Origin of the sequence: Picosynechococcus sp. PCC 7117, from assembly GCF_001693275.1 — a bacterium.
Classification (GTDB): Bacteria; Cyanobacteriota; Cyanobacteriia; order Cyanobacteriales; family MRBY01; genus MRBY01.
Window position 1 is genome coordinate 1774138 of the sequence record NZ_CP016477.1, and the last position, 57671, is coordinate 1831808.

At 47.8% G+C, this 57671-nt stretch carries 51 protein-coding genes, 1 tRNA gene and 1 pseudogene (2 of these 53 only partly in view); 29 read left to right on the forward strand and 24 right to left on the reverse strand.

The annotated features are described in order from the left end of the window. A protein-coding gene (gene fmt, locus AWQ22_RS08550) for a methionyl-tRNA formyltransferase (protein WP_065710804.1) crosses the window boundary here: on the forward strand, positions 1 to 312 show its 3' portion. Its footprint begins 675 nt before the window's first position; 312 of the gene's 987 nt are visible here — the last part of the coding sequence; its start codon lies beyond the left edge, outside the window; its stop codon occupies positions 310 to 312. Positions 313 to 381: 69 nt separating this feature from the next. Here fmt and AWQ22_RS08555 read toward each other — a convergent pair whose 3' ends face one another. The 3 genes and pseudogenes from AWQ22_RS08555 to proS all read right to left on the reverse strand — a co-directional run. Further along, the gene (locus tag AWQ22_RS08555) at positions 382 to 1581 is read right to left on the reverse strand and encodes an HhoA/HhoB/HtrA family serine endopeptidase (RefSeq protein WP_065710805.1); all 1200 of its coding nucleotides are present in this window, start codon (positions 1579 to 1581) and stop codon (positions 382 to 384) included. Positions 1582 to 1793: 212 nt separating this feature from the next. Next, the gene (locus AWQ22_RS08560; protein ID WP_065710806.1) at positions 1794 to 2234 is read right to left on the reverse strand and encodes a DUF29 domain-containing protein; all 441 of its coding nucleotides are present in this window, start codon (positions 2232 to 2234) and stop codon (positions 1794 to 1796) included. Positions 2235 to 2371: 137 nt separating this feature from the next. Then, a pseudogene (gene proS, locus AWQ22_RS08565) lies at positions 2372 to 4337 on the reverse strand (proline--tRNA ligase); the annotation flags it as partial. A 441-nt stretch (positions 4338 to 4778) separates the two neighbouring features. On the opposite strand from proS, the gene AWQ22_RS08570 reads away from it, so the two are divergent. The 4 genes from AWQ22_RS08570 (at position 4779) to AWQ22_RS08585 (ending at position 10934) form a co-directional block, all read left to right on the forward strand. Continuing rightward, entirely contained in the window at positions 4779 to 7493 is a 2715-nt protein-coding gene (locus tag AWQ22_RS08570; RefSeq protein ID WP_065710808.1) for a cation-transporting P-type ATPase, read from the forward strand. A 202-nt stretch (positions 7494 to 7695) separates the two neighbouring features. Continuing rightward, a complete protein-coding gene (pyk, locus tag AWQ22_RS08575; RefSeq protein ID WP_012307271.1) occupies positions 7696 to 9492 on the forward strand; it encodes a pyruvate kinase in 1797 nt (598 codons plus the stop codon). Positions 9493 to 9643: 151 nt separating this feature from the next. Further along, positions 9644 to 10099, forward strand: coding sequence for a LapA family protein (locus tag AWQ22_RS08580; RefSeq protein WP_065710809.1), 456 nt, complete (start codon positions 9644 to 9646; stop codon positions 10097 to 10099). 22 nt (positions 10100 to 10121) lie between these two features. Further along, positions 10122 to 10934, forward strand: a complete 813-nt coding sequence (locus tag AWQ22_RS08585) for a segregation/condensation protein A (protein ID WP_065710810.1) — start codon at positions 10122 to 10124, stop codon at positions 10932 to 10934. A gap of 4 nt (positions 10935 to 10938) precedes the next feature. On the opposite strand, the gene AWQ22_RS08590 is transcribed toward AWQ22_RS08585, so the two are convergent. Together AWQ22_RS08590 and AWQ22_RS08595 are read right to left on the reverse strand one after the other, a co-directional pair. Beyond that, positions 10939 to 11271, reverse strand: coding sequence for a hypothetical protein (locus tag AWQ22_RS08590; RefSeq protein ID WP_030006958.1), 333 nt, complete (start codon positions 11269 to 11271; stop codon positions 10939 to 10941). A 32-nt stretch (positions 11272 to 11303) separates the two neighbouring features. Then, a tRNA-Leu gene (locus AWQ22_RS08595) sits at positions 11304 to 11384 on the reverse strand. 132 nt (positions 11385 to 11516) lie between these two features. On the opposite strand from AWQ22_RS08595, the gene AWQ22_RS08600 reads away from it, so the two are divergent. The 3 genes from AWQ22_RS08600 to AWQ22_RS08610 all read left to right on the forward strand — a co-directional run bounded on the left by AWQ22_RS08600 (position 11517) and on the right by AWQ22_RS08610 (position 14719). Then, positions 11517 to 12296 (forward strand): COP23 domain-containing protein, encoded by a 780-nt coding sequence (locus AWQ22_RS08600; protein WP_065710811.1) that lies wholly within the window; start codon positions 11517 to 11519, stop codon positions 12294 to 12296. Positions 12297 to 12583: 287 nt separating this feature from the next. After that, positions 12584 to 13027 carry a hypothetical protein gene (locus AWQ22_RS08605; protein ID WP_012307276.1) on the forward strand — a complete coding sequence of 148 codons (444 nt, stop codon included), beginning with the start codon at positions 12584 to 12586 and terminating at the stop codon, positions 13025 to 13027. A 69-nt stretch (positions 13028 to 13096) separates the two neighbouring features. Next, positions 13097 to 14719, forward strand: a complete 1623-nt coding sequence (locus tag AWQ22_RS08610; RefSeq protein WP_065710812.1) for a serine/threonine-protein kinase — start codon at positions 13097 to 13099, stop codon at positions 14717 to 14719. Between the two features lie 41 nt (positions 14720 to 14760). On the opposite strand, the gene AWQ22_RS08615 is transcribed toward AWQ22_RS08610, so the two are convergent. The 4 genes from AWQ22_RS08615 to AWQ22_RS08630 form a co-directional block, all read right to left on the reverse strand. Next, positions 14761 to 15327 carry a Uma2 family endonuclease gene (locus AWQ22_RS08615; protein WP_065710813.1) on the reverse strand — a complete coding sequence of 189 codons (567 nt, stop codon included), beginning with the start codon at positions 15325 to 15327 and terminating at the stop codon, positions 14761 to 14763. Positions 15328 to 15376: 49 nt separating this feature from the next. Beyond that, complete coding sequence (purL, locus tag AWQ22_RS08620) at positions 15377 to 17668, reverse strand: phosphoribosylformylglycinamidine synthase subunit PurL (protein ID WP_065710814.1); 2292 nt, start codon at positions 17666 to 17668, stop codon at positions 15377 to 15379. A 61-nt stretch (positions 17669 to 17729) separates the two neighbouring features. Further along, the gene (locus AWQ22_RS08625; RefSeq protein ID WP_012307280.1) at positions 17730 to 17951 is read right to left on the reverse strand and encodes a type II toxin-antitoxin system HicA family toxin; all 222 of its coding nucleotides are present in this window, start codon (positions 17949 to 17951) and stop codon (positions 17730 to 17732) included. Then, a complete protein-coding gene (locus AWQ22_RS08630; protein ID WP_065710815.1) occupies positions 17951 to 18181 on the reverse strand; it encodes a type II toxin-antitoxin system HicB family antitoxin in 231 nt (76 codons plus the stop codon). Before AWQ22_RS08630 ends, AWQ22_RS08625 begins: the two co-directional genes overlap by 1 nt. A gap of 99 nt (positions 18182 to 18280) precedes the next feature. Here AWQ22_RS08630 and AWQ22_RS08635 point away from each other — a divergent pair, with 99 nt between their 5' ends. From AWQ22_RS08635 to alaS, 6 genes are all read left to right on the forward strand, one after another. After that, complete coding sequence (locus tag AWQ22_RS08635; protein WP_065710816.1) at positions 18281 to 18709, forward strand: DUF29 domain-containing protein; 429 nt, start codon at positions 18281 to 18283, stop codon at positions 18707 to 18709. Between the two features lie 245 nt (positions 18710 to 18954). Then, positions 18955 to 20085, forward strand: a complete 1131-nt coding sequence (locus tag AWQ22_RS08640) for a site-2 protease family protein (RefSeq protein WP_065710817.1) — start codon at positions 18955 to 18957, stop codon at positions 20083 to 20085. A 141-nt stretch (positions 20086 to 20226) separates the two neighbouring features. Then, the gene (locus tag AWQ22_RS08645) at positions 20227 to 20775 is read left to right on the forward strand and encodes a Uma2 family endonuclease (protein WP_065710818.1); all 549 of its coding nucleotides are present in this window, start codon (positions 20227 to 20229) and stop codon (positions 20773 to 20775) included. Between the two features lie 120 nt (positions 20776 to 20895). Further along, the gene (locus AWQ22_RS08650) at positions 20896 to 21204 is read left to right on the forward strand and encodes a nucleotidyltransferase family protein (protein ID WP_065710819.1); all 309 of its coding nucleotides are present in this window, start codon (positions 20896 to 20898) and stop codon (positions 21202 to 21204) included. A 135-nt stretch (positions 21205 to 21339) separates the two neighbouring features. Beyond that, positions 21340 to 22008 carry a hypothetical protein gene (locus AWQ22_RS08655; protein WP_157094602.1) on the forward strand — a complete coding sequence of 223 codons (669 nt, stop codon included), beginning with the start codon at positions 21340 to 21342 and terminating at the stop codon, positions 22006 to 22008. Positions 22009 to 22231: 223 nt separating this feature from the next. After that, a complete protein-coding gene (alaS, locus tag AWQ22_RS08660) occupies positions 22232 to 24865 on the forward strand; it encodes an alanine--tRNA ligase (protein ID WP_065710821.1) in 2634 nt (877 codons plus the stop codon). A 54-nt stretch (positions 24866 to 24919) separates the two neighbouring features. On the opposite strand, the gene AWQ22_RS08665 is transcribed toward alaS, so the two are convergent. From AWQ22_RS08665 to ntcA, 3 genes are read right to left on the reverse strand one after another with little or no spacing between them, the layout of a single operon-like run. Continuing rightward, the gene (locus tag AWQ22_RS08665; RefSeq protein ID WP_065710822.1) at positions 24920 to 25321 is read right to left on the reverse strand and encodes a pre-16S rRNA-processing nuclease YqgF; all 402 of its coding nucleotides are present in this window, start codon (positions 25319 to 25321) and stop codon (positions 24920 to 24922) included. Positions 25322 to 25335: 14 nt separating this feature from the next. Continuing rightward, positions 25336 to 26706, reverse strand: coding sequence for a DUF3084 domain-containing protein (locus AWQ22_RS08670; protein WP_065710823.1), 1371 nt, complete (start codon positions 26704 to 26706; stop codon positions 25336 to 25338). A 52-nt stretch (positions 26707 to 26758) separates the two neighbouring features. Next, on the reverse strand, positions 26759 to 27490 hold the full coding sequence (gene ntcA / locus AWQ22_RS08675) for a global nitrogen regulator NtcA (protein WP_232308876.1): 732 nt from the start codon (positions 27488 to 27490) through the stop codon (positions 26759 to 26761). A gap of 280 nt (positions 27491 to 27770) precedes the next feature. On the opposite strand from ntcA, the gene fabI reads away from it, so the two are divergent. The 3 genes from fabI to AWQ22_RS08690 all read left to right on the forward strand — a co-directional run bounded on the left by fabI (position 27771) and on the right by AWQ22_RS08690 (position 30152). Then, a complete protein-coding gene (gene fabI, locus AWQ22_RS08680) occupies positions 27771 to 28547 on the forward strand; it encodes an enoyl-ACP reductase FabI (protein ID WP_012307288.1) in 777 nt (258 codons plus the stop codon). Positions 28548 to 28623: 76 nt separating this feature from the next. Then, positions 28624 to 29496 carry a 16S rRNA (cytosine(1402)-N(4))-methyltransferase RsmH gene (gene rsmH / locus AWQ22_RS08685; protein WP_065710824.1) on the forward strand — a complete coding sequence of 291 codons (873 nt, stop codon included), beginning with the start codon at positions 28624 to 28626 and terminating at the stop codon, positions 29494 to 29496. 74 nt (positions 29497 to 29570) lie between these two features. Beyond that, positions 29571 to 30152, forward strand: coding sequence for a Uma2 family endonuclease (locus AWQ22_RS08690; RefSeq protein WP_030006946.1), 582 nt, complete (start codon positions 29571 to 29573; stop codon positions 30150 to 30152). Here AWQ22_RS08690 and AWQ22_RS08695 read toward each other — a convergent pair whose 3' ends face one another. Next, complete coding sequence (locus tag AWQ22_RS08695; protein WP_065710825.1) at positions 30153 to 30746, reverse strand: Uma2 family endonuclease; 594 nt, start codon at positions 30744 to 30746, stop codon at positions 30153 to 30155. A 131-nt stretch (positions 30747 to 30877) separates the two neighbouring features. On the opposite strand from AWQ22_RS08695, the gene AWQ22_RS08700 reads away from it, so the two are divergent. The 3 genes from AWQ22_RS08700 (at position 30878) to acnB (ending at position 36247) form a co-directional block, all read left to right on the forward strand. Then, on the forward strand, positions 30878 to 32002 hold the full coding sequence (locus tag AWQ22_RS08700; protein WP_065710826.1) for a class I SAM-dependent RNA methyltransferase: 1125 nt from the start codon (positions 30878 to 30880) through the stop codon (positions 32000 to 32002). Positions 32003 to 32067: 65 nt separating this feature from the next. After that, a complete protein-coding gene (locus AWQ22_RS08705; RefSeq protein ID WP_065710827.1) occupies positions 32068 to 33519 on the forward strand; it encodes a serine/threonine-protein kinase in 1452 nt (483 codons plus the stop codon). 121 nt (positions 33520 to 33640) lie between these two features. Beyond that, complete coding sequence (gene acnB, locus AWQ22_RS08710; RefSeq protein WP_065710828.1) at positions 33641 to 36247, forward strand: bifunctional aconitate hydratase 2/2-methylisocitrate dehydratase; 2607 nt, start codon at positions 33641 to 33643, stop codon at positions 36245 to 36247. A gap of 173 nt (positions 36248 to 36420) precedes the next feature. Here the strand turns inward: acnB and AWQ22_RS08715 are convergent, their stop codons facing one another. After that, positions 36421 to 36726 carry a hypothetical protein gene (locus AWQ22_RS08715; RefSeq protein WP_157094603.1) on the reverse strand — a complete coding sequence of 102 codons (306 nt, stop codon included), beginning with the start codon at positions 36724 to 36726 and terminating at the stop codon, positions 36421 to 36423. A gap of 88 nt (positions 36727 to 36814) precedes the next feature. Between AWQ22_RS08715 and AWQ22_RS16560 the strand changes: the two genes are divergently transcribed. Then, a protein-coding gene (locus tag AWQ22_RS16560) for an IS1 family transposase (RefSeq protein ID WP_397428282.1) occupies positions 36815 to 37524 on the forward strand; the annotation gives its coding sequence in 2 pieces (ribosomal slippage) (positions 36815 to 37100 and positions 37100 to 37524; 711 coding nt in all). Positions 37525 to 37526: 2 nt separating this feature from the next. Here AWQ22_RS16560 and AWQ22_RS08730 read toward each other — a convergent pair. From AWQ22_RS08730 to upp, 6 genes are all read right to left on the reverse strand, one after another. Beyond that, a complete protein-coding gene (locus AWQ22_RS08730; RefSeq protein WP_065710831.1) occupies positions 37527 to 42047 on the reverse strand; it encodes a sacsin N-terminal ATP-binding-like domain-containing protein in 4521 nt (1506 codons plus the stop codon). Positions 42048 to 42317: 270 nt separating this feature from the next. Then, positions 42318 to 42707: a hypothetical protein gene (locus AWQ22_RS08735; RefSeq protein WP_065710832.1), complete on the reverse strand. Its 390-nt coding sequence runs from the start codon at positions 42705 to 42707 to the stop codon at positions 42318 to 42320. A 19-nt stretch (positions 42708 to 42726) separates the two neighbouring features. Continuing rightward, positions 42727 to 43275 (reverse strand): hypothetical protein, encoded by a 549-nt coding sequence (locus AWQ22_RS08740; RefSeq protein ID WP_065710833.1) that lies wholly within the window; start codon positions 43273 to 43275, stop codon positions 42727 to 42729. Positions 43276 to 43626: 351 nt separating this feature from the next. Further along, positions 43627 to 43893: a YggT family protein gene (locus tag AWQ22_RS08745; RefSeq protein ID WP_012307299.1), complete on the reverse strand. Its 267-nt coding sequence runs from the start codon at positions 43891 to 43893 to the stop codon at positions 43627 to 43629. A gap of 92 nt (positions 43894 to 43985) precedes the next feature. Continuing rightward, positions 43986 to 44288 (reverse strand): hypothetical protein, encoded by a 303-nt coding sequence (locus AWQ22_RS08750; RefSeq protein WP_062434476.1) that lies wholly within the window; start codon positions 44286 to 44288, stop codon positions 43986 to 43988. 153 nt (positions 44289 to 44441) lie between these two features. Next, positions 44442 to 45098: a uracil phosphoribosyltransferase gene (gene upp / locus AWQ22_RS08755; RefSeq protein WP_065710834.1), complete on the reverse strand. Its 657-nt coding sequence runs from the start codon at positions 45096 to 45098 to the stop codon at positions 44442 to 44444. Positions 45099 to 45160: 62 nt separating this feature from the next. On the opposite strand from upp, the gene AWQ22_RS08760 reads away from it, so the two are divergent. Further along, the gene (locus AWQ22_RS08760) at positions 45161 to 45619 is read left to right on the forward strand and encodes a molybdenum cofactor biosynthesis protein MoaE (protein ID WP_065710835.1); all 459 of its coding nucleotides are present in this window, start codon (positions 45161 to 45163) and stop codon (positions 45617 to 45619) included. Between the two features lie 91 nt (positions 45620 to 45710). Continuing rightward, complete coding sequence (purH, locus tag AWQ22_RS08765; protein ID WP_065710836.1) at positions 45711 to 47261, forward strand: bifunctional phosphoribosylaminoimidazolecarboxamide formyltransferase/IMP cyclohydrolase; 1551 nt, start codon at positions 45711 to 45713, stop codon at positions 47259 to 47261. A gap of 64 nt (positions 47262 to 47325) precedes the next feature. On the opposite strand, the gene pyrR is transcribed toward purH, so the two are convergent. Next, positions 47326 to 47859 carry a bifunctional pyr operon transcriptional regulator/uracil phosphoribosyltransferase PyrR gene (gene pyrR / locus AWQ22_RS08770; protein WP_065710837.1) on the reverse strand — a complete coding sequence of 178 codons (534 nt, stop codon included), beginning with the start codon at positions 47857 to 47859 and terminating at the stop codon, positions 47326 to 47328. Between the two features lie 358 nt (positions 47860 to 48217). Here pyrR and AWQ22_RS08775 point away from each other — a divergent pair, with 358 nt between their 5' ends. Further along, positions 48218 to 48469, forward strand: coding sequence for an acetyltransferase (locus AWQ22_RS08775; RefSeq protein WP_065710838.1), 252 nt, complete (start codon positions 48218 to 48220; stop codon positions 48467 to 48469). Positions 48470 to 48638: 169 nt separating this feature from the next. On the opposite strand, the gene leuS is transcribed toward AWQ22_RS08775, so the two are convergent. Further along, entirely contained in the window at positions 48639 to 51197 is a 2559-nt protein-coding gene (gene leuS, locus AWQ22_RS08780; RefSeq protein ID WP_065710839.1) for a leucine--tRNA ligase, read from the reverse strand. Positions 51198 to 51452: 255 nt separating this feature from the next. Between leuS and AWQ22_RS16945 the strand changes: the two genes are divergently transcribed. From AWQ22_RS16945 to AWQ22_RS08805, 5 genes are all read left to right on the forward strand, one after another. Beyond that, positions 51453 to 52004 carry a DUF29 family protein gene (locus AWQ22_RS16945; RefSeq protein WP_232321325.1) on the forward strand — a complete coding sequence of 184 codons (552 nt, stop codon included), beginning with the start codon at positions 51453 to 51455 and terminating at the stop codon, positions 52002 to 52004. Positions 52005 to 52201: 197 nt separating this feature from the next. Further along, positions 52202 to 52789: a DUF4087 domain-containing protein gene (locus AWQ22_RS08790; protein WP_065710840.1), complete on the forward strand. Its 588-nt coding sequence runs from the start codon at positions 52202 to 52204 to the stop codon at positions 52787 to 52789. Positions 52790 to 52846: 57 nt separating this feature from the next. Next, on the forward strand, positions 52847 to 53611 hold the full coding sequence (locus tag AWQ22_RS08795; protein WP_065710841.1) for a PD-(D/E)XK nuclease family protein: 765 nt from the start codon (positions 52847 to 52849) through the stop codon (positions 53609 to 53611). A 41-nt stretch (positions 53612 to 53652) separates the two neighbouring features. Beyond that, the gene (prfC, locus tag AWQ22_RS08800; protein ID WP_065710842.1) at positions 53653 to 55269 is read left to right on the forward strand and encodes a peptide chain release factor 3; all 1617 of its coding nucleotides are present in this window, start codon (positions 53653 to 53655) and stop codon (positions 55267 to 55269) included. Positions 55270 to 55290: 21 nt separating this feature from the next. Next, positions 55291 to 55899, forward strand: coding sequence for a TerD family protein (locus AWQ22_RS08805; RefSeq protein ID WP_065710843.1), 609 nt, complete (start codon positions 55291 to 55293; stop codon positions 55897 to 55899). Positions 55900 to 55910: 11 nt separating this feature from the next. On the opposite strand, the gene gcvT is transcribed toward AWQ22_RS08805, so the two are convergent. Further along, entirely contained in the window at positions 55911 to 57002 is a 1092-nt protein-coding gene (gene gcvT / locus AWQ22_RS08810) for a glycine cleavage system aminomethyltransferase GcvT (RefSeq protein WP_065710844.1), read from the reverse strand. Between the two features lie 47 nt (positions 57003 to 57049). After that, positions 57050 to 57671, reverse strand: partial view of a DNA polymerase III subunit gamma/tau gene (locus AWQ22_RS08815; protein WP_065710845.1) — the final stretch only. It continues 1613 nt past the right edge of the window; 622 of the gene's 2235 nt are visible here — the last part of the coding sequence; the start codon falls outside the window, past its right edge; it ends in the stop codon at positions 57050 to 57052.

Genomic DNA, 57671 nt, shown 5'->3' on the forward strand with positions numbered 1-57671 from the left:
CAAGTGCGCGGTTTCTATCCCAACTGCCTCACCACCTGCCGCGATAAACCGTTAAAAGTGTTAGAAACGATCCCCCTCGTACCGGAATGTTTTGCGCAATATCCCGCAGCATACGAACCCCTCAAGGAATTTGTTGGGAATACAGGGAAGGTTGGGGAAATCGTGGCGATCGCCAAAAAATTTGGCCCCATCATCCAAACGGGGGACGGACTCCTACTGCTCAAACAGGTGCAACCCAGCGGCAAAAAACCCCAGTCCGGTTGGGATATGGTCAACGGGATGCGCTTAACCATCGGTGAATCTCTAGGCTAGAGCGCAAAAAAAGTCCCCAGGTTGTGAACCCGGAGACCTTGGGGGAAATTTCAACTGAAAAAACTGAGCTTAGGAAACCCCTTGCATTTGTGCTGTTCTCAAGGTGAGCTCTGAGGTGCGATCGCCCCGGCGGAGTTCTACCTTCAAGCTGGCATCAACGCCGCTCTGTTCCACGGTTTCCTGGAGTTGTTGGGCATTGGCGATCGCCTTACCGTTGATTTTCGTGATCACATCGCCCCGACGCAGACCCGCTGTTTCCGCTGGACTACCCGGCACCACACCCAGCACCAGCGCTCCGTTTACTTCCGGTAAGAGCACGATGGAATTGGGGTCGGCATTATTTTCCTTAGCCATCTCTGGGGTGAGGCTCACCATCCGAATCCCAATGAAGGGGTGGGGCACTTCTTTCCCAGCGGCGAGGGTGGGTTCGAGGGCCTTCGCCTTGTTGATCGGGATTGCAAATCCAATGCCCATCGCATCCCGGCGGATCGCGGTGTTAATGCCAATCACTTCACCGTCGGCGTTGAGGAGGGGGCCACCGGAGTTACCAGGGTTAATGGCGGCATCGGTCTGGAGAAAATCGACCCGCTTATCGGGAATCCCTGCCTGGGCCGAAGACCGTTCTAGGGTACTGATAATGCCGAGGGTAACAGTATTGTTCAAACCCACTGGATTTCCTACGGCGATCGCCCAGTCACCCACCTGCACAGACCCAGAATCACCGAGGGGAGCCACGGGAATAGATTCATTTTTGGGGTCAATTTTGACGACGGCCAGATCGGTGACTTCGTCGGTACCCTTTACTTCCCCTTCAAAGCTGCGGCCATCTTTTAGGGTAACAGTAACTCGATCAGCGCCGCTCACGACGTGGGCATTGGTGAGGATCACCCCAGACCGATCGGTAATAAACCCAGAGCCTTGTCCGGTAACCACCTGGCGCTGTTCATCGGGAAATTGCATCCCAAAGCGATCGCCAAAAAACTCCCGAAAAAATGGATCATTCATAAACGGGTCCTGGAAGCGGCGCACCACAGTTTTTTCTGTGTCTAGACGCACCACCGCTTGCCCTGTCCTGGTCACCGCATCGGCGACAAAACTTCGACCTGCTGCTACGGGTACCGCTGCCACTTCCTGGGGCGGATTGGTATCAGCTAAAGGTTGGTTGAGGGTTTGGCTAGAGCCTTGCATTGCCCCGAAGGTAATGGCACAGCCCACACAGAGGGCAACAATGTGGGTTGTAAATCGTTGGACAAATTTTGATCGTCTCATAGAAGTTTTTCTATCCAGTCTGTATAAAGTTTTAGGATGATGGCCACATCGAGCCGGGCGTTAGGGGGACACCGCAGGAGGTTTTATCGTCAATCTTAGCAATTGAATTCTCCCGGTTTAGGTGAGGTTTTCCCGCCATTACTAAACCCTGAGTCACAATTTTTGACGTAAATTTGCTGGTTTTGGTTCACAAAAATGGAGATTGTAATGGCTTAACCCAAACCAAGAATCTGTCCTAGATCGTAGGGACATTCCTGGGGAAAGCTGTCTTGGGGTAAACCTGTTTCTGCCTTTGCCCGTTGCCGTGCCGTGGTGTAGGCAGAGGCTAAAATCTGCTGTAAATAGGGCCGCAAACTCGGAGAATCTTCTAAATCGTCAATAATGCGGCGACGGTGCTCAATGATCGTTGACTCCCAGCTACCAGAACGTTTCTCTGCCTGAAAGTCCCACTGCAGTAAGTGCATCAACAAAATGATTAAATTACTCTTGAGGCAGTGGCGATCGCGTTTACCCATCGATTCTATTTCATCGATTAGATGTTCCCAATCGACGGCCACATAATCCCGGAGGCGCAATTTTTCGAGGGTCTGTTGCAGCCAAAGTTGATAATCTTGGTCGTAGGTGATGTCGGGAATCCTAGGCGTTTGAACCATGGCTAAAAAAGGGGAAATCGCTTAACCCTAGGGCCATTATAACGATTCCCCAGGCGCTTACTGGCCTGCGGCTTCGACCCAATTTTTTAAGGTCGCAACCACAGCATCGAGATTAAGATCTTGGCGATCGCCTTCTTTGCGGCGCACCACTTCCACCTTGCCATCCTTGAGGGATTTCCCTGTGACAACCCGGAAGGGAATACCAATCAGTTCTGCATCCTTAAACTTCACCCCAGCTCGTTCGTTGCGGTCATCAAGGATGGTTTCAACTCCAGCGGCGTTGAGATCGGCATAGAGTTTTTCTGCGGCTGCCATCTGTTCTTCACTCTTAACATTGGGCACGACTACCACCGCATGGTAGGGGGCGATCGCCACGGGCCAGATAATGCCATTTTCATCGTAGGATTGCTCCACGGCGGCCTGGGCCAGACGGGAAACGCCAACCCCATAGCAGCCCATCACCAGGGGTTGTTCTTTACCATTTTCGTCGGTAAAGGTGGCCCCCATAGCCTCGGAATATTTTGTCCCCAGTTGGAAGATGTGACCCGCTTCGATGCCCCGCGCTGTTTGGAGGATTTGGGTCGGATCATGGACAGCGCGATCGCCGGCCTTTGCTAACCGCACATCCACTTGCAATTCAGGCAGTTTAAACTCTGTGCCCCAGTTTGCACCGAGGACGTGGTGATTCGTTTCATCAGCACCCGTGACAAAGTTTTCTAATGTCGCCGCAGTGTGATCAACCATGCGTAAGAACTTAGGCTGTGTCCAAGTTTCTTCGATGCCCCAAATTTTAAGCCCTAATTTTTGAGCAGCTTTTCCTAGTGGATGCTGAATAATTTGACGATTTTTATCTCTAAATTCCGACAAACTGTAAGAATTAGCAGAATCGGGTTCTAAAAGATTTAAGACATGATCGATGACTTGTAATACTTCTGTTTCTAAGGAACGACCATCATCATCCCGAACATCTTTAGCAATTAGAATCAATTCATTTCGAGTAATTGTCTCAGGAAATAGTGCGATACAATCATCTGCTAAAGCTGGGGAAATGTAGCCTAAAGGTAATGCTTTTGCGGCCCATTTTTGTTGGGCATCAGCGTCAGGTACTGTTAAGGAAATGACAGTTTTGGCATCGTAATTAGACGCTAATTTTGTCAACTCATTCTGTAATTTGACTTCGTTGACATCTTGATCGCCCCGAATTGAGATCAAAGCTAAAACAGTTTTGCCATTGTTATAAACCACCTGATAAAGGACATTTTTAACGACACAAGTGGGGGAACAATCTAGGAACTTACACAAAGATTCAATGGTGGTTGTATTCGGGGTTTCGCGCTTTTCAAAACTGTTGAAGGGAGAGGCGATCGCCTCAACGGGCAGAGACACGGCTTTCTCGGTATTGGCGGCGTACTTTTCGTCTTCGGTGTAGAGAATTTCGTCTTCCCCGGCATCGGCGAGGATCATAAATTCCTGGGAACCAGAACCACCAATGGCCCCAGAGTCTGCTTCTACCGCCCGGAATTGTAAACCACAGCGACGCAACATATTACGATACGCCTGATCCATGTCTGCGTAGGTTTTTTTCAGGCATTCCTCGGAAGCATGGAACGAGTAGCCGTCTTTCATGATGAATTCCCGCCCGCGCATCAGGCCAAACCGGGGTCGAATTTCATCGCGGAATTTCGTCTGAATCTGGTACAAATGCTGGGGCAACTGCCGATAGGAGCGGATCATGTCCTTGGCAATGGTGGTAATCACTTCCTCGTGGGTCGGCCCTAAACCCAACTCTCCATCCAGGCGATCGCGCAGGGAAAACATAATCCCTTCTGCCTGGGTATAGGTATCCCAACGGCCCGATTCTTGCCAAATTTCTGCGGGTTGCAACTGGGGTAACAGGGTTTCCTGGGCACCGGTGGCATTCATCTCTTCCCGGACGATCTGGGATACCTTCTGGAGCACGCGCCACATTAACGGTAGATAAGCATAAATCCCCCGCCCAATCCGCCGGATATAGCCGGCCCGCAGCAGGAGCTTGTGGCTAGGAATCTCCGCATCGGCGGGATCTTCTCGGAGGGTAACGAACAGACTTTGGGAAAGGCGCATGGTTATTTTGAGTTTTTCGTGACAGCTAATGGAATGAACCATCGCCCATTATGGATTACTTGCTGCCATTTTAGAATCGGGGGCCTGATCAGAACGTTGTCGGTAGCCAACTTTTTCCCGGAATAAACGAGAGGAATCAGCACATTTAATAATAAATGAAAACAAAAAAATCTCTCTTTTATGTTTCAAAAATTGGTTTCAAGCAAATCGAGCCAAATTTGTCTTCACTAGCGCAGACAGTCTTTGGAGAATTCGTTGAAACTTAGATTTCTTGCGGGGTGAACATGGGAATGATGCAGAACAAGATTACTTTTGCTTTAAATTCAGAACATCTTAAACAAGACAGATAAAAAGCTTAATAATTTAACTACACAATTCTATAGAACTAAATTGCTAGAATTTGGAGGATCAAATTTGCAGGTTAATTTTTAAGCTTAAGTTATGCCAGTGTCATCATCACTTCCTCCCTGCCATACCCAATCAGAGGCCGAATTAATTCAATCCCTAAAGAGCGATGCAGAACGGGGATTATCGCCAGAGGCAGTGGCCCAGCGTTACGAGCAGTATGGTTGGAATGAATTGAAGTTTCGGGCTGGGAAACCAGCTTGGTTGCGTTTTCTGTTGCAGTTCCACCAACCGCTTCTATACATCTTAATTATCGCTGGGAGTATTAAAGCGGCTTTGGGTTCCTGGACGAATGCTTGGGTTATCTGGGGAGTCACTTTCATTAATGCGGTGATTGGCTATATCCAAGAGGCTAAGGCGGAAGGGGCGATCGCCTCCCTCGCAAAAGCGGTCACCACCGAAGCAATGGTCCTGCGGGAAGGCAATACCCTGCGGATTCCGTCGCGGGATTTAGTGCCTGGCGATATTGTGCTGTTGGCTTCCGGGGATAAAGTCCCGGCGGATTTGCGGTTGCTCAAGGTGCGGAACCTCCAAGTTGATGAGTCAGCCCTGACGGGGGAAGCGGTGCCCGTCGAGAAAAAGTTAGGTCTTTTACCCCTAGACACCCCCCTAGGCGATCGCCGCAATATGGCCTATGCGGGAAGCTTTGTCACCTTTGGTCAGGGCACAGGTATCGTCGTGGCGATCGCCAATCAGACAGAAATGGGGCAGATTTCCCAATCCATGGAGAAGCAGGTCAGTTTAACCACACCACTGACCCGAAAATTCACCAAATTTAGCCATTCCCTGCTGTATGTGATTTTGACCCTGGCGACCCTCACCTTTGCCATTGGTTGGGGCCGGGGGGGCGATCTCGCCGAGATGTTTGAAGCTGCCGTAGCCCTGGCCGTGAGTGCGATTCCCGAAGGATTACCCGCCGTAGTGACGATTACTTTGGCGATTGGGGTGAACCGGATGGCCCGCCGCCACGCCATTATTCGTAAATTACCCGCTGTAGAAGCCCTTGGGAGTGCCACGGTGGTCTGTTCTGATAAAACGGGCACCCTCACGGAAAATCAGATGACCGTCCAGGCGATCTATGCCGGGGATGTTCATTTCAAAGTGAGTGGCAGTGGCTACAGTCCGAAAGGAGAAGTTTACCTGGCCGCAACCGGTGATGATGGGGATGCCAGCTTTGAAACCTTGCCCCCAGTCCTGGCAGAATGTCTCACCGCAGGGTTGCTCTGCAACGATTCCCAACTGAAACAAACGGGCGATGATTGGTCTGTGGTGGGCGATCCAACGGAAGGAGCCTTGATTACTGCAGCGGCGAAGGCGGGCCTCAGTCAGGTGGGTTTAGATGCCCAGCGGCCCCGGCTCGATTCGATTCCCTTTGAGTCGGAATATCAGTATATGGCGACGCTCCATGATGGCACGGGGCGGACAATCTATGTCAAAGGGTCGGTGGAATCGCTGTTGCGCCGTTGTGAAACGATGTTATTGGACAATGGTCAGGCGATCGCCCTCGATCCTGCGGCCATCGAAGCAGTGGTAGAGACCATGGCCACCAAAGGGTTACGGGTTCTCGCCTTTGCGAAAAAAGAAGTCAGCAGTCACCAACACAGCGTTGACCATGAGGATCTCACCACGGGCCTTGAGTTTTTAGGGCTTCAGGGAATGATTGATCCCCCCCGACCGGAGGCGATCGCCGCTGTCCATGCCTGCCAAACAGCAGGAATTAACGTCAAGATGATCACCGGTGATCACATTGCCACCGCCAAGGCGATCGCCCAACGCATGGGAATTCGCACCGGAGAAACAGTCATTGCCTTTGAGGGTCAAGACCTCGAAAAAATGGATCCTCAAAGTCTGGCCGAGGCCGCCGAAACTGGGTCGGTCTTTGCCCGGGTTGCCCCAGCCCAAAAACTTGCCCTCGTCGAAGCCCTCCAGAAAAAAGGTGATATCGTCGCGATGACTGGCGATGGCGTGAATGATGCCCCAGCCCTCAAACAAGCCGACATTGGCATCGCCATGGGTAAGGGCGGCACCGAGGTAGCCAGGGAATCCGCTGATATGTTGCTCACCGATGATAATTTTGCCTCCATTGAAGCCGCCGTCGAAGAAGGACGCACCGTTTACCGCAATCTCCGCAAGGCGATCGCCTTCCTCTTGCCCGTCAATGGCGGTGAATCCATGACAATCTTGATCAGTGTCTTGCTGGCGCGGGATTTGCCCATTCTGTCTTTGCAGGTGCTGTGGCTGAATATGATCAACTCGATCACCATGACTGTGCCCCTCGCCTTTGAAGCCAAGCCCGCCGGGATTATGCAATCGCCCCCCCGCAATCCCAACGAACCCCTGATCACCCCCAAGCTGCTGCGACGGATCGGGATTATTTCGATCTTCAACTGGATTCTTATCTTTGGCATTTTTGAATGGATCAAAACCAGCACTGGCGATCTCGCCCTCGCCCGCACCATGGCGATCCAAGCCCTCGTTGCCGCTCGGATCATCTATCTACTGAGCATCAGTCAACTGGGCCGTAGCCTCCTTCGCTACATCAGCGGCCAAACAAAAACCATCATCCAAGCCCCGCTCCTGTTGGTTGGCATTGCTGTCGCCGTCGCTTTGCAGGTTGCCTTTAGTCAATGGGGCCTGATGAATCAACTCTTTCAAACAGCTCCCCTCACCTGGCAACAGGGATTAATCTGTGTACTGCCGATGTTACCGATGATCCCCACGGCGATCGCCGCTAACTATTTAGACACTTGACCCTGAAGGAAAACCACAAAAATAAGGGGAAGATTCTCTGGCTTCCCCCTTGTCCACCAAAAGCTTCCACCGACAGACCCTAGAGCAGATCCCATCGAGATTCCCAAAATCTCCCAGAACTCCCCTGCCACGTATAGAAAGAAACGTCAACTTTTGGGATAATATGAGGCTTGTTTTCCCAACTGACCCGAGAAAGTTCACTATGCCCTCTAGAGAAATGCCCCGCCGCACCAAGATCGTCGCCACCATTGGCCCTGCGACTAGCAAACCAGACGTTCTCCGGGAAATCATCGAAGCAGGGGCAACTACTCTACGGCTAAATTTCTCCCATGGTACCCACGATGACCACCAACGCAATATTCGTCTGATTCGACAAACCGCCTTTGAACTGAACCAACCCGTTGGTATCCTCCAGGATCTCCAGGGGCCAAAAATTCGCCTTGGTCGCTATGAGAGCGACTTTATCACCCTCAAAAACGGCGATCCCTACATCATCACAAGTCGTGAGGTGCCCTGTACCCAAGAAGTGGGCTACGTCAGCTATGACAAGCTAGCGGAAGAAGTTCCCGAAGGCTCCACCATCCTCCTCGACGATGGCAAGGTAGAAATGAAGGTCGAACGGGTCGATATTGCCGCAAAAAATCTCCACTGCCGCGTGGTCGTCGGTGGCAAGCTCTCCAATAACAAAGGGGTCAATTTTCCTGGGGTCTATCTCTCTGTCAAAGCCCTCACCGATAAAGACCGCGAAGATCTCATGTTTGGCCTCGACCAAGGGGTTGATTGGGTGGCCCTCAGTTTTGTGCGCAATCCCCAAGACGTCCTGGAAATCAAAGAGCTCATCGCCAATGCTGGGAAAAATGTCCCCGTGATCGTCAAGATCGAAAAACACGAGGCGATTGAACAGATGGAGGCTATTCTGTCCCTTTCCGATGGTGTTATGGTCGCCCGGGGGGATCTTGGGGTCGAGCTGCCCGCCGAAGACGTCCCCATTCTCCAGAAAAAACTCATTGCCACTGCCAACCGCTTCGGGATTCCTGTAATTACCGCCACCCAGATGCTCGATAGCATGGTGAGTAATCCTCGCCCCACCCGCGCCGAAGTTTCCGATGTGGCCAATGCGATTTTAGATGGTACCGATGCGGTGATGCTTTCTAATGAAACTGCTGTGGGTGAATTCCCCGTAGAAGCCGTGGCAACCATGGCAACCATCGCCAAGCGCATCGAAAAGGAACCCGACGGCATTCAAAAACAACCTTCTGATAAAAAATCGATTCCCAATGCTATTTCTGCCGCCGTCAGCCACATTGCTGGACAGTTAGATGCAACGGCGATCATGACCCTCACCAAGTCTGGAGCAACGGCCCGAAACGTCTCCAAATTTCGCCCAGCAACGCCGATCCTTGCTGTCACCCCCCATGTGGATGTGGCCCGTCGTCTCCAGTTGGTCTGGGGGGCAAAGCCACTCCTTGTTATGGATTCTCCGTCAACGACCCAAACTTTTAAGGCGGCGATTAATGTGGCCCAGGAGAGCGGTTTTCTCCATGAAGGGGACTTGGTGATCATGACAGCGGGGACGCTCCAAGGGGTGTCTGGTTCTACAGATCTCATCAAAGTCGAAATGGTGCAGGCGGTGCTCGGAGAAGGCATTGGCATTGGTCAAGGGGCGGCCAGTGGTCGTGCCCGGGTCGTGAATCAAAGTGAAGATATCAATGATTTTGGCCCAGGAGAAATTCTCGTTGCTCGGTCTACGGATGCGGCCTATGTGGAAATGATCCGTAAGGCCAGCGGCATCGTGATCGAAGAACCAAATCAAAATTGTCACGCGGCAACTTTGGGGATGCGGTTGGGTATTCCGGTGATTGTCGGTTTTAAGGAAGCAACTCAGTTAATTCGGGATGGCTCGATTATCTCCATTGATGCCCGTCGAGGCACTGTTTATTCTGGGGTAAATGTGAGCCTTGGGGATGCTGTGGGTGGCACCAAAATGTCCCTGGCTTAAGCCCAGGCGATCGCAATTATCACTTTTATCATCCGGCGGCCCCAACAATGTTTGGGGCAATTTTTTGGGGTTGGAACAATTACGATATCCTAGGGGGTGTGTTGGCGATCGCCATCGAGATCCGCCACGCGATGCATCCTGTGGAGAGATCATGCGGCAACTGAATTTTTTATTGTTTTTTGCCCTGTGCTTAGCCCTAGCGCTATTTAGTATCGAAAATACACAACCCGTCGGGATTAACATCATTCCGGGGTTCCAAGCCGAAGCGCCCCTCTCCATCGAACTCCTGCTGGCGGTGGGCACAGGGGCGATTCTAGCCTGGATGTTTAGCCTGTGGGATCAGTTGCAGCGGCAAATTGAATCATGGAAAGCCCAACGGGAACTGAAGCTCCAGAGTCAAAAAATTGAGGAATTGGAAAAAGCTTTGGCTGAACTGCAGGCCGCCCAACAAAACGCCGCAGAATCATCGGCAGAGTCCCCCAGTGCGAGGACCGCATCCACTGCAGACAAAACGGTGCCTGAACCTGAAACTTCTACTGATACGGTGGACACCCAGAAACCCGCTGAAGCATCCCCAGAAGAGTCTCAACCTGAGCAAACGGCCTGATTTTTGACCCTTTGATGCAACCATGGCCACCCAACCCCAAGCGGCGATCGCCACCCTCATTGAACTAGCCCAACAGGGAGAAATTGATCCCTGGGATGTGCAAGTCATCGATGTTATCGATCAGTTTCTCAGTGAACTAGGCCTTGCCGGGGATACAGACCCAATACTCAGGGAGGCCGACCTACCCCAGTCGGGTCAAACTTTCTTATGGGCCTCCAAACTTGTCCTCCTCAAGGCCGACACCCTCGAAAGTTTAACGGCCATTGAAGCAGAGGTTCAGGAAGAAGAATTCTACGAAGATTGGGACGCAAGCGATACGGAACGACTCCCCCTCAAGCTGGAAAAAAGACTCCGGCGGCGGGCTACGGCACCTCCCCCAAAACGGCGGCGGGTCACCCTCCAGGAATTTATTGAGCAAATCCAACAAATTGCCAACGAAATCGAGGATCACACCCCCAAAAAACGCCTCAAAACGCCACGTAAACTATCCAATAAAGCGGCCATTAAACAGATTACCCAGTTGGCCCATGATGAAAATCTCACGGAATTAGCCGCCCAGCTAGAACAATTTTTCCAGACCCAGATGCCCCCTGATCCAGAAACCCCCGTGGTGTTTGAATTAGACGATTTAATCCGTCAATGGATCGCCTATAAAGAGGCCAACGAATTTTTCCCCCAGGAGATCACCGCCAAACAACATCGCCACGAAAAGGTCGGGATCTTTTGGGCTTTGCTTCTGTTGTCGGCTCAATCAAAGGTGGTGCTTTCCCAGGACGATTTTTATGCGCCGGTACTGGTACGCCCGCTTTATCCAGGGCGACCACAAGGGGATTGAAACCCTAAACCGTAAACGATTTAAGAATCCAGCCTAATAAAATGCCCACCCCTGTGAACCGAACAATTTGCCAAAAGGGTTCCTGCCACTTGAGCAACTGACTTTCGAGTTGCAGTTCTAACTTCGCGATTTCGGCGGCAATGAGGTTGAGTTCTGTTTTGAGGGAGGCTTGTTTTTGGATCGTTTCTGGCTCTGCCTGGAGATTCTCTTGTTCTACTCTAAGTTCTACGATGCGGGCTTCGGCGGCCTTAACCTGGGCGTGACGGTCTTTTAGGGCGGCAAGGTCAGCTTCCACTTGGGCGATCGCCTGCTCAAATTCAGTGTGGGAAAGTGCCATCACTCCAAACCCCAGGAACTTTTTTTTGTAAATGCGGACGGAGAGACTCGAACTCTCACGTCTAGGACACTAGAACCTAAATCTAGCGCGTCTACCAATTCCGCCACGTCCGCAAAATTAATTAGCTCAGTAAATATATCACATCCATTTTCCGGCCGACAAGGGGAACCTAAAGTCAGCTTATCCCGTCATCAAAAGCCATAGGATCCCCCTAAAATTCACTGTGACGCACGAGAAATTTGAAGATGAGTAAAGGTTTGCACACTCGAACTTGGTTAAAAATCGGTATTGTCGGCTTAGAAATTTTAGGGTTTGCCGCCAGCAGTGCGATCGCCCAGGTGCCGCCGGACATCGTTGTGGACACAGATTCCAATGCGGGGAATACGCCCGGTGATGTGATCTACAATTCTGGCGATCACCGTTTTGTGTGTCAGTACGACCAGGGACAATACACCGTAATGTACCAGCCCGAAAGTCGTCCCGGGGAAGTTTATCCTTGGGCGATTCCCCGCACCATGGGGGGCGGTTGGAATGCAGAGCGTCGCTGTGAAGAGATTGCCCGCCGCTTGGAACTGTACCGGGGTGATGGTCTCGTCGAACTCACCACTGGCCGCGAAAATGGTTACGACATCGTTTGTGTGACCACCGAACTGAACCCCACCTGCCAAATCGTCTTTACGGTGCCCCGGGGCCAAAATGCGATCGCCACACGGGATCAAGTATTCGATAATCTCCTCAGTGCCGATAGCGGTTTCCAAACCCGTGGGGTCAATACCTTCATGGGCACTGGCTCGACCAATAGCCTCCTGGGACAACTCCAAAGTATTTTTGGCGGCCGCTCTACCTCTTCTACCCCTAGTCCCGTAGCCCAAGGTTACTCAAACAGTGGTATTAGCCTCAAGCCCTTCCTCGATCCCGCCGATGGTGGTACCGGAGAATATTTGACCCAGGGTCGCGCGGCAGGCCAGTCGAATCCGAACCCAAGCAACAATGGCCTCAGACTCAACACCGATCTCTTCCGTTAGATCATTTAGCATCTAGGCCCCAGAGCATTTAGTTTTGCCCGTAAGCGTCCTCTACTGTGTAATTTTTCCCTAGGCGATCGCCTAGGGTTTTTTCTAGTCTTTAATATTTCGATCGTTAACAATCTAGTAAAGCGGGTCGCTGGCTTTTTCGGAATGGGGCAGAACTCCTTACAATAGAAGGAGGTTTCGTCACGAATCCCCACTGTGTGTGATCAAGGTTTTTGGTCAACTAGAACAGGGTCAAATGACATTGATTCGTCTCGTAGTCCCAAGGAGCAAGATACATTGTGGCCCATAGTTTTTTGTTGGAAGCAGGTCGCTGGACGTTAAATGGTAGTTGGATCGAACGAAATCAGCCCCCCATTCTCATCCGGGGTAAAACGATTGTTGCTTGGGGCCAAAATAATTGGTTTACGATGGTGACAAAGTTAACGTTTCAAGATGGCGATCGCCCCGAAATTTCCTATCAATACAAAGGGCGTTTAGATAGCGGTGAGCGACAATATACCTATGTATTGCAACAAAGTATTTTGGGACGGGTGGAAGGAGAAGGTTGGGTTGGCTCAGAATCAATCGTTCAGCGATACTGGGTGCTTGGCGATCGCCAACGGCGCAGTGGCTTTGAAATGTTCTACCAGATTAACGACGATGAATATCGCTACTCCGGGGGCATCCTCGCCGGCCATTACCTCACCAGTACCATTGAAGGGACTCTCCTCCGTCAGCTTTAATAGCTTTAATCTTTTAAGTTTTGTCCGGTCTCCTGTTGTTTTGATTGTTTTGTTCGTCCACCCCAAACTATGACTACCGATCCCAATATCAATCGCCTTCTCGCCGGCCGTTATCGCTTGGTAGACCTCGTAGGCCAGGGGGCTATGGGGCGTGTCTACCGGGGTGAAGATACAGTCCTAGGGGGAGTCACGGTCGCCGTAAAGTTTCTAGCCCAGACCTTGCTTAACGACAAAATGCGCCAACGCTTTGAGCGGGAGGCAACCATTTGCGCTCTCCTGAGTGAAAAAAGCATCCATATCGTGCGGGTAAAAGACTATGGCGTCGATGACCAGGATGTGCCCTTTTATGTCATGGAATATTTAGAGGGGGAAAGTCTAAGCGATATTATTGCCCATGCTACCCTCGGTTTACCGCGTTTTTTTCAAGTCGTGCGGCAAATATGTTTGGGAATGGAAGCAGCCCACCAAGGGATTACCTTCAAGGGGGAACAATGTTTAATTATTCACCGGGATATTAAACCCAGCAATATTCTGATCATGCAGGATGCGTCCCTAGGGGAATTGGTAAAAATTCTGGATTTTGGGATTGCACGCCTCAGCCAAGCCGGAGCCGCCCAGACCCAATCGTTTATGGGCACCCTCGCCTACTGTTCTCCAGAGCAAATGGAAGGCAAGGAATTAGACCAACGCTCTGATATCTATAGCCTGGGGATTACGATGTACGAGATGCTCACGGGGGATATGCCCGTGATGCCTGAAAATAATTCCTTTGGGGGTTGGTACCGGGCACACCATGACACACCACCAATTCCCTTTGATAAAAGTCTGCGGATTCCGGCTCCTCTGGCTGAAATTATCATGTGTTGTATGGCGAAAAGTCCGCGCGATCGCCCCCAGACCGTCAATGATATTTGGCAAGCCATGGCCCCCATCGCCAAATATTACGAACAACAAGCCGCAGAAACCAGGAAATCCTTTTTTACCACGTCCCAAAATCTGCAAAATTTCCAAGCAACATCTCCGGTGGCAGGCCCCAATGATCCGACCCGGATTAACAATGCCACCACGGCCCCCAGCTTTCGTAATTCAACGGTAAATCGCCAGGGAAGGCCTACAGACAAACTGAATACAACCTTTAGCGATACCATTTGTGCGGCCCAGTCCTGGCCAGCGGATAAACCCCAAAATAAGATTGTTTTCCCACGGATTTTACCGGCTGAACCGACGGCGATCGCCAGTCTTTGGGCGATGTTAGAAGCTGAGGAGTTGGGCAAACGCCGTTTTGATACCCGTTACAATCAATTTCTCTTCATTGAGGCCCCCCATCCGATGTTGTTGTGGATCACGGTGCTGTACAACAGCAGTGAAGGAGCCCGTTGGTTGCCTTGCTATCTGGACTTGAAAACGAAGATCGGCCAACAGATGGCGCGTCTCTTAGCCAGCCAAGGGAACTATCGAATTCTGCTTTTTGCCTTAGGGCAACCCCAACGGTATTTTCACATTACCCAGGCGACAATTTCCCTGAAGCAACGGGAACAGCTTACCCGTTGGGCGGATTTAGGCCAGCGATTGCCTGTCAGTAATCCCGTGGTGAGTAAGCAAACTTTGAAAAAAGAATACGAGAAAAGCAAGGGCAAAATCTTAATGAAGTTGGCGGCTTCCCGGACGAACAGTAACCTTGGGGGATTTTAAAGCCATCTCTAATCTTCGTTAAAAAGGCGATTGCCAATCAATCATGTTAAATCTAGTACAAGATCTTTGAAGATATTGATACCCAAAATTTTATGAGGTAGAGATAAAGTTTGAGGCTCGCAATCAGCAATATAGAGTTCTGCTTGTTTTTCCTTGCGATTAACTAATATCCCAAAACTACAACCATTGTCTCGATATTCTTCCATTTTATCCCTTGTTTTTTGGACAGCATCGCTAGGCGAAACTAACTCAATGACAAAATCAGGACAGAGGGGAACAAATTTTTCTCGCTGATCGGCTGTTAATGCTTGCCAACGAGATTTTTCAAGCCAAGAAACATCAGGAGAACGGGTCGCACCATTGGGCAAAATAAAACCCGTTGAGGCATCGAAAACTTCTCCTAATTGATATTTGTGATTCCAGAGTTGTACTTGAAAAATTAGGTTAGCGTTTTGCCGCCCAGTTTCGCCACCAGTGGGAGGCATAATTACCAATTCTCCTTTAGCTGTACGTTCCAGTTGAAGCTCTGGATTAACCAGACAAAGTTGCTGAAATTGTTCATTGCTTAAGGTGAAAACGGGTTCTAGCGCAAGGGTCATTGTTGTCATTAGCCTTACCCACTGGATTTGTACTTTCTATTGTAATCAGTTAACTAGATTACGGATGTAAACGACGGGCGATCGCCTCACTCCAATTGGTGGTCATGTCCTCGACAGAAACCGCGATTACAGCCTGATTGTTGACGGTAATTTGTAACTGATTGGTGTTGCTCACAGAGCCGATCGCCTGCCAATTGTCCGCCAAAGATTGATTGAGATGGGCTTCAAATTGGGCTTGCTTTTCGGGAGACACAGAGACAATAATCTCGCCGCAGGTTTCGCCAAACAGGAGGGCATCGAGACGGTCAGTGCCAGCAATCTCAACGGTTGCGCCGAGCTTGCCGCCGATACAACATTCCGCAAGGGCAACGGCTAAACCACCCTCCGCAAGGTCATGGGCAGAGTTTAACAAGCCAGCGGCGATCGCCTCCCGCACAGTTTTTTGGACGGCTTTTTCGAGGGCAAAATCCACTTGGGGCGGAATACCCGCGACGGTATTGTGAATTGTATTTAGATATTCCGACCCGCCGAGGGTTGTTGTTGCCTGAGTACCAAGGAGATAGATTTTATCCCCTGCATTTTGCAAGGCTAAACCACAGACTTTGTTAATATGTTCAACTCGTCCCACCATCCCGATAACAGGAGTTGGATAAATGGGGGTCGGTTTACCATCACTATCAAGAGTTTCGTTGTAGAGGGAAACATTACCACCCGTGACAGGCGTATCTAATTCCCGACAAGCTTCCGCAATCCCTTTACAAGCATTTGCCAACTGCCAATAACCCACAGGTTTTTCGGGACTACCAAAGTTTAAATTGTTCGTAATTGCCAAGGGTTCAGCACCAACACAACTTAAATTTCTCGCTGCTTCAGCCACTGCCGCCTTTGCCCCTTCCAACGGATTTAAATACACATAACGGGGATTACAATCGGTACAGGCGGCAACACCAATAGTTGAGGTGTCGGGTTTGCCATTCACCGGACGAACCCTCACTACTGCGGCATCTGCGCCACCGGGGAAGATTACCGTATTGTTTTGTACTTGATGATCGTACTGGCGATAAATCCATTTTTTAGACGCAATAGTTGGCACATCTAACAGGGTTAATAAAATCTCATTCCAAGATTTTTCAGCGATGCCATTCCCATCACAATTCGGCAAAGAATCCACCGACCAAGCCCAAGCCGTTTGTGCATATTTGGGAGCTTCTGCCATCAATTCCCGATGATAAATGGGCGTATTATCTGATAGCGCAGTTGCTTGAACTTCTGCGGCTACTTCACCCTTAAACATGATTTTCACGATGGGTTCCGCAATCACTTCCCCCGCAACAACTGCCTGTAAACCCCAACGATGGAAGATATCAATTAACTCCTGTTCCCGTCCTTGGTGGGCAACAAAAAGCATCCGTTCTTGGGATTCCGAGAGTAAATATTCATAGGGAACCATGCCCGTTTCTCGCACCGGAATTTTATCGAGATCGAGCAACACACCGACCCCACCTTTAGCCGCCATTTCCGCTGTCGAACAGGTTAAACCCGCCGCCCCCATATCCTGCGCCGCTGCCACTGCCCCCGTTTTAAAGGCTTCGAGACAGGCTTCAATCAGGGATTTCTCGGTAAAGGGATCCCCCACCTGAACCGCAGGGCGATCGTCCATGGATTCATCGGTTAATTCGGCACTGGCGAAACTTGCGCCCCCCATGCCATCCCGTCCGGTGGTGGAGCCGACATAGAGAACGGGATTACCAATGCCATAGGCTCCCGATTTAATAATTTCCTCGGTTTCCATCAAGCCCAACGCCATCGCATTGACGAGGGGATTGCCAGAATAAGCTTTATCGAAATAGACTTCACCGCCCACCGTTGGCACACCCACACAGTTTCCATAATGGCTAATCCCTTCCACAACTCCCTGAAAAATGCGGCGAGTTTGGGCATTATCGAGGGTGCCGAAGCGTAGAGAATTTAACAGGGCAATGGGACGCGCCCCCATCGTGAAGATATCGCGGAGAATGCCGCCGACTCCAGTTGCTGCCCCTTGGAAGGGTTCGATCGCCGATGGGTGGTTATGGGATTCGATCTTAAAGGCGAGGTGCAGACCATCCCCCATATCGACCACACCCGCATTTTCACCGGGACCCACGAGGACGCGATCGCCTTTCGTGGGGAAACCAGACAGCAATGGGCGGGAATTCTTATAACAACAATGTTCCGACCACATCACGCCAAACATCCCCAGTTCAGCCTTGTTGGGATGGCGACCGAGACGGCTCACAATTTCTTCGTATTCTTCGGGTTTGATGCCTTCAGATGCAATTTCTTCGGGGGTGAAGGGGCAAGTGGTCATAGTTTTACGTCGATTCTTTCTGTAACAGCGTTATTGTAAGGCTTCAGGAGACGAGCGGCAGTTAAAGATTGAGGAAGTCTTCTACGGGAATCTGTGCTTGTTGCAGGATGGCGCGTAATGTTCCCTCTTTAATGGTTTTATGGTGTGGGATTGTTGTAGTGTGTTTTGTCGCTAGATTAAACCAAATTTCATGGTCACCCTTACCACTGCGATAGAATTCAAAGCCTGCTCGACGGAGCTTTTTGGTGACTTCTCGATAGGAAAATCCTGATAAACGACCCATTAAACTTCTAAAATCAGCGGATATTGGAATGTATTCGGCAAGGCGGGTGGTTGTTCATTCTGTTGATGCAGTTCCAGTAGTATTTTGGCTAAGTCACTGGCAATTTCAATCACTTCCTCAATGGTTTGCCCCTCGGCGACTAAACCCTGTACATCCTCACTGGTCGCCAAATAGTAATCCTGCCCTGCTTCGTGAAGTTTCTCGATTTTGAGATGAATCAATGTTTTCATGAGGCGATCGCCTAATCTCAAGGAATGATTTCACTATTCTACGCGATGCAAATTAGAGTTTATCGTTATGATAACTAGAGATGCACTTGCAGGAAATTCATGGAGATAGACAAAGTACTTTATGATCATGACTTTGTGATGTGGATCGAGAAGACTGTTGAACAACTCAAAACCCAAAATTTCTCGACATTAGATTTAGAGCATTTAATTGATGAGGTAGAATCCTTAGGGAAACGGGAAAAGCGAGAGCTGAAAAATCGCTCAATTACTTTGTTTGAGCATCTTTTAAAACGCCACTATGTCCCCATGCCAGAATGTTATCGCGGTTGGGAGGGGACGATTCGCAGAACTCAATCAAAACTTAAAGATTTATTAGCAGATTCCCCCAGTTTAAGTAATTTACTCGAAGAAATTTATTTAGACTGTTATCAGGAAGCTGCGGCCAATATGCAACTTGAATATGATGTAGATTTTCCCCAAGATTATCCTTTTCTTCGTCCCTCACAGAACCTATTGAATCAAGTCTAAGTATTGTTGAATTGGATGACAATTTTGTTTTTGTAAAGGCGATCGCCTTTTTTTTGAACCAGTGCCATCAAAAGCAAGCAATTCCGAGCGAACCGAACCCGAAACGGCGGGTTTCACTACCTAATCAGTAAAGTAGCTACTTTACATTTTGTTACAATGTAAGCAATGAAAGCGGACAAAAAGGTTTTCAATAGCGCTAAACGTAAGTCTTTTTGGGCCTCAGCAACGATTCGGGAGGTTCATTTATGAACGGCAATTTTCGTGTGGGGAATTTATTTGGCATCCCCTTCTACATCAATATTTCTTGGTTCATTGTTCTGGTACTCGTCACCCTGAACTTTGGCGGCGGCCTATTGTCCCAATTTCCAGGCCTCGGCATTAACGCCTTAATTTTAGGATTGGTAGCAGGTCTGCTCCTGTTCGCCTCTGTGTTACTCCACGAATTAGGCCATAGTTATGCAGCAATTCGCCAGGGAATTGGCGTCAACTCTATTACTCTATTTCTCTTCGGGGGACTCGCCAACCTTGATGAAGAAGCGAAAACGCCCGGTGGTGCATTCTGGATTGCTGTAGCAGGGCCGCTTGTGAGTTTGGCTCTCTTTATCGCACTCTTTCTCTTAACAGGTAGTGGTGTGCTGAGTGGGCCGCCAGCGGCGATCGCCGGATTGTTGGCTTACATCAACCTAATTTTGGCTACCTTTAACATGATTCCAGGTCTTCCCCTTGATGGTGGTAACGTCCTTAAATCTATTGTCTGGAAATTAACAGGAAATCGTTTCACCGGCACCATCTGGGCTAGCCGTGTTGGTCAGTTTATCGGTTGGACAGCGATCATTCTCGGTGCATTATCTATCCTTGGTATTTCTAATGTGGGTAGCTTCTGGACGCTGATCATTGGTTGGTTCTTACTTCAAAATGCGGGTCGTTCTGCCCAATCTGCCACCATTCAATCAGCCCTCTCTGGTTTAACGGCGGCTGATGCAGTGGTTAAAGACAGTCCGATTATCTCCGCAGAAACGACGCTACGGGATTTAGCAAACAGTGCGATTCGCTCTGGTAACCAGTGGAAACGCTTCCTAGTCCAGGACGAAACAGGTCAACTGCTCGGTGAAGTGCACCTTGATGTTCTTCGCGCCGTACCCACCAATGACTGGCCCCACAATCAGGTGCGTGATTTCATCAAATCTGTGCCTGCGGAAAATCAAGTCCAGTCTGATCTGTCCCTCCTAGATGTGGCCGCTAAATTGGAACAACAAGGTTTACAAGCCCTGGCGGTTATCCAGACCAATGGAACCCTCGTGGGACTGCTAGAAAAATCAGCAATCATTAAACTCCTGCAAAGCGGTCAACAGGACGCAAAAATCCAGTCCGCTTAATCTCTGACTCAAAACCTAAGATCAACTCGGGCGATCGCCTTTTGGGAGCACGAAAATTCCTGGGGCGCTCGCCCTCAATATTTATAAGTGGAGATTAAAGTACCAGCTACAATCAAAACAGAACGCAGAGATTAAACACCGATGACTCTGGCAACCTACAAGTGGACAATAGCAAACTACCATCAAGCAATTGAGGCAGGTCTCTTTGTTGATGAAGCGGTGGAGTTACTCCGAGGTAATTTAGTTGTCATGGCGCCAGAGCGAGAACCCCATGCTTATTACACCCGTAGTATTAGTCACTATTTACAAGGATTATTGGGCGATCGCGCCTTGGTCAGTGAAGCCCATCCCATTACGTTACCGAATAATTCTGAACCGGAACCCGATGTGGCGATCGTGCAGCCCTTAGGACGAGAATACCTGAACCATCACCCCTACCCTGAAAATATTTTTTGGCTTATTGAATGTGCCCAAGCCACGCTCACAAAAGATTTAACCGAAAAGAAAAGCATTTACGCGGAAGCTGGGATTCAAGAATATTGGGTAATTGACTTGCAGCATCACCAGTTAATCGTCTTTCAAGATCTCCAAAATGGTTCCTATACGACAAAGCAAACGCTAAAGACAGGCTTAATTTCCCCTCTTCGTTTTCCCGACGTGGCGGTATCTGTTGACAACCTGCTTGCATAGGGGCGATCGCCTTTTGGGAAAATAAAAGTTCCTGGGGCGATCGCCTCCCCTCATCTCCCAAGATACGCCAGTGAATTTAATCAAGGATAAAATGTATTAACTCTCACAGTGAATGACACAATGACAGAAACGAATTTATTGAAACGCGATTTTGTGCTGAATACCTTGGTGCAGCGTTTAGATAGCATTCAGCAAATGGGAGTTAAACATTTAGCTTTGTTTGGTTCTTTTGCGCGTGATGAAGCAGATACAGAAAGTGATTTAGATTTTCTGGTGGAGTTTGAAGCAGAGTTGACCTTTGACCTCTACATGGATTTAAAGTTTTTTCTGGAAAATTTGTTCAAGCGCAAAGTTGATCTCGTGATTACAGAAGACCTAAAACCTCAAATTAAAGACTCTATTCTCCAGCAGGCTATTTATGTCGCGTAGCTCTGTAGGATATGTTAGCGAAGCGTAACGCATTAATCGCCAACATCAAAAAGGCGCGTTACATTTTATTAACACACCCTACAAGATTGGCTAGCCATGCTATATGCAGTATATTTTGTCAACGAGCTTTCTGACATGAACCAATGGATGAATAATTTATTTGAGAAGCAATATCCTTATTTGGTTTTCTTCTTCATTATCTTCCCGATAATCGGATTCTTGGGTAATACAACAAAGAATCTAAACAATATTATTTCTTTTTGTGAAAAAATCAAACAAACAAAGTTAACCGTTGATATTGACCAAGAAAGATTATTTATCCTCCCTAAAAAAAGCTCTATTGTTATTCAAAATAGTGTGCTTTTCACTTCAAAGCAAGAGGATCTTTACCTAAAAAAAGTGTCACTATTCAATAGTAAAGCTCCAAGAAAAAAATCATTAAATTCGAAAACTCTTCTATACCATCCTGCTGGTAATGGCTCATGGCGTATTGATTTTCAATCACCAACAGATGAAATATTTTTAAAAAAAGCAATCAAGGGATCAATGGAATTGAATACAGAAAGTTTCATTGAGTTTCAGGATGATTGGGGGAGTACGCCAGAAAATAAATATGAGCAGAATATTTCTAACTTGAAAATTTCTAAAAATGCGTTTCTCGAATTGACTTTTATTGTGCAAATTATTTTTGATAAACATAATGAAATACCAGTAGATGATTGGTATTTTTGTTTTGACTATGGGAATAAAAAAGTTGTCAAGAAACTAACTCCTGAATTAATTAATTTTTCTGAGGAAAATTAGCAAAGCATAACGCATTGATTTTTCATATTTAAAAAAGCGCGTTGTATTTCATTGACGCACCCTGCAAGATCTAGTGAAGAGAAGAAATCATAGTAAATTTCGGATATCTATACAGCTCAGCTTTTCTGAAAAGCAGATCGCCGCCCATGTCTCTCCATAAGGTCTACGGAATGTCACAATAGATGCAGTAAAGTTTGTAAAGCAAAAATTTTCCTGTAAACCCATGTCTAGCGTGCCTCCTGTCCTGAGCGGAAGTGAAATCCGGTCTAAATTCCTCAACTTCTTCAATGAGCGGCAACACCCCATCCTCCCCAGTGCATCCTTGGTGCCGGAAGACCCAACGGTACTCCTCACCATTGCGGGAATGTTGCCGTTTAAGCCGATTTTCCTCGGTCAGCAGGACGCCCCCAGCCCCCGCGCTACTACCTCCCAGAAATGTATCCGCACTAATGACATCGAAAATGTGGGCCGCACCGCCCGCCACCATACTTTCTTTGAAATGCTGGGGAATTTTAGCTTCGGGGATTATTTCAAAGAGCAGGCGATCGCCTGGGCCTGGGAACTCTCTACGGAAGTTTTTCAGCTTGACCCGAAAAATATTGTCGTCAGTGTGTTCCGCGAAGATGACGAAGCCTTTGCACTCTGGCGTGACAAGGTCGGTGTGAATCCCAAACGCATCATCCGCATGGGAGAAGAAGATAACTTTTGGAAATCCGGGCCAACGGGGCCTTGTGGGCCTTGCTCTGAGCTTTATTACGATTTCAAGCCGGAACTTGGCGATGACAACATTGACCTAGAGGACGATACCCGGTTTATCGAGTATTACAACCTCGTCTTTATGCAATATAACCGCGACGCCGAGGGTCATTTAACGCCCCTACAAAACAAAAATATCGATACGGGGATGGGCTTGGAGCGCATGGCCCAAATCCTCCAACAGGTGCCCAACAACTACGAAACAGATCTGATTTTTCCGATTATTGAAACGGCCGCCAAAGCCGCCGGGATTCACTACGAAAAAGCCGACGAAAAAACAAAGGTTTCCTTAAAAGTGATTGGCGACCATGTGCGTTCTGTCGTCCACATGATTGCCGATGGGATTACCGCCTCCAATACAGATCGGGGTTATGTGCTGCGGCGTTTAATTCGACGGGTGGTGCGTCACGGTCGATTGATCGGCATTGACGGGAATTTTATTAACCAGGTGGCAGAAACAGCGATTCAACTCTCAGAGGCCGCCTACCCCAACACCCGCGAACGGGAAAGTTTCATTAAACAGGAATTAGAGCGGGAAGAAAACAACTTCCTTAAAACATTAGAGCGGGGCGAAAAACTTCTAGCTGAAATTATTGAAAAAGAAGACAAAGAAATTTCTGGTGTAGATGCGTTTACGCTATTCGATACCTTTGGGTTCCCCTTTGAACTCACCCAAGAAATTGCCGAAGAGAACGGTTTAACGGTTGATGCTGAAGGCTACAAAGCGGAGATGAAAAAGCAGCAGGAACGCTCTAAGGCCGCCCACGAAACCATTGACCTCACCGTCCAAGGCAGCCTTGATGAATTGGCTGAACACATCCATCCCACAGCATTTTTAGGCTACACAGATCTGCAATCCCAGGTCAAAATTGAAGCCGTTCTCGTGGATGGCCACCGGGTAGAAACCGCCGAAGCCGGGGCAGTGGTGCAACTGATTTGTAACCAAACACCTTTCTACGCGGAATCTGGGGGACAAATTGGCGATCGCGGTTATTTTTCCGGCGATCAACTCGTCGTCCGCATTAACGATGTCCAGAAAGAGTCGGGTTTCTTTGTCCACCATGGCAAGGTGGAACGGGGCAGTTTAACGGTCGGCGACACAGTCAATGCCACCATTGATCGGGCCTGCCGTCGTCGCGCCCAGGCGAATCACACCGCAACCCATTTATTGCAAGCAGCCCTAAAAAACATTGTGGATGACTCCATTTCCCAGGCTGGTTCGTTGGTGGACTTTGATCGCCTGCGGTTTGACTTTAATTGCCCCAGGGCGTTAACTGCTGGTGAATTAACCCAAATTGAGGCCCAAATCAATACCTGGATTGCCGAAGCCCACGAAGGCCAAGTGGCAGTGATGCCCATTGCTGAGGCCAAAGCGAAGGGTGCCGTGGCCATGTTCGGCGAAAAGTACGGCGAAGAAGTGCGGGTTGTGGATTTTCCTGGGGTGTCCATGGAGCTTTGTGGTGGCACCCACGTGAAAAATACCGCTGAAATTGGCCTGTTTAAAATCATTTCCGAAACGGGCATTTCTTCTGGGATCCGCCGCATTGAAGCTGTGGCTGGCCCAGCGGTACTGGAATACCTCAAGGTGCGCGACCAGGTGGTCAAAGACCTCGGCGATAAATTTAAAGCCAAACCGGAAGAAATCACCGAACGGGTAGAAAATATCCAGGCGGAACTGCGCAACACCCAAAAGGAACTAGAAAAGGTCAAAGGTGAGCTGGCGATCGCCAAATCCGAAGCCCTCGTGAACCAAGCGGAAACCGTCGGCAAATTTAAGATCCTCGTGGAAAATATGGGCGATCTCGATGCCAAGGCCCTCCAAACTGCGGCTGAACGGCTCCAGCAAAAACTGGGTGAGGCAGCAGTGGTCTTGGGGTCAACCCCAGAAGACGGCAAGGTTTCCCTGGTGGCCGCCTTTAGCGAAGGGATTTACAAAGGCAAAAAAGTACAAGCGGGTAAATTTATCGGCGGCATTGCTAAACTCTGCGGTGGCGGTGGCGGTGGTCGTCCGAACCTGGCCCAAGCCGGGGGACGGGATGCCAGTAAATTACCCGAAGCTCTCCACACTGCCAAACAGCAACTTCGCGAAACTCTAGGTTAAGCTCACACCCCAATCGTCGAGATGGGTCGGATTCTGGCCCATCTTTTTTGCTGTTTAGGCTGGGTTGAGATAGCGTTCGACCAATAAAATCGCCACGATATCGTCAATGGGTCGGGGAGGTAAACGCATTCCCTGGGGAAGCAATCTCTGGAACAAATTGGGCGGATACATCTGCCAATAGCGATCGCGGGCTTCGAGGGTGCTATTGCGTTCATTTACAAAGGCGATCGCCATGTCTGGGGGCAAAACAGCGGTGAGCTTTTTATGCCATTCTTTAGCCGTCGTTTGATTGCCCATGACCACCAGGGAAACACCATACCTTTGGCACCATTCTTTCGCGATGTTGGGCGCTTGATCCGCCGCAATGACGCCATGGTTCAACAATTGCCCTTGGTCATCCAGCGCCGCAAGGCCACATTTGTCACGGCCTGGGTCAAACCCAAGATAAACGCTCATGTACTCTTCTTATCCTATTGTCTGATGACGATTCTACCGTTACTGAGGCCCACTAATTCTAAGCGGAGGGGGCCTGCCGTAAAACCATTTTCGATGGCGATCGCCCGAATTTCTGTCACGGGTTCTGGTGCATTATTGAGGGCTTCGACAAAATTGATAATGTGACCGACATTGCCATCTTTAACCTGGATATCCCCCAGAACCCCGGCTCGCCGCGCTCTAAATTGCGCTGCCCCCAACAGAAAATCCACTGGACGCCGGGCGGCACTAGGATTTTGCACACTCAGCTCCTCCAGAGACAAAGTGGCAATCACTTCCCCGGCGCGAAAAACCTGCTCATTTAAAGTCACATCCGCAAACACTTGGACGGAACCTTCCCCCTGGAGGTAGTTCCCCGCTGCCAGGAGGCGCACCACGTAGTCCCGACCATCGGCGATTTGCCCTAGGAGTTGTTGCACTTGGGCATTGGTAATTTGCACCACCCGCGCCTCAAAGTCAGGATTAACGCCTCCGGTGGCAATGATCGCGTTGCGATTCGCTTCCCGGAGCAGCTGATCAACGGCTTGGTTAGCTGCTTTGGGATCAATAATCCGCACCACCCCAAAGGCTAAAACTTGCCCTGTCGTAAGGGCGACATTCCCACTCCGGAAATTGATGTAGTTGGCTTCGAGGATATCAATTTGCTGTTCTAGGGAGCCAATCTGATTTTCTAGGCCCGTGAGCACTTGATCCTTTTGGGCGATCGCCTGGTCGAGTTGGGCAATGCGACCATCGCGCTGGTTGATCTCGGCTTGGAGCTCACTTTGTTGGGCTTCTAGGGCTTCGATCTGCTGGGAGCGTTCCTCAATAATGGTGTTTTGTTGATTGAGCTGGGCGCGGAGGGTTTCACTTTGGGCCTGGAGGCGATCGCGCTGTTGCCGCAAGGTCGTTTGCTCTGTGGTGAGCGCATTAATATCAGCCTGAAGTTCGCTGGCCTGTTCCCGAAAACCCGCTAGTTGAGTTTGGGCCGTTTCAAATTTTGCTTCAATTTCTTGTAAATCTTGTTCTGCTTCTAGGCGATCGTCCCTCGCGGCCTGTAACTCTTTTTCAATCTTTTCCTTTTCTGCCGTCACATCCATCAACTCTTGCCGCCGCTGGGCGAGGATTTCATCCAACTGAAAAACCCCCTGGCGCAAGGACTTGCTCAAGCCAAACAATAACCCCAAGGTGCTGGCGGCGATCACTGTTCCCGTCATTACCGTGACGACCACCGCCGTCTGTTTTGGCCGCAGATTAAATAATGTAAGCCGCGCTTTGCCGACCTTACTACCAAGGCGATCGCCCAGTGCCGCCAGGATGCCCCCCAAGATTAAAACTGAAAAGATTAGTACAAAAGCACTGGTCATTTAACAAAAAGGTGACATCCAAACACACAAGTATGACTTCTCTACTTTAGCGTTAAGCGAACTGTTGACTCAGGTTTACGGGGTCATGGACGGTAATTTTTTTCTTATAAATCGAAATCATGTCCTGTTCCCGGAGTTCTCCCAGGAGGCGCGTTACTGTCACCCGTGTCGAACCAATTGCTTCGGCGATCGCCTGGTGGGACAGTTTGAGATCAATGCGAATCCCCTCATCGGTCGGCACCCCAAAATCTCGACAGAGAATTAACAAGAAACTCACCAGACGTGAGCCCATATCCCGGTGGGCCAAGGTTTCAATCATCATCTCCGTTTGTAAAATCCGTGACGACAGCCCTTTTAGCATTAACATCGCTAATTCTGGGTGCTCATTAAGCGCCTTTTGCACCTGCTCAATGGGAGCCGATAACAGTTCCACAGGGGTAAAAGCCACCGCATGGTAAAAGCGATCCGACTTTTGTCCCGTGAGTAGCGATAAAACCCCAAAGACACTATTCTCCCGGAGCAGGGCCACCGTAATTTCTTCCCCCGCTTCATAGACCCGAGACAGCCGGACAGCTCCTTTCAGAAGAAAATAAACCCGTTCCGCTGGGTCCCCCGGAAAAAAGATCGTCTTGCCCCGGTCATAGTTCTCCACAACAGGTGGGAAGGGGCCACTGTGAAACTGACGAAACGCTGTCGCAAGGTCTGTAATTTGAGTCGCAGGTAGTTCAGGCACTGGATTGGCAGAAGAGAAAGGAGGTTGGTTGAAATCAGGGTTGTACATCATAGATTCTGTTGGGCAACAGTTCCCCACCGTGATGGGTGAAATATCAGCGCTCAGTGTGCAGAGACCATGAGCATTCCCCTTAAACTAAATCTTACTCTGGTATAGTATTTTGTACTTTTTGCTTCAAAATAATTATGGATTTCTGGGTTAGTTCCCAGGCATTTTGCAGAATTTTCCCTGATTTGCCCTAAAGTAGCCGTTTGCATCGAAGTCACCAGAGCGCGAAGATAATATACGCTGGCTTCTTGGCTTTAATTTTTTATACTTTTTGAGAACCCATATGCTTGATTTAACCGGAAAAAATGCCCTAGTCACTGGGATTGCAAATAATAAGTCCATTGCCTGGGGGATCGCCCAACAATTACATGCCGCCGGGGCGAATATTGGGGTTACCTATCTCCCCGATGATAAGGGACGGTTTGAGAAAAAAGTAGGTGAGCTTGTGGCGCCCCTCAACCCTTCCCTTTTTCTCCCCTGTAATGTGCAGGATGATGCCCAGGTGGATCAAGTGTTTGAGTCTGTCAAAAAAGAGTGGGGCAAGTTAGATATTTTGATCCATTGCCTTGCCTTTGCGAACCGCGAAGATTTGACGGGTGATTTTAGTGATACTTCACGGGATGGGTTCAATACGGCCCTTGACATTAGTGCCTATTCTTTAACGCGTCTGGCCCGGGGGGCGAAAACCGTGATGACCGAAGGGGGCGCCATTGTGACCCTAACTTACCTGGGTGGGGTGAAAGTCATCCCCAATTACAATGTGATGGGTGTGGCAAAGTCAGCCCTCGAAATGAGTGTGCGTTACTTGGCGGCGGATCTTGGCCCCAGTAATATTCGTGTGAATGCCATTTCGGCTGGCCCGATCCGGACTTTGGCGTCCTCGGCGGTGGGTGGCATTCTCGATATGATTCACCATGTGGAAGCAACGGCTCCTCTGCGTCGGACTGTGACCCAAAAGGAAGTGGGTAATGCGGCGGCGTTCCTCTGTAGTGATCTTTCGAGTGGGGTCACGGGTCAAGTGCTCTATGTGGATTCTGGCTACGAAATTATGGGGATGTAATGTCCTGGTTTAGTGGCGATCGCCCTTGGGTTCCCCCTCAGTGATAGGGGGATTTTGTTTTTTATTGGATGGATTCATGGCGGCAGAGTTTAAGCATATTTCGGTATTGAGAGAGGAGTTGGTAGCGGGCTTGGGAGTAAAACCAGGGGGGCATTACCTCGATGTAACCCTAGGGGGAGGTGGCCATACAGAATTGATTTTGCGGCAATATCCCGATGTGCGGGTGACGGGGGTAGACCGAGATAGCCAGGCGATCGCCGCTGCGTCAGAACGATTAAAATCCTTTGGCGATCGCTTCCGGGCGGTGCGGTCAAATTTTGGCGAGTTTAATCCCCAGGGAGAAAAATTTGATGGGATTATTGCCGATCTTGGGGTGAGTTCGGTGCAATTTGATCAAGGCGATCGCGGCTTTAGTTTTCGTTTTGATGCCCCCTTGGATATGCGCATGGATCAGCAACAGACATTAACGGCAGCGGATATTGTCAACACCTATGAGGAAAAGGCGTTGGCGAATTTATTCTATGAATATGGTGATGAACGATTGTCACGACAAATTGCGAAAAAAATAGTCATGAAACGCCCGATTCAGACAACTAAAGAACTAGAAGAAATTGTGTTTTATACCTATCATCCCAAGGCGAGAAAAGCGAAAATTCATCCGGCAACAAGGGTCTTTCAAGCATTACGTATTGCCGTCAATGGTGAACTCGATGCGCTGCAATATCTATTAGTCAATGCCCCCCAATGGCTTAAACCCCAAGGCCGATTAGGGATTATTAGTTTCCATAGTTTAGAAGATCGTCTCGTCAAAAATGCTTTTCGGCAGCGGGACATTTGGCGGGTTCTAACAAAAAAGCCAATGGTTGCCAGTGAAACGGAAATTAACCAAAATCCCCGGGCACGATCCGCAAAGTTACGCTTTGCTGAGCTGAAAGAAATAGCAGAATAGGCGATCGCCTTTTTCTGAAACAGACAAGCTAAGCTGGATGCAGACAAAATTTTCTGGCGATGGGGTCTAGCGTAATGAATTTCACCCTCAGTCTTCCCGATACATGCAGGCTCAGTGGCGAACAATTTTTTGAGTTGTGCCAAAACAATCCGGACTGCCGCTTTGAACTCAGTACCCAAGGAGAATTAATTATCATGCCACCGACGGGCGGAGAAACTGGACGACGCAATATTAAGCTATCTGCCCGCCTAGAAATATGGAGTACAACAAATCAACAAGGCGTTGCGTTTGATTCTTCCACTTGCTTTAAGTTGCCCAATGGTGCCCACCGTTCTCCAGATGCGGCCTGGGTAAGCCGTCACCGTTGGGATGCCCTCACCGCTACCGAAAAAGCGAAGTTTCCGCCCCTCTGTCCAGATTTTGTTGTGGAAATTCGTTCCCCTAGCGATCGCCTCCAAACGCTCCAAGAAAAGATGCAGGAATATCAAGACAATGGCGCAAAATTAGGCTGGCTGATTGATCCGACCACGGAGCGGGTAGAAATTTATCGAGAAAACCAAGCGCCAGAAATTTTAGAGCAACCAAATTGTCTTTCTGGAGAACAAGTTTTATTAGGCTTTGAACTCGATTTAAACCCCATTTGGCATCTGGATTAATTATTTTTGGGGATATTGGGCCGTAAAGGTCTGGATTGCTTCTAATCGCGACGGCATTAGCACACATTGCGCTAACAGTTCAAAGTCAAGATCTGGCAGCAATTTACTTTTGGGTAAAGCTTGGTAGGTAGTTTCTTCGAGGACGTAAATTGAAAATTTTTCCGCTTGCCACAGCCAAACTTCCTGAATGCCGAGGCGTTGATATTTTTCGAGTTTCTGGGGACTACCGCTGGTGACATTCACCTCAATGGCGAGATCGGGATGCTCTTTTTGTTCACCGAGATAATAGGATTCATCTGGTTCAAAGGAAACGGATTTTTCTCGCGAGACACGGGTGGCACTCCCGACAGGATGAAATTCGATCCCTTGATTGAACAAATATAGTTCTACGAGAAAGCCGATAATGGTTTTGATGGATTCATGGTATTCCCCTAGGGTCATTAGTTCGATTACTCCGTCTAGGTAGGTGATCCGCAGGCTGGCAGCTTGACCGATCGCCGTTTGGATCGCCTGGAACTCTTCCCAACTGTAGCGGCCAGGGAGGATTAAGCTTTGGGTTTCGGTGAGGACGGGTCGGCTCGTGGCAACGGTCATAAAATCGTCCCTCGTGCTGGGTGATGGTATGTTCTATCCTACCGAATTCGGATTAGGAAAAAGGCGATCGCCCCATCCCTTACACTGGGGGATAATCTTTCCGGCAAACAATTTCAGGCGATAGATATAGAATGCAAACCTATTTTGCAACGGTAGCCCAGGGCATTGAGGAGCTTGCGGCTCAGGAACTGACAAACCTCGGTGCCCAGGCGGTGAAAACAGAATATTGCGGGGTCTCTTTTCAAGGCGATCGCCAATTGTTATACAAAGTCAATCTCTGGTCACGGTTAGCGTTTCGGGTGCTGGTACAGATTAAAAAAGTCAAAGCTTTTACAGCCAAGGAACTCTATCGGGGCGTGCAAAGCATTGACTGGTCTGAATACCTCGCGCCCAACCAAACCATTGCCGTCACCTGTACCGGTAAAAATAAAAATCTCAATCACACCCATTTCACCGCCCTCCAAGTGAAAAACGCGATCATCGATCAACAGCGGGATCAATTTGGCGATCGCTCCAGTGTCAATGTCGAAGATCCTGACGTGCTGATCAATGCCCACATTCGCGATAACCGTTGCACTATCAGCCTCGATAGCTCCGGCCATAGTTTGCACCGTCGGGGTTATCGGCCCGCCATGGGGAAAGCGCCCCTTAAGGAAAATTTTGCCGCTGGTCTCCTGGATCTCGCCGAATGGACGCCGGATCTGTCCCTCGTGGATCCTCTCTGCGGCTCCGGCACCTTTGTCATTGAAGCCGCCCTAAAAAGTTTGAACTTTGCCCCCGGCCTTTTCCAGGGGGATTTTGGCTTTCAGCATTGGCAAGATTTTGATGCCGAGCTTTGGCAAACCCTCCTCAACGAGGCCGAATATGCCACCAAAGACCAACTGCAACAGCCAATCATTGGCCAAGACCGCGATCAAGAAGTGATTCAACAAGCTTGGACGAATGCGGAAAATTGTGGCGTTGCCGACCACATTCAACTGGCCTGTCGGGAACTGGAACAAGTAGAAGCCCCTGCCGACCGTGGCGTGATTATCTGCAATCCGCCCTATGGCCATCGTCTCGGTGCCGATGAAGATTTGGGGCTGCTTTATAAACGCATTGGCGATATTTTCAAACAGCGGTTTAAGGGCTGGACGGGCTATATTCTCACGGGCAATGCAGAACTGGCGAAACGAGTCGGACTGCGGGCGTCGCGACGCTTTGTGGTCTATAACGGTGGCTTAGAATGTCGCCTGCTGAAATACGAACTCTACTAAAGGGTTCTCTGTTAGGATGGGGGGCAAATTGACGCTCTTTTTTCACCTCATTTTTAAACCTTGGCATGGAGATCCTCTGCACTCGTCCCGGATGTCACCATCCCCAAAATCATTTTAGTGATCTCGATGATCCAACCCACCTAAAAACAGCCCAGCAGAAATATTGCACCAGTTGCGGGATGCATTTAATTTTGGGTGGCCGCTACCTTCCCCAAAAACTTCTCGGTCAGGGGGGCTTTGGGACGGCTTTTTTGGCGCGCGATCGCTATACGCCGACCATGCGCCTGTGCGTGGTGAAACAGTTTCAGCCCATGGGGAATTTAGATGATCAGCAGTTGGCCATGGCCCAGGAATTGTTTGAGCGGGAGGCCCATGTTTTAGAACGAATCGGCAATCGCCACCCCCAAATTCCGGATTTGTTTGCCTTTTTCCCGTTGATCGTGCCCCAACCCCAGGGTCAGGGAACGGCCCAATATTTTTATCTCGTGCAAGAGTACATCGAGGGGAAAGATCTAGAACAGGAATTAGCGGCACGGGGCAAGTTACCAGAGACGGAAGTTAAAGAAATTTTTGTGTCGATGTTGAAGGTTTTGGCCTTTGTCCACGACCAGGGCACGATCCACCGGGATATTAAACCGTCGAATATTATGCGCCATGTGGACGGAGAACTTTATCTGCTGGACTTCGGGGCAGTGAAGGAAGTCACGGCAGGGGCAGGGGCGGCCAGTGTGTCCCAACGTTCGACGGGGATTTATTCACCGGGCTATGCACCACCGGAACAGATGCGAGGAGCACAGGTTTATCCAGCGACGGATCTCTATGCGTTGGCAGTGACCTGTATTGTGTTGCTCACGGGGGAAACGCCGGAAACATTGTTTGATGGGTATCAGAATAAATGGCAGTGGCGCAAATTTATCCAAAAAATTGAACCGCGCTTTGGGGCGCTTTTGGATTTGATGTTGGAACCCACCCCAGGCGATCGCCCAAAATCTGCCCAGGTCGCCCTCAAACTTTTAGACTTGCCTAACCAGCAACAAGGCTCCGCTCAACCTGCCACCGCCGCCACAAGGGTACAGCCCCCAGCCCCGGCAAAATCCCCTAAACAACAAAAACAGCCACCCCTTGCGCCACCTAAAAAAACGCCACCTCCTGCGAAAGCCTCGACTGGGAACCAGGCCGCCACTGGTTCTGTGGTGCCACTCCTGATTGGGGTAGGGTTTACGGGCTTTCAGGGAGTATTATTAATGCCCCTTGTGGGGACTTTCCTGGCGGGCAATGTGGGCATGGGCGTTTGGGGGGCGGCCATGGGGTTAATTATTTTGGCGATCGCCCGACGCATCCTCGAACTGAAGGAAATGGTGATCCTCGGTGCCATTACCCTGGGGGCGGCTTTTTTCCTGGTGCAAACTATGGAATTTACCACCCTGGCAATGATTGCTGTTTTAGTCGGCGCGGGCTTGGTGGCGGCGATCGCCTTGTTTACCCTGATTTACCGTTTGCTCCAAAAAATTCTTTAAACAGCCCAGCTTTACTTTACTTCTATGGACAATCTAAGACTGAGATTGTTCACCCATAGCGCCATTACAGTGGGCATTACAATAGAGTATCTAAAACGTTAGATAACCGATAGATCTCCCTATGCTAGAAGCCTACCGCAAACACGCCGCCGAACGCGCCCAATTGGGAATTCCCCCTTTACCGCTAACCGCAGAACAAACCTCTGAACTCTGCGATCGCCTCAAAAATCCCCCCGAAGCAGAACAAGCAGAACTGCTGAGTTTATTGCGCGATCGCGTGCCTCCTGGTGTTGATGAAGCCGCCTATGTGAAAGCCGGATTCCTCACAGGCATTGCCAAAAAAGAAATTACCTGTCCCCTGATCAGTCCCCAAGGCGCGGTCGAACTCCTCGGCACAATGGTCGGTGGCTATAACGTCCAATCCCTCGTCGAACTCCTCAAATCCCCCGACAGCAATATTGCCAGTGCCGCCGCCACTGCCCTGAGTAAAACCCTGTTGGTTTTCGATGCCTTTAACGATGTCCTCGAACTCGCCGATACCAACTCCTACGCCAAACAAGTGATTGATGCCTGGGCAGAAGCCGCTTGGTTTATCGGTAAGCCCAAAGTTCCTGAGGCGATCGCCGTTACTGTCTTTAAGGTTCCCGGTGAAACCAACACCGATGACCTTTCCCCCGCGCCCCACGCCACCACTCGCCCCGACATTCCCCTCCATGCCCTCGCAATGTTGGAATCAAAAATGCCAGAGGGGTTAGAAACCATCGCTGAACTAAAGCAAAAAGGTCATCCCGTTGCCTATGTCGGTGATGTGGTCGGTACCGGTTCCTCTCGGAAATCAGCGATCAACTCTGTACTATGGCACCTCGGCCACGACATTCCCTTTGTCCCCAACAAAAAAGCAGGGGGTTATATTCTCGGTGGTAAGATTGCCCCAATTTTCTTCAATACCGCTGAAGACTCCGGTGCACTGCCCATTGAGTGTGATGTCAGCAGACTCAAAACTGGCGATGTGATCACCATTCATCCCTACGCAGGCAAAATTACCAACGAAGCGGGTGAAACAATCTCGACTTTTGAACTGAAGCCTGAAACGATCCTCGACGAAGTGCGGGCTGGTGGTCGAATTCCCTTGCTGATTGGTCGGGCACTCACCGACAAAACCCGTGAAGCCCTCGGACTCGAACCGACGACGGTGTTTGTGCGTCCCTCCCTGCCAGAAGATACCCACAAAGGGTTTACCTTGGCACAAAAAATGGTGGGTAAAGCGTGCGGTTTAGAAGGGGTTCGTCCTGGGACATCCTGTGAGCCGACCATGACCACCGTGGGTTCCCAAGACACCACTGGCCCGATGACTCGCGATGAGCTAAAAGAGCTGGCTTGTCTCGGTTTCAATGCGGACTTGACCCTACAAACTTTCTGTCACACTGCCGCCTATCCGAAGCCAGTTGATGTCGTTACCCACAAACAACTGCCCGACTTCTTCGCGACCCGTGGTGGTGTTGCCCTCAAGCCCGGTGATGGCATTATCCACTCTTGGTTAAACCGGATGTTATTGCCCGATACCGTGGGAACTGGTGGTGACTCCCATACCCGTTTCCCCTTGGGGATTTCTTTCCCGGCGGGTTCTGGTTTGGTGGCCTTTGCAGCGGCCCTCGGTGTAATGCCCCTTGATATGCCGGAATCTGTCCTCGTGAAATTTACAGGCGAACTGCAACCCGGTGTAACCCTGCGCGATATCGTCAACGCGATTCCTTGGGTGGCGATGCAACAGGGTAAATTGACCGTCGGCAAGGAGAACAAGGTTAACGTCTTTAACGGTCGGATCATGGAAATGGAAGGTCTGCCGGATCTCAAGGTGGAGCAAGCCTTTGAATTGACCGATGCCACTGCTGAGCGTTCCTGTTCTGGTTCCACCATCAAACTCAGCGAAGAAACCGTTGCTGAATATCTGCGTTCTAACGTGGTTCTCATGAAGAACATGATCGCCCGTGGTTATTCTGATGCGCGGACTCTGCTGCGCCGCATTGCGAAGATGGAGGAATGGCTGGCGAATCCTTCTCTCATGTCAGCGGATCCTGATGCGGAATATGCGGATGTGATTGAGGTGAACCTGAATGAGATTAAGGAACCCATCGTTGCGGCTCCCAATGACCCTGACAACGTCAAACTGATGTCTGAATGTGCCGGGGACAAAGTTGATGAGGTGTTCATCGGTTCCTGCATGACGAATATTGGTCACTACCGCGCGGCGGCGAAAATTCTTGAAGGGGCGGGTGTTGTCAAAGGTCGTCTTTGGATTTGTCCGCCCACGCGCATGGATGAAAAGCAACTCCGGGATGAAGGGGTTTACGGTGTCTTTGCGGCGGCAGGGGCACGGACAGAAATGCCTGGTTGTTCCCTCTGTATGGGGAACCAAGCTCGCGTGGAGGATAATGCAACAGTTTTCTCTACTTCGACCCGTAACTTCAATAACCGGATGGGCAAGGGGGCACAAGTTTACCTTGGTTCTGCGGAGTTGGCAGCGGTTTGTGCGCTCCTCGGTAAGATTCCCACTGTGGAAGAATATCAGGCGATCGTCTCTGAGAAGATTGATCCATTCAAGGGTGATCTGTATCGTTACCTCAACTTCAATGAGATTGATGGCTTTGAGGATGAGGGTCGCGTAATTGCCCTCGAAGATATGCCGAAGATTGAGGATCTTCTCGGTATGCCTGTGGGCGCGAAATAGACGAATCTAAAATTTTATAATTGAGGTGAGTCAAAAATGGCTCACCTTTCTGTTCTAGAAAGAAAAAGAGCGAGCCAACAAAAGATATTTATTGTCGTGCAATCGAAGAGAATATTTTTCAGAATTTTATGATCAAGAAAATAGATAAGTTTACTATTTTCAATTAATTAAAGTTAGTATAATTCAATATTTTCAATTAAAATTAAAGCTTGATCTTTCAATCTTTTCCAATTCAAAATCATGTCATTAGCTAAGTTTTTAGAGTTGCGCTGAAATCCAATTAGAGATTCTATTTGTTCACTATTATATTCACAAGAAGTTAAAGGTTGTGAATTGAGATTGTAAAAAACCTTTTGCAACGTGTGCCAAGCTGATTTGATTCTGATTTTTTCTTTCACTAAATCACCAATATGTAGGATTATAAATATTTCATAGTGATCTTGGTTTTCTGATTTGCACATGGTTTCCCATTCATTCACAGTAATACGAATAACATCACTATATGGTGGTACTAAAAGGGTAATGACGGTTTTGTTAAGGTAGAACGGAAGTCATTGACTCCGACCCATGCCTCAATGTCCCAGCTGTCAATCCCAACATACAGTCAAAAATGGGCACATCCACAACGGTAAACAGCGCTTTCTCTGCAAGCAATGCGGTCGTCAATTCGTGGAACATCCCACCAATAAACTCATTGATGCTGAAACCCGCGCTCTGATTGACCGTCTGCTTTTCGAACGTATTTCGATGGCCGGCATCGCCAGAGCTGTTCAAGTTTCTGAACAATGGCTGCAAAATTACGTCAATATGAAAGCAGCACAAGTACCAAGAAGGGCCAAGGTTGTCCCCAAAAAAAGGGGTCTTTAAAGGTGCAGTGTGACGAACTCTGGTCTTTTGTTGACCACAAAGGCAATAAACAGTGGGTCTGGCTGGCCCTTGACGTTCAAACCCGGGAAATTATTGGTCTGCACGTTGGTTGCCGTGGTCGAGAGAGTGCAAAAGCACTGTGGGCGTCATTGCCTGGGGTATATCGGCAATGTGGAGTCTTCTACACGGATGAGTGGGAAGCCTACCGTGGCGTATTCCCTTCAAAGCGTCATCGGGTGGTTAGCAAACAGAGTGGTAAAACCAGTTATATTGAGCGCTTTAATTGTACTGTGAGGCAAAGGATGTCACGGTTTGTGAGACGCAGTCTAGCCTTCTCCAAGTGTGTATTTAATCACATTGGACTATTGTGGAATTTCATCCATCACTACAATTCCTCATTACCCCTTTAGTACTACCCACTATATTTTGGATTAATAGTTTTTACCTCAACGTACAATTGATCATTACTTTTTTTGCATAAAAAATCGTAACCCATCACATCTGGTTGTTTTGCTACATCATAACCCAAGTCTTCATAAAATGATTTTGCTTGATTTTCTCCAAAGTTTCCCCAACATTCTGGATCCTTGCCTGTTCCATCTGGATTGCTGATCACACTAGTTCTAGCCAATGTACGATCAGGTTGCTGTTGACCAATGTCGTTAATTGCCTGAGTATCATCAAATATTAGATTATCAAAAATTGCTTTTAAGTCTTTAAAACCACTTTCTCTAAAATATTGGATAGATTCTTCAATGGGATCATCGAGAAAATCCAGTAATCTTTCACTGCTAATTTTCCTATTACTTAATTCTAATTCTCGAATTAAATATTCACCGATTCTTGCATTTTTTCTGTTATTCCATTTTTCCACATAATCAATGTTGTGATTTTCATTATAGTAGTTATAAATAGGTTCATTGTAATTGATTTTCTCAATGCAACAATATAATTTTTCAGAATTATAAATTGTCAAATCATCTAAGCATTTTAATATTTTCTTACTTTGATTTCTAATGACTTCTATATCAGTGGTATTAACTAGATACATACTAATTAAATCAACTCTTTGTTTGATTAAATTGTGTAAAACATTACAAGTTTTATTGTTTTTGGATACGGGCCTGATATCTTGTTTTGTGATTTTTTTGACACCCACAGAATCATAAAAAGACTGGCAATTTTCGGAATATTTAACAAGCTTTGAATTTCTTTTAAACGGCAAGCTTAGATTTGAATCCAAATAATACATTTCAGAAATAGGATGCAACTGATCGTCACAAGCTAGTATTTTTCCTGTCTTTCTATATTCAAGTAGAAGATTTTTATCTTGAATATTTACACCTTTATTAATGATTTCAGATATTGATTTATAAATTTTTAATGTATGGTGATTTTCACCACTAGATAAAAGCTTCAAATATGCATTAATATCTAATGTTCTTTTAATACCCAAAAAATCTTCAACTTTCGCTGGTAGATTAATAGCGGAAATTAACAAATCTAAGCCATTTAACTCATTTGCTAGAGATGCAGAATAGACTTTTCCTGGCTCATAACATTGTTGATCTAAACAAGGTATTGATCGAAGATATTGCGTGACAATGAATTTAAAAAGAGAAATGACCGTTCTCGGTGTATCTTGATTTATCCGTATTTTTGAGTTGTCTTCTAACCTTAATCTTCCCCAATGTTCAGCTAAGTACGTCCATAACTTAATAGAAAATTGATAATTTCTATTACAATTTAAGATTTTTTTGATAGCAAATGAATCGAAATCTGAAATTTGAGAATTGCTGAGATCACCAACACCAATAAATTGACGATATGCTTTAAACAATTCATCTTCAGCACTAATCAAATTTTTTGTAATCGGAATAATTTTAAGCTCTTCGGCTACCCCTATCTTTAAAAAAAAATTTTTCCATAAAACTTTATCATTATTATGACTTATGTATTTGTTACTAACTATTTCATTGCAATCAATTGTCGCAAACAGATCTTCTAAATTTTGGATTGGTTGATAATCATTAGATAAATAACATCTATCTGCAGGTGCCAATTGATTATTTTTCAATAAAACTGGTAGTTTTTTTAAATTGTTAAAGTCATCTTCAGATAATTCTTTATAATAATATAATATCTCAGTCGTTATAAAAACGGCATTTTCTGCTGTAACTAAAGTAGAATCTTTTGTCAGTAAACTAATTTTATGCTTGAGTAATTCAATACCATATTTTTCTTGAACACCGATACTAATAAAAAACTGCCTCCAGCTTTCTCGTGATTGTCCCTCATCACAATAATCGACACTAATCAAATTTTTCAATTTGATTTCATTGAGCAATTTTAAATTCTGAGAAGAATTCGTATAAAAATCAGTAAAATTGCAATTATGGGCTTCTTGTAAACCATCATTTGTCCTCAGTAATAAGTGGCTCAACTCTCGTTTTAATTCATTTGGAATTTCTTTTCCTTTAAGTACTTTATAAATAAACTGTGTGATCTTAATGGTATTATTTTCATTGATTTTATGATTTTTAATCATCGGAATAATAATTCTTTTGATGATTTCTATTCCATCCGGCTTAATAGTATGGATTTTCAAGAAAAATTTTCGCCATTCATCAATATCACTATGACTTTTACAATAATCAGATATGATAAACTTAAAGCTATTTTGGGATAAGTCGTCAGTTATAGACTCCAACAAATAATCTGGTCGATAGTAATCTGACAGATAGCAACTGGAAGCTTCACTGGAAAAATATTTGTCATTGGTTTTATAGAGCAATTGAATGTTTTTTAAGAATTGGTATTCTTGCACTGTCAATTGATCGCGATATTTAAAAATAAAACGAATATAATTAATATAATTTTTGATTTTATCATTAAAGGGTTTATATTGATTTTTTTTCAATCTATTTTTAATTAATGAAATTGGCTCAAATTCTGTGACTCCTAACTCCCTTAGACAATCATCAACAGCTTTGTTTGTGTTGCAAATTGTTTGAAGATCAGGATGAATAAAATTGAAGTTATCAAAAGTCAGTAATTGTCTGTCATCGGAAGAGGGTCGAAAATAAATAGAAGATTTTTCTGGTGAAATATAGCTTCGATTTTCAAGCCATATAATTGCAATAGAATTTCTTTTGATTTGTTTGGTGTATCTTTTCTTGTTGATAACCTCAAGAAGTGTAATATATTCATTAAAATTCAATCCAGACTTTAAGAAATCACACAAGCTACTGAAATCAAAAGTTTCTACACCTAAAGATTTGAGCTTTTGAGAACATAGTAAATCATGACTAACAAAATATTTGTCTATCCCTAAAGCTGATTTAATTCTTGCTGAATCAATTGTTTTTATAATTCCTGTTTCATCAAGAATGGCTTCACTAACCTTTAATAAATTGCCAATTTCATCAGAAGGAATAAAAGCAATATCGTGTAATCCTTTTTCGAAGCCTTTATTAAAGCAAGCAGCCGTAGTTTCATTGATAGATATTTTTTCAGGAATAAGCTTTACAATGTGATTTCGATATTCGGGATACTCAGTGCATATCCATGCTATAAAATCAAAAAAGAGATAGCCTATTTGTTGAAAAATAAAGCCATTCCACTCATTGTCTCTATGCAAATCTTGACGATTAGCAGTAGTCAAAAAATCAGCATTAACTAAAACTGGGAATTGATAATCTTTGACATTTGTTGGTAAATAAGTAAATAAAACTGATTCATTAGAAGTCAAAGAAACTAAATTGTTGCTCTCTAGTTTTACAGCAAAACTTAATTTGGTCTTAGTCGCTTCTTTGAGTTTTTTGGGAACTTTTTGATCGTTTTGAATTTTGTCTTTAACTGTTTGGTCGACATCAAAATCAAAATCTTTTGAAAGCCAATTATTTTTGAGTTTGCTATTATATAATATTTGACTGAAATCATTATTTCTTTTCAGTTGAAGACTAAGTTTTAAATCTTGACTTAACCCAGACACATTTATTAATTGAACATGACGTAAAAATAACATAAATCTTGGTTCAGTAAACAGTTGTTTCAATTTTCTTTTATACTCATTGATTTTATCTACACCAACATGAAGTGCAATAGCTACAGAGTATTCACTGAAATCTGGACATTGCTCGATTTCAATTGGTAGGTGATTTTTTTCTGTCCATATTGGTTTTATTTCCCAGGGTGTTTCTTCCGAATTCTCATAATGACTTCTGTCGTATCGAAACTGATATCCACCGGAAAATATATAAACACAATCAGCGTCTGCAAAAACTGATTTAAAGCCTATGCCTTTATAACCTGTTTTGGACGAATCTGTTTCTTTTGTACTATCGCCAATACTTGAAATTGCCTCAACTTCTCTATCATTAAAAGGTTTGCCATTATGCAAAATCAAAAAATATTCTTGCAATAATATAAAATGAACTTTAACCCTTCCTGATTGAGATGGAAAATCATCTGCATTTTGCAATATTTCAAAAATAAATCTTTCAGATTCTGTATATAAATCTCCTGCGATCTTCTTTAATGCTCTTGATAAATTTACTGCATCTCTCGTTGTACTTCCTGTCTCTTGAAATAGCCTATTAATTATCTGCTCATATTGATTAGTTATTTTTTTGATTTTAATCAAATCTTTATTGGCATCACCTTGAATTAAATATTTATTACTTCTTTTTTTGCACTCTTCTGCAGATGCCAAACAGAAATAAAACTGATAATAAGCTCCATTTTCTAAATTACTGTTCTTGACATATACATCATTGACAATTTCTGATTGACCAGGATATTTGATATGCCTATCGTCACAAGTTCGTATTTCATTGAAAAATCCAAAGGATTTATCTTTGATAGCCTTATATTTCCCAATTAAAATTGGTTGTGAAATTTCCCATGTGTCAAGCAACTCTTGGATTTTCATGTTTTATATATTTTTTAGAAGAGGTTAAATTTTGAATTAAAAATAAGTAAACTTGTACTTTCGAAGTACCAAAACTTTTGTCTCTAAATTAGCACAAGTTTCAACTATTTTTTCAATATTACCTTAAATCAAGAAATTCATGGATGAATAGCTATTCTGAAATGAAGAGATTTACTGTGTATTCATAATAGCTTGTACACCTCTTGGTAAGATTTCGACAGTAGAAAAATATTAGGCGATCGCCACTACTTTTTCATCTTTTTACTAAGACTATTGGGTAGTCATTTCCAGAATCGCTTCAGAGAGAACTTTTACCGTATTTTCTAGTTGTTCTACTCTTTCTTCCATCGTCTGGGGCAGCGGCAGTTTTTCAACCAAGGGCACCAAATTTTTCCACCCTCTCTGACAAGTGATACCATAGGCTTGTTTATAGATTTGGTAGCACTTATCATAGGTGCCATAGCGGGCTTGCAACAACTTTTGATCTACCTTTTTGTTTCCAGGTAAAGCATAAGGTTGTCCCAAATCTTTTTGGGCTGCGACGATTGTGCGTAGGCGTTCATACAAACCAGCAGTGATCGCAAAAACGCGAGCCGTATTTTTTAAGCTTTGCTTGTCTAATTCTTCTAATTCATCAATGATGCGGCTAAATCTGGACATGGCTATCTTCCTACTTTAATCATTTATCCAAGAGACTTCTTTGAGTATTGGGAATCCCTGATCCCATTTGTGGTTTCTCTGGATCTGCTTCAGGATTCAAATCGATGGTGCCTGGATCCTTTGGGTCATCTTCAAAGAAGATCAGTTGTAAAAATTGCCATACAGCCTGGAATTTGCCGAAGATTGAATTGGTTTGTCTCACCCTCTCCGCCACGGCATAGGCTTCTTGTTCCATTTGTCTCAGTTCTGAGTAGAGTCGGTCTTTTTTGATGGTGGTTCTTTCTAAATTCTGAATTAAAGTCGTAATCTCTTGGTTAGCCGCATCGAGTTGACGCTCAAGCTGGATTTTTTCATCGCCCTTTAAGACCAATTGTCCTTCTAGGGCGTCGATATCTGTTTCCAGGATTTCTATTTGGTCTCTGTATTTCTCCGTCCAACTTTGGAGGGCACCCCGAGAAATTCGCAGGGATTTAATTACCTCAATGGCGTCTTGAAATGCCTGATCCTCTGGTTTTTCCTTTGCCAGTTGATACAGTTCTTGAACTTTTTCTTCAAATCCTTCTTTCACGCAGCCTCTCCATACACTTACTTCCCTTAAGGATATTGGGAGAGCGTGATTAGTCTCAGTTTTGCTTTAATGTTCTTAAAAAACGTTCCGAAAAATTCACTGCTTTTTGTCGCGCAAAAAATATTTCAACATTTATCTCCCCTCAGTCAATTTTCCCTTGATAATATTGGCGATCGCCAAAAAGATCCTTTATGTTTCCTTAAGATTTAGCTGGGTCTCTTGTGGAAAACTTTCGGATTTTTGTGGAAAAAGAACTGTTTTTGTGGAAAAAACTTGAAAAAATCTGCCAGAGCAGATGCCCCCAACTGGAAAAAATCACAATGGGGGCGATCTCCAAAAATTTTAAGACCTTTAGAATAAAGCGCCACCGCCCAGGACACCACCAACGGCTTGGAGCAAGAAAATTGCCACAATGGGGGATAGATCCAAGCCTCCCAGGGGCGGAATAAACGAACGGAACAGGTTAAGGTAGGGGTCGGTCACAGGGCTCAGAAAACCCATCACTTGCATTGCCCAATCTGCGGTCTGAAACCAACTGAGAAGAATGCGGACAATGAGAAGCAGAAGATAAATCTGGATAAAGTTTCCGAGGCTGACTCGTAATAATTCGGCTGCCATATTCCTGTTACCGTATAAAAAACTGAAGACCTGACAATGGGGTCTTTGTCGTTCATCTTAACCGATGTTGCAAAATTGCTTGGGTACGGATATCAAGAATTGGGGTTCAATGGCTCCTGACCATTGTGGGGATGTAATACCGTCATTTGTTGGCGGACATCGTCAATGGCACCATTCAGTTGGGCAATCTTATTCTCCAGGCTGCGACGGGCCATTTCCATCCCTTCTTCGGTGTCAAAGCTGAGAGGTTCTTCTTCCTCTGACCACTGGGCCTGACGCGGGGCATTATTGTCTTTCACTTTCGAAGCGGCGATCGCCCCGGCAATGCCCCCCACAACACCACCAAAAATAGTGCCTAACAGAAACCCCGTCCCAAATCCATCGCGTTGACTCATAGGAAACCAAAACCCTTGATTCTTCTCAGTGCTACCTTAAGCTTAACGGTTGGGGATCGCTCTTGACCAGGGTGCGTTTGCAAAGATTTTTGCCAGGGAATGACCCTTGCTTGGAGATTTATTTTTTGTCTCCTGACACGCCAGCGTTAGAGGTCAGCGAGTACCAAAGGTGCGATCGCCTGCATCCCCTAGACCGGGCACGATAAAGCCTTGATCATTCAGTTCTTGGTCGATCATCGCCGTATAAATTTGTAGGGCGGGATAGTCTAAACTCAGTTTCTGGAGGGCTGGCGGAGCCGCAACCACAGAGATAATGCGCACATTCTCCATGGCAATGCCGCGTTTTGTCACTTCAGCCATGGCCGCCGTGATCGTCCCCCCTGTTGCCAACATCGGATCGAGGAGCAGTAGACGAGTTTCTGGGGCAAATTGCGCTGGCAAATTATTTAGATAACAAGCCACCTCAAGGGTTTGTTCGTCCCGCCGATAGCCGAGGTGGTAGGTGGCAGCAATATTCGGGATTACCTCTTGGGCTCCTTCCATTAAACTGAGTCCGGCCCGCAGGATGGGAATTGCAATAAGCGGCGTTTGGGGATGGATTAAGGTGGCTGGGGCCTGGGCGAGGGGAGTTTCAACGGCCGCATCGAGGGTGGGCAGCCAATAGCGACAGGCTTCGTAGGTGAGCCATTTTCCCAGTTCTTTCATGGCCGTTTTAAACAGGGGGGTGGGGGTATTGGTTTCCCTGGCGATCGCCAACCAATGCTTGAGGAGGGGATGATCAGGCACAAAAACCCGGAGTTGCGAAGCCATAGACGTTTTGCATCAAGAAAGAACCGTCCTTTAGACTAGCATAAGCTTTTAGATGAAACTCGATGCGCGTCCCTACCTATCCTCACGATCAGTTTGCGATCGCCTTTGCCCCCCTCTCCTTTGATGCGGTGTATCGTCTCGCCGAAGACCCCGGTAGTGGGGCTGTAGTGGTGATGAGCGGTACCGTCCGGAATCGCAGCGATGGCAAGGCTGTCCATTATCTCGAATATCAAGCCTATGAACCAATGGCGATCACCGTTTTCCAACAAATCGCCCACGACATCCGCCAACAGTGGCCCGACACAAATCGAGTCGTGATTCACCACCGCATCGGTAAGCTGGAAATCGGCGAAATTAGCGTCCTTGTCGCCGCTAGTTGTCCCCACCGAGCCGAAGCCTTTGCCGCCTGTCGCTACGGCATCGATACGATCAAACACAATGCCCCAATCTGGAAAAAGGAATTTTTTGCCGGGGGTACGAGCGAATGGGTGCAGGGTTGCCGCACTGCTGAGGGGTGTTAATCCTTCCTGACAGATACCCTTGTAACCGTTTGAAGAAAGTTTAGGCGATCGCGTATGATGGGACGCTGGTTCACATAAGGAAATCGCGGATATGGCACGTCGTTTAGCACTATTGAGCGTCTCAGACAAAACTGGCATCGTCGAATTTGCCCGGCAACTCGTAGAAGAATTTGAATTTGACATCATCAGTAGCGGCGGCACCGCCAAAGCCCTCAAGGATGCAGGCGTCCCCGTCACCAAAGTCAGCGATTACACCGGTTCCCCAGAAATTCTCGGTGGCCGTGTGAAAACCCTCCACCCCAAGATCCACGGGGGCATTCTCGCCCGTCAGGACTTTCCCGAACATTTACAAGACTTAGACGACAATAATATTCGGCCCCTCAGCCTCGTCGCGGTCAATCTTTATCCCTTCGAGCAAACGATCGCCAAAGCAGGTGTGACCGTTCCCGAAGCCGTTGAACAAATTGATATCGGTGGCCCCGCAATGCTCCGGGCAGCGGCGAAAAACTTTGGTAGCCTCACTGTTATTTCCAATCCCCGTTATTACGACGAATATTTAACGGAACTGCGCAGCAACGGCGGCACCGCGACCCTCGAATTTCGTCAACGCATGGCCGGGGAAACCTTTGCTCTCACCTGTGCCTATGACCAGGCGATTTCGAGCTATTTTGCCAGCACCGTGAATGCCAATACAGACTTACCCCAACGCTTGGGCCTCAGTGGCGAAGCAGTGCAAACCCTCCGCTATGGCGAAAACCCCCACCAGAAAGCCACTTGGTACAAGACCGGAACCCAAATTGGTGGTTGGGCCGCCGCTGAAAAACTCCAGGGCAAGGAACTCAGCTACAACAACCTCGTGGATCTCGAAGCGGCACGACGGATCATTGCCGAGTTCCCCGATGGCGATCCTGCCGTCGCAATCCTCAAGCATACTAATCCTTGCGGTGTGGCCCTCGGTTCGACGTTACAAGAAGCCTACGAAAAAGCCTTTGCCGCCGATTCTGTGTCTGCCTTTGGGGGCATTGTCGCCCTAAATAAACCCCTCGATGGCCCCACTGCCGAAGCCATGGGGAAAGTCTTTTTAGAATGTGTGGTTGCCCCTGACTGCACCCCGGAAGCCAGAGAAATCATTGCGAAGAAGAAAAATCTGCGGGTTTTAACCCTCCCCGATCTGCTCACTGGCCCGACCCAAACCCTCAAGGCGATCGCCGGTGGCTTTTTAGCCCAGGATGCCGATACCCAAATTGAAGCACCCCAAGATTGGCAGTGCGTCACGGAGAAACAACCCAGCGAGGCGGATCTCGCGGAATTGTTCTTCGCCTGGAAACTGTGCAAGCACGTTAAATCCAACGCGATTCTCGTTTCCAAAGATCGGGCTACGGTTGGTGTGGGGGCTGGTCAAATGAACCGGGTCGGTGCCGCAAAAATTGCCTTTGAACAGGCGGGCGAAAAGGCCCAGGGTGCGTATCTAGCCAGTGACGCCTTTTTCCCCTTCGATGATTCGGTACGGAGTGCGGCCGCAGCAGGGATTAAGGCGATCGTTCAGCCGGGTGGTTCCATTCGGGACGAAGATTCGATCAAGGCCGCCAATGAATTGGGGCTGATCATGATGTTCACGGGTTCCCGCCATTTCCTCCACTAGGATTTCGTATTGAAACAAAGCGAGCAGGTGTGTCGTAAAAATTGTGATGCACCTTTTTTGCTGTCTATTTGATCAGTTCCACAGCGTCGCGGCCATCTAAATCCTGGAGATAAACCTTGACTTGTTCTTCTTTGGCCGTGGGGAGTTTTTTCCCAGTAAAATCTGGCTGGATGGGCAGTTGGCGGTGACCCCGGTCAACTAAAACCGCTAGGCGGATTACCTCCGGGCGACCATAGTCATTCACGGCATTGAGGGCGGCGCGGATAGTGCGACCTTTGTAAATTACATCATCGATAAGGACGAGATTCTTGCCATTGAGATCAAAGGAAATATCTGTTTTTGAGGGTGTGCGTACCCGAATTTGGTCGAGGTCATCCCGATAAAACGTAATATCAAGGGCACCGACGGGCACCGCAATGCCTTCGAGGGTTTCAATTTGCTTGGCAATATTTTCAGCAAGGGGAACGCCACGGGTATGGATTCCCAGCAGGGCTAAGTCGGTCAAATCCCCCGCTTTTTCGACAATTTGTGAGGCCAGACGGGTGATGGTGCGACGCATCTCCTCGGCGGATAAAATTTCGATGACGCTCTTTGTCATGGGCTCATTCTAAGCAAAAGTATTGCCATTGTAGAGCTTGTTTCGGGTCGATGGGAATCAACAAGATATGGGCTTCAACCGTTAGAAAAATTCATAAAGCGCGGCATTTTAGCGGTGGAAATGTCATGCTAGAGGTAGATTAGGGGGCAAAAATGCTCGATTTTTCTGCTTTTTGACCTTGTAAGAAAATTAAAGCTCTTGCCAAAAGGCGATCGCCTTTTCCTTAATCGATCCTGGGCTTAGGCCAGATATTAAGCTGATTAACTTTAAAATTACGCGCCGATTTTGTCGATAAATCCCTGACACGCCTGAGCCTTGTTGCACCTCAACCATTTTGAAGTTGCCACGGAGGTTTCCGATGTTTCTCAACCACGCCCCAGAACAGGTCTTGATCGAAGTGCTGAATCTGCATGAATTATGGGATCCGTTCAAAACAAAAGTTTGGGCCCGTGCCCATGCCGGAGAAGAAATGCAAGACCCGGAATTTTATCCCAAAGCTGAACTGCTTTTCCCTTCGGGAGAATCTCTCCCCAAAGCCTGGATTGATCCCCATTATCGTGCCAATGTGCCCATGCCAGAACATTTATCTGCCGCTGCGGCGACGGGCTAAGATCAGCTTCTTTTTGAAATCCCATTGAGCTTTTGAGGCTCTCCCCGTCATTATTGTAGATTAAGGGAGAGTTTTTTTATGCTCGGTGATGAGATTAGCCACAAAAAAGAGAGCCCGTGGGATAACTTTCACGCAACTCTCTATTTCTTTACTATTTAGTTATTGGCAACTACTTAGGAATCACGAAGTTCACCAATTTGTTCGGGACAACGATCACTTTTTTAATCTCTTTGCCCGCAATGTAACGTTGGGCAATGTCAGAGGCCGTGGCAGTTTTCTCTAGATCCGCTTTGCTAATCCCTGCTGGTACTTGGATTGTCCCCCGGGTCTTTCCGAGGATCTGGATCACAATGGTAATTTCGTCCACCGTCAGGGCCGCTTCATCTAACTGCGGGAAAGGAACGGTGTGGATCGATTCACTGTGACCGAGATTTGACCAAAGTTCATCGGCGATGTGGGGCGCAAAGGGAGCCAGCAGTAAAATCAGCGTTTCGATCGCCTCTTTATACACAGGAGAATCCACGCATTTCACGTCTTTGATCGCGTTATTGAGCTTCATCAGTTCGGCGATCGCCGTATTAAATTGGTAGTCCCCTTCGAGGTCTTCTTGGATTTCTTTGATCGCGGTGTGCACAGCCCGACGCAGATCTTTTTCTGCCTTAGACAGTTCGCCTGTCGCTTTAACGCTAGTTTCTGCGGCTTCATAGCCAGCAACTAAATTCCAAATCCGATTTAAAAAGCGGAATTGCCCTTCCACATCGGCATCGTCCCACTCTAGATCCTTTTCGGGGGGTGCTTTAAAGAGGATAAACATCCGCGCCGTATCCGCGCCGTATTTGTCTAACACCAGGGCCGGATCGACGCCGTTGTATTTCGACTTCGACATCTTTTCGTAGAAGCCTGTGAGCGGTTCGCCGGTTTCTGGATCTTTGGGATCATTGGGGTCAACTTGATCAGCGGGCACATATTTATTCGTGCGCGGATTTTTGTAGGTCAGCGCCTGCACCATCCCCTGGGTTAACAAGCGATTGAAGGGTTCATCTACGCTCACCAGTTGGCGATCGCGCACCACTTTTGTGAAAAAGCGGGAGTAGAGCAGGTGGAGAATCGCGTGTTCAATGCCGCCCACGTATTGATCGACGGCCATCCAATCGTTAACTGGGTCGAGGGCAAAGGGTTTTTCGGTGTTATTGGCGTCGGTGTAGCGCAGGAAATACCAAGACGAATCAATAAAGGTATCCATCGTGTCCGTTTCCCGACGGGCAGTTTTCCCGCAACAGGGACAGTCCACCGTCTGCCAGTCGGCCATCTGGGCCAAGGGCGAACCACCCCGCGCCGAAAATTCCACATCTTCGGGTAATACGACAGGGAGATCACTGTCCGGCACAGGCACCACACCGCAATCATCACAGTAGATCATCGGGATCGGGCAGCCCCAGTACCGCTGTCGGGAGATCAGCCAATCCCGCAGACGATATTGAATTTGTTCTCGACCGAAACCGTTTTCGGCGGCAAATTTGGCGATCGCCTTTTTCCCTTCGGTAGAAACTAGGCCATCGAACTGGCCACTATTCACCATAATGCCCGCCTCGGTATAAGCCTCTGTGAGTGCCGCCGTCGCGTCGCCACCTTCTGGAATAATTACTGTTTTGATCGGTAAATTATTTTCCTTGGCAAACTTAAAGTCACGGCTATCGTGGGCCGGAACCCCCATCACTGCCCCTGTACCATATTCATACAGCACATAATTGGCGATTAGAATCGGCACTTTTTCCCCAGTGAAAGGATTGGTCACCTTGCCCCCAGTCGCAACCCCTTTTTTCGGCTTATCATCGGCGGTGCGATCCTGTTCGCTTTCCTGGCTCACCTCAGCGATAAACGCATCAACAGCAGCTTTTTGTGCGGGCGTTGTTACCTGGGCGACGAGGGGATGTTCCGGCGCGAGGACAACGTAGGTGACTCCAAAGACCGTATCTGGGCGCGTGGTAAAGACTGCGACTTTTTCGTCGCTACCGACAACGGGAAATTCTAGGTGCGCCCCGGTGGATTTGCCGATCCAGTTTTCTTGCATCAATTTCACCCGCTCCGGCCAACCGTCGAGGGTATTGAGATCCTGGAGGAGTTCTTCGGCGTAGTCGGTGATCTTCAGGAACCATTGGCGCAGCAATTTTTTCTCCACGATCGCCCCCGACCGCCAGGAACGGCCTTCCGCGTCTACCTGTTCATTCGCCAAAACCGTCTGATCAATGGGATCCCAATTTACTGCCGCTTCTTTTTGGTAGGCTAATCCAGCTTTGTAAAACTGCAAAAAGAGCCATTGCGTCCATTTGTAATAGTCGGGGGAACAGGTGGCGACTTCTCGATCCCAATCGATAGAAAGGCCCAACTGTTTAAGCTGCTCGCGCATTTGAGCAATATTTTGATACGTCCATTTTGCGGGCGGAATCCCCCGGTCGATGGCGGCATTTTCTGCGGGTAGCCCAAAAGCGTCCCAACCCATGGGATGAAGCACTCGATAGCCTTGCATTCTTTTGTAGCGGGCAATGACATCGGTGATCACATAGTTGCGCACATGACCCATGTGGAGCTTGCCGGAGGGATAGGGAAACATCGACAGAGCGTAAAATTTTGGCTTGTCACTTTGGCTAGGGGTTTTGTCTAAGCCAAGCTCTAGCCATTGTTGTTGCCATTTCGCTTCAATATCAGCGGCACTGTATCGCGTTTCCACTCTTGGTTCTCCGTGTTGTAAGGGTCAGTGGCTTATTTTAACCCCCGAGTGGATGGGTTGCTGCCTAGGAGGGCCAGGGATTTTTTTAGGGGCGATCGCCTTTATTCTCGCCTCGGAAAAAGATCGGGCACAATGGACAATAGGGCCACAGGAGAAAAGATGTCGCCAAGCGATCGTCAATTTGATGAACCTTCCTTTTGGGCAAAGATCAAGAAACAACCCCGCAACATCGGCAAGCCGATCCTGGAAAATGCCTTGATTTTGTACTTTTGCTTGCAAGATCCAGAAACGCCGATTCAGATCAAAGGGGCGATCATTGCGGTACTGGCATATTTCATCATGCCCCTGGATGCGGTCACCGATTTTCTGCCAGTGGTGGGTTATGGAGATGATTTTAGTGCTCTCATTGTCACCCTTGGAACATTTTTTCAACATATCAAACCAGAACATCGAACCGCCGCAAAAGACAAATTAGATCAGTGGTTTGCCCAGGATGAATCAGCGATATTAAAACAGCAAGAATTGCAGCAATATTTACAAGTTTTATTGGTCGCTTTATTAAAGTCAGAATATAGACTCGATCCAGATCTTGATAACCTGAAGGTCATTATTGATTTTACCCGTAAGAAAATCCAAGCAATCAAAATGCTAGATTCCCAGAAGCTAGACCTAGCAGAAATGGAGATACAATTAAAATCAGCTTACCAAGGTGCTATCAAAATTCTTAAAAAAGAAAATAAAGCTGCTGTACGCCAACTACCAAAAGAATGTCCTTGGTCGATATTTGTTATTTTAGGCAAGGCGTGATTTGTTTTTTTATATTTACAGTCTAGTCAAGTATTGTCTGATAATTTAAAAAACTTAAATCTTGAATCTTCTTGATTTCCAAAAATTAAGTAAAAAATTATTTGAAAGAAATTCAGGTGATGCTAGATAATTAGAGAACCACTTTTTGAAATAGACAGCTTTTCATCAATCACTGGAAGCGTTGGAGAAGATTACCCATGGTGAAGCACATTTATCGGCTAGGGATTGTCGCTGTGTTGTTGGGTTTAAGCGCCTGTGAAGTAACCATTGGATCTGATCCGCAAACGCCCCCGACAGAAGATGTGACTACCCAAGATCCACCAGGCAATACGGCAACCCGTTCTGGGGCTAGTGATGAGGGCGTTGCTGAAATAGGCACAGGTGGCGGCATCGCAACATCAAGACCGCCGCAACCACAACCCCAGGCGCAACCGCAATCGCCGCCACAACCCATTGCCCAAACCTCTACCAGCTTTGAAACCCGCTGTGGTTGGTTCTCGAATCCGACTCCAGGCAATATTTCTCTCTATGATGCCGACCGGGAATGGATCATTGGCGTCCAAGGGGGACACCAGGTAGCAACAGATTGGGACTGGCCGAATTTTGCGCCGGATCAGTGGGTGGTGACCAATGTGGGCAGTTACGGCTATGGTTGCGCTTGTATGGATGTGCAGGCAAACCCAGCAACAGGCACGATCAACGACATCCGCAATGTGCGCGCCCAGGCGATCGCCATTTGTCAGCAGGATCCGGCCCTCAATCGCTGGGCAAATCTTTTCCCCTAAAATTCATGTCCGATTTTGTAATCTAGGGAAAAAGGCGATCGCCCCTGAAAATCTCCCATGTTTTATCTATCCCAAGCCCACCTCGAACGCTTCCAACGTTGCCCGCCAGCCTTCCAAGCCCTTTATCTGGAGCAACTGACAGCCCCCAATGACCCAGATTATCGGGAAAATCAGCAATGGGGCATCCGGTTTCACCAGGCAATGCAACAACTCCAGCTAGGCTTGCCCCCAGCGCAAATTACCACAGACCCCAATCTCCACCAGAGTCTCCAAGCCCTGCTCACCGCCCAACCCCAACTCCTCGACCAACAGCAACAAACTACCGCCGAATACCGCCGCACCCTGATGATGGACGATTTTCTGCTCACGATTATTTGTGATTGGATCAATTTTGGTGCTGATACCCTCCAAATTTACGACTGGAAAACCTACCGTCAACCCCGCCAAAGCGATGATCTAAAAGACCACTGGCAAACGAAGCTCTATCTTTATGTCATGGCCGAGACCACGGGTTATCAGCCGGAACAACTCGCGATGACTTACTGGTTTATTGCCCCAGGGCAACCGCCCCAATCCCTGACATTTCAATATGATCAGACTTGGCATCAGCACATCCACACTGAACTGGTCGCCCTGCTGACCCAACTGCAACAGAATTTAGATCAATACTTTCAAGACGGTACGCCTTTGCACCATGGCGATCGCCAAATTTGTCCCCATTGCCCACCCCACCAGCATTTACCTAGGGCTGAAACCTTAGATTTTCTCAGCGGGAAAAGCCTAGAGGACTTTCTGGGGGAGATTGAAGCAGTACAATTGTAGACGCACCATTCATCCAGAAGCACAAACCCCAGACCAGATTTATGGCGACAGAATTGCACACAGAGCTAGAAGAAGCCGTCCGATTGCGACGGAATTTTGCGATCATCTCCCACCCGGACGCAGGTAAAACCACCCTCACCGAAAAACTTTTGTTGTACGGAGGTGCCATTCACGAAGCCGGAGCCGTCAAAGCCCGCCGGGAACAGCGCAAAGTTACCTCTGACTGGATGGAGATGGAGCAACAACGGGGGATTTCCATTACCTCGACGGTGCTGCAATTTTTGTATAACGGTTACCAAATTAATCTGCTAGATACCCCTGGTCACCAAGACTTTAGTGAAGATACTTACCGTACCCTCGCCGCGGCGGATAATGCGGTAATGCTGGTGGATGCGGCCAAGGGTCTAGAGACCCAAACCCGTAAATTATTTGAAGTCTGCAAACTGCGATCGCTGCCCATTTTTACCTTTATCAACAAATTAGACCGTCCGGGGCGGGAACCCCTAGAACTCCTCGATGAAATTGAACAGGAGCTGGGTCTACAAACCTATGCGGTAAATTGGCCGATTGGCATGGGCGACAGATTCCAGGGAGTTTATGATCGTCGGTTAAAAGAAGTGCATTTATTTGAACGGACAGCCCACGGCACCAAGGCTGCCACGGAAACTGTTTATAAAATTGACGATCCGGCCCTCGAAGATATTTTAGATGCGGATCTTTACGAACAACTCCAGGAAGAATTAGAAATTCTCGAAGAAATTGGCGCAGATTTTGATCTAGAAGCGATCCATGCGGGCAAGCAAACCCCCATTTTCTTTGGCAGTGCAATGACCAATTTTGGGGTGCAACTTTTCCTCAGTGCGTTCCTAGAATATGCCTTGAAGCCGGAGCCCCGTGCTTCTAGCCTCGGTGATTTGGAACCGACTTACCCGGAATTTACTGGGTTTGTCTTTAAGCTCCAGGCAAATATGGATCCCAGACACCGCGATCGCGTTGCCTTTGTGCGAGTCTGTACCGGGAAATTTGAAAAGGATATGACCGTCAGCCATGCCCGCACCGGAAAAACAGTGCGTCTATCCCGCCCCCAAAAGCTTTTTGCCCAGGGCCGCGAATCCCTCGAAGAAGCCTATGCGGGGGATGTGATCGGTTTGAACAATCCGGGGGTGTTTGCCATTGGCGATACGATTTATTGCGGCAAAAAATTAGAATATGAGGGCATTCCCTGCTTCTCGCCGGAACTATTCGCCTATTTAAAAAATCCCAATCCTTCTAAATTCAAACAATTCCAAAAAGGAGTGAAGGAACTCCAGGAGGAAGGGGCCGTACAAATCATGTATTCTGCCGATGAATTTAAGCGGGAACCCATTTTAGCTGCCGTTGGACAACTGCAATTTGAGGTGGTGCAACATCGTCTCAGAAGCGAATATGGCGTAGATAGCAAGCTCGAACCGATCCCCTACAGTGTGGCGCGCTGGGTCACGAATGGTTGGGAAGCCCTGGAAAAAGCAGGCAAAATTTTTAATACGATGATCGTCAAAGATCTCTGGGAACGGCCAGTGATTCTCTTTAAAAATGAGTGGAATCTTCACCAAATTCAAGGGGATCATCCGCACCTAAAATTGTCGGCGATCGCCCCCATTGGTTCTTCTGTTAAATGATGTTTCGCTTGGTAAAAGCCCATGGCAATTCAACTGAAAAAAGGCAACCGCATTTCCCTCAAAAAAGAAGCCCCTGGTCTCAAGAAAGTGATGCTTGGCCTCGGCTGGGACATGGCAACCAGCAATTCAGGGGGCGGTTTCCTCGGCATTTTTAAAAAGCCCGCCGGTAGCATTGACCTCGACTCCGGGGTTCTGTGCTTAGATTCCCAAGGGAAACTCAACAGTGCCAGTGACTTTGTGTATTACGCCAATCTTAATCACAAATCTGGGGCGATCGCCCACCAAGGGGACAACCTCACTGGCGCAGGCGAAGGGGATGACGAGCAAATTTTTGTCGATTTAGAGCAGGTGCCTGCAACGATCCAAAGCTTGTTATTTACCGTCACCATTTACCAAGGCCGACAACGGGGCCAGGAATTTGGCCAGATTAAAAATGCCTTCGTGCGCCTCGTTGACCTGAGCAACAACCAAGAGATCGCCCATTACAAACTGTCCGGGGAAACCTACCAAGGCAAAACGGGAATGTTGATGGCCGAGTTACGTCGGGAGGAAAATGGCTGGGCCATGACTGCCCTTGGTGATGGCCTTGACCCCCAGGATGCTGAAAATCTCCTGCGCAAATATCAATAACTGTGGAATTACTACTGTTTGTTGGGACGATAAAAAGGTTTTTTCACCACCTGGGCTGGGTACTGTTTGCCCCGGATTTCTACGGTGACAGCTTGACCCACTTTGCTAAATTCCAATGGGAGATAGGCTAAGGCGATCGCCTTTTCGAGGGTGGGGGACATCGTACCGCTGGTCACAAGGCCCACTGCTTCACCATTCACGAGCACAGGATAGTCATGGCGAGCGATACCGCGCCCCTGCATCTCTAGGCCCACCAAACGCCGTCGAATGCCCGCTGCTTTTTGGGTCTGCAAAATATCCTTAGCGATAAACGTATCTTTTTCTTGCCAGTGGATCAGCCACCCCAAACCCGCTTCCAAGGGGGTTGTCTCGTCGTCCATATCCTGACCATAGAGATGTAACCCGGCCTCTAGTCGCAAAGTATCCCGTGCTCCCAAACCACAGGGCATCACCCCCGCATCGATTAAAGCGCTCCAAAGTTTTTTTCCTGCTGTCGGTGCGACCATCACCTCAAAGCCATCTTCGCCGGTGTAGCCAGTTCGGGCAATAAAAGCCGTTTCCCCGAAAATTTGTCCTTGGCCGTGGTTAAACAGCTTCAGGGTCGCTAAGTCTAAATTTTCCACAACAGGTTGCAAGGCTTTCTCCGCCTGGGGGCCTTGGATCGCCAGCAAGATATTTTCTTGGGAGACATCGGTTAAAGTGATCCCCTGCGCTGTCAAATGGCGCGTTAACCAGTCCCAATCCTTCTGGGTGGTGGCCGCATTCACAATCAAAAAGCCCTGGCGATCGCCCTGGTGATAATAGATCACATCATCGATGATGCCGCCATGGTCATTGAGTAGCACTGTGTATTGCGCTTGACCGGGAGCAAGTCGTGCCAGATTTGAAGGCACCAGTTTTTGCATGGCTGCAATGAGGTTTTCCCCAGCCAACTGAAACTTGCCCATGTGGGAAATATCAAACATTCCCACCTCTGTGCGCACCGCCTGATGCTCCACCTTTAGGCCTTTGTATTGCACGGCCATCTCCCAACCGGAAAACGGTACAAATTTGGCACCCGCTGCAATGGCGAGGTCATGGAGGGGCGTGCGCTGTAAAGTCATAGGGGCTTCTTCATCCAAGAGACATCACCACCAATGATACGAGGTTCTTAGAACGGAATCTCATCGTCCGGGGCAACTGGCACAGGTGGACGGCCTTGGACAACGGGGGTAGTTGGTGGTTCGGGAACAGATGGCGGAGATTTTTCGGGTTCGCTAGGCAGCACAACCTGCACATCCGTTTCTTCTGGGGGGACAAAGTGAGTCAGTTCGATCACCTCTCCGTCAAACAATTCTGCAAACTGTTGGGCGATCGCCTGGATATCATCGGTCGTTTCTGGGATCTCTGCTGCGGCTGTGAGTTCAGGCGCTGATGCTGATTCAACGATGGGAGGAACCGCTGGGGATGGTGAGGCGATCTCTCCGAGATCCGCTTTGCGGTGCGCCGTTGGTGTTGATTCCGGAGGTTTTGGATCTGGTACTGGTCTTGTTGGCGACCCTGGAGGCGCTGGGGCCATGGGCTGCGGGGTTTCCGTAACCGGGGGCGGCGACATCTCGACAGGATTTCGCGCTGGGGGTGGGGAAACGACTGTCGGCGTTGGTGCAGGCGTAGATAAAATCGGGGTTACTGATGTTCCCCCCTGACCATTCTCTAAACCATGGCCCACTTGTAAGGTCACCTTAAGGGGATTGCCACAGATTTTCTCAAAGGCCGCCTCAAGCTGGAGGGTT

Bases quoted from the DNA above. Each gene is read 5' to 3' on its own strand.
- AWQ22_RS08555 (WP_065710805.1), bottom strand. From the start codon at position 1,581: ATGAGACGATCAAAATTTGTCCAACGATTTACAACCCACATTGTTGCC.
- AWQ22_RS08560 (WP_065710806.1), bottom strand. From the start codon at position 2,234: ATGGTTCAAACGCCTAGGATTCCCGACATCACCTACGACCAAGATTAT.
- AWQ22_RS08570 (WP_065710808.1), top strand. From the start codon at position 4,779: ATGCCAGTGTCATCATCACTTCCTCCCTGCCATACCCAATCAGAGGCC.
- pyk (WP_012307271.1), top strand. From the start codon at position 7,696: ATGCCCTCTAGAGAAATGCCCCGCCGCACCAAGATCGTCGCCACCATT.
- AWQ22_RS08580 (WP_065710809.1), top strand. From the start codon at position 9,644: ATGCGGCAACTGAATTTTTTATTGTTTTTTGCCCTGTGCTTAGCCCTA.
- AWQ22_RS08585 (WP_065710810.1), top strand. From the start codon at position 10,122: ATGGCCACCCAACCCCAAGCGGCGATCGCCACCCTCATTGAACTAGCC.
- AWQ22_RS08590 (WP_030006958.1), bottom strand. From the start codon at position 11,271: ATGGCACTTTCCCACACTGAATTTGAGCAGGCGATCGCCCAAGTGGAA.
- AWQ22_RS08600 (WP_065710811.1), top strand. From the start codon at position 11,517: ATGAGTAAAGGTTTGCACACTCGAACTTGGTTAAAAATCGGTATTGTC.
- AWQ22_RS08610 (WP_065710812.1), top strand. From the start codon at position 13,097: ATGACTACCGATCCCAATATCAATCGCCTTCTCGCCGGCCGTTATCGC.
- AWQ22_RS08615 (WP_065710813.1), bottom strand. From the start codon at position 15,327: ATGACAACAATGACCCTTGCGCTAGAACCCGTTTTCACCTTAAGCAAT.
- purL (WP_065710814.1), bottom strand. From the start codon at position 17,668: ATGACCACTTGCCCCTTCACCCCCGAAGAAATTGCATCTGAAGGCATC.
- AWQ22_RS08625 (WP_012307280.1), bottom strand. From the start codon at position 17,951: ATGGGTCGTTTATCAGGATTTTCCTATCGAGAAGTCACCAAAAAGCTC.
- AWQ22_RS08630 (WP_065710815.1), bottom strand. From the start codon at position 18,181: ATGAAAACATTGATTCATCTCAAAATCGAGAAACTTCACGAAGCAGGG.
- AWQ22_RS08635 (WP_065710816.1), top strand. From the start codon at position 18,281: ATGGAGATAGACAAAGTACTTTATGATCATGACTTTGTGATGTGGATC.
- AWQ22_RS08640 (WP_065710817.1), top strand. From the start codon at position 18,955: ATGAACGGCAATTTTCGTGTGGGGAATTTATTTGGCATCCCCTTCTAC.
- AWQ22_RS08645 (WP_065710818.1), top strand. From the start codon at position 20,227: ATGACTCTGGCAACCTACAAGTGGACAATAGCAAACTACCATCAAGCA.
- AWQ22_RS08650 (WP_065710819.1), top strand. From the start codon at position 20,896: ATGACAGAAACGAATTTATTGAAACGCGATTTTGTGCTGAATACCTTG.
- AWQ22_RS08655 (WP_157094602.1), top strand. From the start codon at position 21,340: ATGAACCAATGGATGAATAATTTATTTGAGAAGCAATATCCTTATTTG.
- alaS (WP_065710821.1), top strand. From the start codon at position 22,232: ATGTCTAGCGTGCCTCCTGTCCTGAGCGGAAGTGAAATCCGGTCTAAA.
- AWQ22_RS08665 (WP_065710822.1), bottom strand. From the start codon at position 25,321: ATGAGCGTTTATCTTGGGTTTGACCCAGGCCGTGACAAATGTGGCCTT.
- AWQ22_RS08670 (WP_065710823.1), bottom strand. From the start codon at position 26,706: ATGACCAGTGCTTTTGTACTAATCTTTTCAGTTTTAATCTTGGGGGGC.
- ntcA (WP_232308876.1), bottom strand. From the start codon at position 27,490: ATGATGTACAACCCTGATTTCAACCAACCTCCTTTCTCTTCTGCCAAT.
- fabI (WP_012307288.1), top strand. From the start codon at position 27,771: ATGCTTGATTTAACCGGAAAAAATGCCCTAGTCACTGGGATTGCAAAT.
- rsmH (WP_065710824.1), top strand. From the start codon at position 28,624: ATGGCGGCAGAGTTTAAGCATATTTCGGTATTGAGAGAGGAGTTGGTA.
- AWQ22_RS08690 (WP_030006946.1), top strand. From the start codon at position 29,571: ATGAATTTCACCCTCAGTCTTCCCGATACATGCAGGCTCAGTGGCGAA.
- AWQ22_RS08695 (WP_065710825.1), bottom strand. From the start codon at position 30,746: ATGACCGTTGCCACGAGCCGACCCGTCCTCACCGAAACCCAAAGCTTA.
- AWQ22_RS08700 (WP_065710826.1), top strand. From the start codon at position 30,878: ATGCAAACCTATTTTGCAACGGTAGCCCAGGGCATTGAGGAGCTTGCG.
- AWQ22_RS08705 (WP_065710827.1), top strand. From the start codon at position 32,068: ATGGAGATCCTCTGCACTCGTCCCGGATGTCACCATCCCCAAAATCAT.
- acnB (WP_065710828.1), top strand. From the start codon at position 33,641: ATGCTAGAAGCCTACCGCAAACACGCCGCCGAACGCGCCCAATTGGGA.
- AWQ22_RS08730 (WP_065710831.1), bottom strand. From the start codon at position 42,047: ATGAAAATCCAAGAGTTGCTTGACACATGGGAAATTTCACAACCAATT.
- AWQ22_RS08735 (WP_065710832.1), bottom strand. From the start codon at position 42,707: ATGTCCAGATTTAGCCGCATCATTGATGAATTAGAAGAATTAGACAAG.
- AWQ22_RS08745 (WP_012307299.1), bottom strand. From the start codon at position 43,893: ATGGCAGCCGAATTATTACGAGTCAGCCTCGGAAACTTTATCCAGATT.
- AWQ22_RS08750 (WP_062434476.1), bottom strand. From the start codon at position 44,288: ATGAGTCAACGCGATGGATTTGGGACGGGGTTTCTGTTAGGCACTATT.
- upp (WP_065710834.1), bottom strand. From the start codon at position 45,098: ATGGCTTCGCAACTCCGGGTTTTTGTGCCTGATCATCCCCTCCTCAAG.
- AWQ22_RS08760 (WP_065710835.1), top strand. From the start codon at position 45,161: ATGCGCGTCCCTACCTATCCTCACGATCAGTTTGCGATCGCCTTTGCC.
- purH (WP_065710836.1), top strand. From the start codon at position 45,711: ATGGCACGTCGTTTAGCACTATTGAGCGTCTCAGACAAAACTGGCATC.
- pyrR (WP_065710837.1), bottom strand. From the start codon at position 47,859: ATGACAAAGAGCGTCATCGAAATTTTATCCGCCGAGGAGATGCGTCGC.
- AWQ22_RS08775 (WP_065710838.1), top strand. From the start codon at position 48,218: ATGTTTCTCAACCACGCCCCAGAACAGGTCTTGATCGAAGTGCTGAAT.
- AWQ22_RS08790 (WP_065710840.1), top strand. From the start codon at position 52,202: ATGGTGAAGCACATTTATCGGCTAGGGATTGTCGCTGTGTTGTTGGGT.
- AWQ22_RS08795 (WP_065710841.1), top strand. From the start codon at position 52,847: ATGTTTTATCTATCCCAAGCCCACCTCGAACGCTTCCAACGTTGCCCG.
- prfC (WP_065710842.1), top strand. From the start codon at position 53,653: ATGGCGACAGAATTGCACACAGAGCTAGAAGAAGCCGTCCGATTGCGA.
- AWQ22_RS08805 (WP_065710843.1), top strand. From the start codon at position 55,291: ATGGCAATTCAACTGAAAAAAGGCAACCGCATTTCCCTCAAAAAAGAA.
- gcvT (WP_065710844.1), bottom strand. From the start codon at position 57,002: ATGACTTTACAGCGCACGCCCCTCCATGACCTCGCCATTGCAGCGGGT.